General features: G+C 49.0%; 58 protein-coding genes and 1 tRNA gene (2 of these 59 only partly in view). 36 read left to right on the top strand and 23 right to left on the bottom strand.

Translation table 11 applies throughout. The features are described from left to right. From ACPXSQ_RS10410 to ACPXSQ_RS10370, 9 genes are all read left to right on the top strand, one after another. A protein-coding gene (locus ACPXSQ_RS10410; RefSeq protein ID WP_426143620.1) for a hypothetical protein crosses the window boundary here: on the top strand, positions 1-216 show its 3' end. Its footprint begins 348 nt before the window's first position; only the last 216 of its 564 coding nucleotides appear in the window; its start codon lies beyond the left edge, outside the window; it ends in the stop codon at positions 214-216. 270 nt (positions 217-486) lie between these two features. Then, complete coding sequence (locus tag ACPXSQ_RS10405) at positions 487-699, top strand: helix-turn-helix transcriptional regulator (protein WP_127833770.1); 213 nt, start codon at positions 487-489, stop codon at positions 697-699. A gap of 40 nt (positions 700-739) precedes the next feature. Further along, a complete protein-coding gene (locus tag ACPXSQ_RS10400) occupies positions 740-1,363 on the top strand; it encodes a hypothetical protein (RefSeq protein ID WP_426143617.1) in 624 nt (207 codons plus the stop codon). Between the two features lie 315 nt (positions 1,364-1,678). Further along, positions 1,679-2,899 carry a tyrosine-type recombinase/integrase gene (locus tag ACPXSQ_RS10395; RefSeq protein WP_426143615.1) on the top strand — a complete coding sequence of 407 codons (1,221 nt, stop codon included), beginning with the start codon at positions 1,679-1,681 and terminating at the stop codon, positions 2,897-2,899. Then, the gene (locus ACPXSQ_RS10390) at positions 2,886-4,196 is read left to right on the top strand and encodes a tyrosine-type recombinase/integrase (protein WP_426143613.1); all 1,311 of its coding nucleotides are present in this window, start codon (positions 2,886-2,888) and stop codon (positions 4,194-4,196) included. The genes ACPXSQ_RS10395 and ACPXSQ_RS10390 overlap by 14 nt, the downstream gene beginning before the upstream one ends. Next, positions 4,196-5,827, top strand: coding sequence for a DNA-binding protein (locus ACPXSQ_RS10385; RefSeq protein WP_426143611.1), 1,632 nt, complete (start codon positions 4,196-4,198; stop codon positions 5,825-5,827). Before ACPXSQ_RS10390 ends, ACPXSQ_RS10385 begins: the two co-directional genes overlap by 1 nt. After that, a complete protein-coding gene (locus ACPXSQ_RS10380) occupies positions 5,828-6,253 on the top strand; it encodes a hypothetical protein (protein WP_426143609.1) in 426 nt (141 codons plus the stop codon). 73 nt (positions 6,254-6,326) lie between these two features. After that, positions 6,327-6,734, top strand: coding sequence for a hypothetical protein (locus tag ACPXSQ_RS10375; protein ID WP_028725047.1), 408 nt, complete (start codon positions 6,327-6,329; stop codon positions 6,732-6,734). A 154-nt stretch (positions 6,735-6,888) separates the two neighbouring features. After that, complete coding sequence (locus ACPXSQ_RS10370; RefSeq protein ID WP_426143607.1) at positions 6,889-7,212, top strand: hypothetical protein; 324 nt, start codon at positions 6,889-6,891, stop codon at positions 7,210-7,212. Here ACPXSQ_RS10370 and ACPXSQ_RS10365 read toward each other — a convergent pair. From ACPXSQ_RS10365 to ACPXSQ_RS10330, 8 genes are all read right to left on the bottom strand, one after another. Further along, on the bottom strand, positions 7,209-8,027 hold the full coding sequence (locus ACPXSQ_RS10365; RefSeq protein ID WP_426143605.1) for a DUF4225 domain-containing protein: 819 nt from the start codon (positions 8,025-8,027) through the stop codon (positions 7,209-7,211). The two genes, ACPXSQ_RS10370 and ACPXSQ_RS10365, sit on opposite strands and share 4 nt — an antisense overlap. Before the next feature lie 68 nt (positions 8,028-8,095). After that, positions 8,096-8,722, bottom strand: a complete 627-nt coding sequence (locus tag ACPXSQ_RS10360; RefSeq protein WP_275267294.1) for a hypothetical protein — start codon at positions 8,720-8,722, stop codon at positions 8,096-8,098. Positions 8,723-8,783: 61 nt separating this feature from the next. Next, positions 8,784-9,965, bottom strand: a complete 1,182-nt coding sequence (locus ACPXSQ_RS10355) for a DUF4236 domain-containing protein (protein ID WP_426143603.1) — start codon at positions 9,963-9,965, stop codon at positions 8,784-8,786. A 165-nt stretch (positions 9,966-10,130) separates the two neighbouring features. Continuing rightward, positions 10,131-10,778, bottom strand: a complete 648-nt coding sequence (locus ACPXSQ_RS10350; RefSeq protein WP_058707759.1) for an EcsC family protein — start codon at positions 10,776-10,778, stop codon at positions 10,131-10,133. 136 nt (positions 10,779-10,914) lie between these two features. Then, positions 10,915-11,496, bottom strand: a complete 582-nt coding sequence (locus tag ACPXSQ_RS10345; protein ID WP_426143600.1) for a DUF4755 domain-containing protein — start codon at positions 11,494-11,496, stop codon at positions 10,915-10,917. Positions 11,497-11,792: 296 nt separating this feature from the next. Next, on the bottom strand, positions 11,793-12,893 hold the full coding sequence (locus ACPXSQ_RS10340) for a relaxase/mobilization nuclease domain-containing protein (protein WP_426143598.1): 1,101 nt from the start codon (positions 12,891-12,893) through the stop codon (positions 11,793-11,795). A 9-nt stretch (positions 12,894-12,902) separates the two neighbouring features. Beyond that, positions 12,903-13,295 (bottom strand): hypothetical protein, encoded by a 393-nt coding sequence (locus ACPXSQ_RS10335; RefSeq protein ID WP_426143596.1) that lies wholly within the window; start codon positions 13,293-13,295, stop codon positions 12,903-12,905. A gap of 428 nt (positions 13,296-13,723) precedes the next feature. Continuing rightward, positions 13,724-14,530 (bottom strand): hypothetical protein, encoded by an 807-nt coding sequence (locus ACPXSQ_RS10330; RefSeq protein ID WP_426143594.1) that lies wholly within the window; start codon positions 14,528-14,530, stop codon positions 13,724-13,726. Between the two features lie 675 nt (positions 14,531-15,205). Between ACPXSQ_RS10330 and ACPXSQ_RS10325 the strand changes: the two genes are divergently transcribed. From ACPXSQ_RS10325 to ACPXSQ_RS10315, 3 genes are read left to right on the top strand one after another with little or no spacing between them, the layout of a single operon-like run. Beyond that, positions 15,206-16,006 (top strand): sce7726 family protein, encoded by an 801-nt coding sequence (locus ACPXSQ_RS10325; protein WP_426143592.1) that lies wholly within the window; start codon positions 15,206-15,208, stop codon positions 16,004-16,006. A 6-nt stretch (positions 16,007-16,012) separates the two neighbouring features. After that, entirely contained in the window at positions 16,013-16,945 is a 933-nt protein-coding gene (locus ACPXSQ_RS10320) for a sce7725 family protein (RefSeq protein ID WP_426143590.1), read from the top strand. A 1-nt stretch (position 16,946) separates the two neighbouring features. Further along, the gene (locus ACPXSQ_RS10315; protein WP_426143588.1) at positions 16,947-17,975 is read left to right on the top strand and encodes an RES domain-containing protein; all 1,029 of its coding nucleotides are present in this window, start codon (positions 16,947-16,949) and stop codon (positions 17,973-17,975) included. Positions 17,976-18,411: 436 nt separating this feature from the next. Here ACPXSQ_RS10315 and ACPXSQ_RS10310 read toward each other — a convergent pair whose 3' ends face one another. The 5 genes from ACPXSQ_RS10310 to ACPXSQ_RS10290 form a co-directional block, all read right to left on the bottom strand. Further along, entirely contained in the window at positions 18,412-18,864 is a 453-nt protein-coding gene (locus tag ACPXSQ_RS10310; protein WP_426143586.1) for a DUF943 family protein, read from the bottom strand. Further along, positions 18,857-19,660, bottom strand: coding sequence for a DUF3289 family protein (locus ACPXSQ_RS10305; protein ID WP_426143584.1), 804 nt, complete (start codon positions 19,658-19,660; stop codon positions 18,857-18,859). The genes ACPXSQ_RS10310 and ACPXSQ_RS10305 overlap by 8 nt, the downstream gene beginning before the upstream one ends. A gap of 260 nt (positions 19,661-19,920) precedes the next feature. Continuing rightward, on the bottom strand, positions 19,921-21,171 hold the full coding sequence (locus tag ACPXSQ_RS10300) for a tyrosine-type recombinase/integrase (protein ID WP_116197302.1): 1,251 nt from the start codon (positions 21,169-21,171) through the stop codon (positions 19,921-19,923). 179 nt (positions 21,172-21,350) lie between these two features. Next, positions 21,351-21,425, bottom strand: a tRNA-Arg gene (locus tag ACPXSQ_RS10295). Positions 21,426-21,498: 73 nt separating this feature from the next. Further along, positions 21,499-22,431: a formate/nitrite transporter family protein gene (locus tag ACPXSQ_RS10290; RefSeq protein ID WP_042676772.1), complete on the bottom strand. Its 933-nt coding sequence runs from the start codon at positions 22,429-22,431 to the stop codon at positions 21,499-21,501. A 243-nt stretch (positions 22,432-22,674) separates the two neighbouring features. Here ACPXSQ_RS10290 and ccmA point away from each other — a divergent pair, with 243 nt between their 5' ends. From ccmA to mlaA, 10 genes are all read left to right on the top strand, one after another. After that, complete coding sequence (ccmA, locus tag ACPXSQ_RS10285; RefSeq protein ID WP_042676774.1) at positions 22,675-23,292, top strand: cytochrome c biogenesis heme-transporting ATPase CcmA; 618 nt, start codon at positions 22,675-22,677, stop codon at positions 23,290-23,292. Further along, positions 23,292-23,951 carry a heme exporter protein CcmB gene (gene ccmB, locus ACPXSQ_RS10280; RefSeq protein ID WP_014594214.1) on the top strand — a complete coding sequence of 220 codons (660 nt, stop codon included), beginning with the start codon at positions 23,292-23,294 and terminating at the stop codon, positions 23,949-23,951. The genes ccmA and ccmB overlap by 1 nt, the downstream gene beginning before the upstream one ends. A gap of 54 nt (positions 23,952-24,005) precedes the next feature. Beyond that, positions 24,006-24,746, top strand: coding sequence for a heme ABC transporter permease (locus ACPXSQ_RS10275; RefSeq protein WP_014594213.1), 741 nt, complete (start codon positions 24,006-24,008; stop codon positions 24,744-24,746). Next, positions 24,743-24,976, top strand: a complete 234-nt coding sequence (ccmD, locus tag ACPXSQ_RS10270) for a heme exporter protein CcmD (RefSeq protein ID WP_013026580.1) — start codon at positions 24,743-24,745, stop codon at positions 24,974-24,976. Before ACPXSQ_RS10275 ends, ccmD begins: the two co-directional genes overlap by 4 nt. Then, entirely contained in the window at positions 24,973-25,458 is a 486-nt protein-coding gene (gene ccmE, locus ACPXSQ_RS10265; protein WP_014594211.1) for a cytochrome c maturation protein CcmE, read from the top strand. Before ccmD ends, ccmE begins: the two co-directional genes overlap by 4 nt. Next, on the top strand, positions 25,455-27,413 hold the full coding sequence (locus tag ACPXSQ_RS10260; protein WP_426143580.1) for a heme lyase CcmF/NrfE family subunit: 1,959 nt from the start codon (positions 25,455-25,457) through the stop codon (positions 27,411-27,413). The genes ccmE and ACPXSQ_RS10260 overlap by 4 nt, the downstream gene beginning before the upstream one ends. Then, positions 27,410-27,964 carry a DsbE family thiol:disulfide interchange protein gene (locus tag ACPXSQ_RS10255; RefSeq protein ID WP_426143579.1) on the top strand — a complete coding sequence of 185 codons (555 nt, stop codon included), beginning with the start codon at positions 27,410-27,412 and terminating at the stop codon, positions 27,962-27,964. Before ACPXSQ_RS10260 ends, ACPXSQ_RS10255 begins: the two co-directional genes overlap by 4 nt. Further along, on the top strand, positions 27,961-28,416 hold the full coding sequence (locus tag ACPXSQ_RS10250; RefSeq protein WP_028715423.1) for a cytochrome c-type biogenesis protein: 456 nt from the start codon (positions 27,961-27,963) through the stop codon (positions 28,414-28,416). The genes ACPXSQ_RS10255 and ACPXSQ_RS10250 overlap by 4 nt, the downstream gene beginning before the upstream one ends. Continuing rightward, entirely contained in the window at positions 28,416-29,627 is a 1,212-nt protein-coding gene (ccmI, locus tag ACPXSQ_RS10245; protein ID WP_426143577.1) for a c-type cytochrome biogenesis protein CcmI, read from the top strand. The genes ACPXSQ_RS10250 and ccmI overlap by 1 nt, the downstream gene beginning before the upstream one ends. A gap of 131 nt (positions 29,628-29,758) precedes the next feature. After that, on the top strand, positions 29,759-30,523 hold the full coding sequence (gene mlaA / locus ACPXSQ_RS10240; RefSeq protein WP_014605347.1) for a phospholipid-binding lipoprotein MlaA: 765 nt from the start codon (positions 29,759-29,761) through the stop codon (positions 30,521-30,523). Between the two features lie 166 nt (positions 30,524-30,689). Here the strand turns inward: mlaA and fadL are convergent, their stop codons facing one another. Then, the gene (gene fadL, locus ACPXSQ_RS10235; RefSeq protein ID WP_014594206.1) at positions 30,690-31,967 is read right to left on the bottom strand and encodes a long-chain fatty acid transporter FadL; all 1,278 of its coding nucleotides are present in this window, start codon (positions 31,965-31,967) and stop codon (positions 30,690-30,692) included. Between the two features lie 358 nt (positions 31,968-32,325). On the opposite strand from fadL, the gene ACPXSQ_RS10230 reads away from it, so the two are divergent. The 4 genes from ACPXSQ_RS10230 to sixA all read left to right on the top strand — a co-directional run bounded on the left by ACPXSQ_RS10230 (position 32,326) and on the right by sixA (position 36,899). After that, positions 32,326-32,622, top strand: coding sequence for a YfcZ/YiiS family protein (locus ACPXSQ_RS10230; RefSeq protein ID WP_014594205.1), 297 nt, complete (start codon positions 32,326-32,328; stop codon positions 32,620-32,622). A gap of 162 nt (positions 32,623-32,784) precedes the next feature. After that, positions 32,785-34,095 carry an acetyl-CoA C-acyltransferase FadI gene (gene fadI / locus ACPXSQ_RS10225; RefSeq protein ID WP_014594204.1) on the top strand — a complete coding sequence of 437 codons (1,311 nt, stop codon included), beginning with the start codon at positions 32,785-32,787 and terminating at the stop codon, positions 34,093-34,095. Continuing rightward, complete coding sequence (fadJ, locus tag ACPXSQ_RS10220; RefSeq protein WP_426143574.1) at positions 34,095-36,215, top strand: fatty acid oxidation complex subunit alpha FadJ; 2,121 nt, start codon at positions 34,095-34,097, stop codon at positions 36,213-36,215. The genes fadI and fadJ overlap by 1 nt, the downstream gene beginning before the upstream one ends. A 201-nt stretch (positions 36,216-36,416) precedes the next feature. Further along, entirely contained in the window at positions 36,417-36,899 is a 483-nt protein-coding gene (gene sixA / locus ACPXSQ_RS10215; RefSeq protein WP_013026570.1) for a phosphohistidine phosphatase SixA, read from the top strand. Between the two features lie 77 nt (positions 36,900-36,976). Here sixA and ACPXSQ_RS10210 read toward each other — a convergent pair whose 3' ends face one another. Both ACPXSQ_RS10210 and smrB read right to left on the bottom strand, forming a co-directional pair. After that, a complete protein-coding gene (locus ACPXSQ_RS10210) occupies positions 36,977-38,797 on the bottom strand; it encodes a methyl-accepting chemotaxis protein (RefSeq protein ID WP_210523757.1) in 1,821 nt (606 codons plus the stop codon). Positions 38,798-39,071: 274 nt separating this feature from the next. Next, the gene (gene smrB / locus ACPXSQ_RS10205) at positions 39,072-39,620 is read right to left on the bottom strand and encodes an endonuclease SmrB (RefSeq protein WP_013026568.1); all 549 of its coding nucleotides are present in this window, start codon (positions 39,618-39,620) and stop codon (positions 39,072-39,074) included. Between the two features lie 160 nt (positions 39,621-39,780). Between smrB and prmB the strand changes: the two genes are divergently transcribed. From prmB to ACPXSQ_RS10175, 6 genes are read left to right on the top strand one after another with little or no spacing between them, the layout of a single operon-like run. Beyond that, positions 39,781-40,713: a 50S ribosomal protein L3 N(5)-glutamine methyltransferase gene (prmB, locus tag ACPXSQ_RS10200; protein ID WP_014605352.1), complete on the top strand. Its 933-nt coding sequence runs from the start codon at positions 39,781-39,783 to the stop codon at positions 40,711-40,713. A 46-nt stretch (positions 40,714-40,759) separates the two neighbouring features. Then, a complete protein-coding gene (gene aroC / locus ACPXSQ_RS10195; RefSeq protein WP_014605353.1) occupies positions 40,760-41,845 on the top strand; it encodes a chorismate synthase in 1,086 nt (361 codons plus the stop codon). 4 nt (positions 41,846-41,849) lie between these two features. Next, entirely contained in the window at positions 41,850-42,668 is an 819-nt protein-coding gene (gene mepA, locus ACPXSQ_RS10190; RefSeq protein WP_022623444.1) for a penicillin-insensitive murein endopeptidase, read from the top strand. Positions 42,669-42,676: 8 nt separating this feature from the next. After that, complete coding sequence (locus ACPXSQ_RS10185; protein WP_014594199.1) at positions 42,677-43,480, top strand: sulfite exporter TauE/SafE family protein; 804 nt, start codon at positions 42,677-42,679, stop codon at positions 43,478-43,480. A gap of 20 nt (positions 43,481-43,500) precedes the next feature. Further along, on the top strand, positions 43,501-44,046 hold the full coding sequence (locus tag ACPXSQ_RS10180) for an elongation factor P hydroxylase (protein WP_019106020.1): 546 nt from the start codon (positions 43,501-43,503) through the stop codon (positions 44,044-44,046). Positions 44,047-44,080: 34 nt separating this feature from the next. Beyond that, the gene (locus ACPXSQ_RS10175; RefSeq protein WP_013026562.1) at positions 44,081-44,362 is read left to right on the top strand and encodes a YfcL family protein; all 282 of its coding nucleotides are present in this window, start codon (positions 44,081-44,083) and stop codon (positions 44,360-44,362) included. Between the two features lie 27 nt (positions 44,363-44,389). Here ACPXSQ_RS10175 and mnmC read toward each other — a convergent pair whose 3' ends face one another. Next, positions 44,390-46,402: a bifunctional tRNA (5-methylaminomethyl-2-thiouridine)(34)-methyltransferase MnmD/FAD-dependent 5-carboxymethylaminomethyl-2-thiouridine(34) oxidoreductase MnmC gene (gene mnmC / locus ACPXSQ_RS10170; RefSeq protein ID WP_019106019.1), complete on the bottom strand. Its 2,013-nt coding sequence runs from the start codon at positions 46,400-46,402 to the stop codon at positions 44,390-44,392. Positions 46,403-46,554: 152 nt separating this feature from the next. Between mnmC and fabB the strand changes: the two genes are divergently transcribed. Next, entirely contained in the window at positions 46,555-47,775 is a 1,221-nt protein-coding gene (gene fabB / locus ACPXSQ_RS10165) for a beta-ketoacyl-ACP synthase I (RefSeq protein WP_013026560.1), read from the top strand. 92 nt (positions 47,776-47,867) lie between these two features. Here fabB and ACPXSQ_RS10160 read toward each other — a convergent pair whose 3' ends face one another. Continuing rightward, on the bottom strand, positions 47,868-49,307 hold the full coding sequence (locus tag ACPXSQ_RS10160; RefSeq protein WP_426143568.1) for a PLP-dependent aminotransferase family protein: 1,440 nt from the start codon (positions 49,305-49,307) through the stop codon (positions 47,868-47,870). Positions 49,308-49,395: 88 nt separating this feature from the next. Here ACPXSQ_RS10160 and ACPXSQ_RS10155 point away from each other — a divergent pair, with 88 nt between their 5' ends. Next, positions 49,396-49,839, top strand: coding sequence for a rhodanese-like domain-containing protein (locus ACPXSQ_RS10155; protein ID WP_426143566.1), 444 nt, complete (start codon positions 49,396-49,398; stop codon positions 49,837-49,839). A 1-nt stretch (position 49,840) separates the two neighbouring features. Here ACPXSQ_RS10155 and flk read toward each other — a convergent pair whose 3' ends face one another. The 4 genes from flk to ACPXSQ_RS10135 form a co-directional block, all read right to left on the bottom strand. Continuing rightward, positions 49,841-50,881: a flagella biosynthesis regulator Flk gene (gene flk, locus ACPXSQ_RS10150; protein ID WP_019106017.1), complete on the bottom strand. Its 1,041-nt coding sequence runs from the start codon at positions 50,879-50,881 to the stop codon at positions 49,841-49,843. Between the two features lie 114 nt (positions 50,882-50,995). Further along, positions 50,996-52,498: a tripartite tricarboxylate transporter permease gene (locus ACPXSQ_RS10145; RefSeq protein WP_426143801.1), complete on the bottom strand. Its 1,503-nt coding sequence runs from the start codon at positions 52,496-52,498 to the stop codon at positions 50,996-50,998. An 11-nt stretch (positions 52,499-52,509) separates the two neighbouring features. Continuing rightward, entirely contained in the window at positions 52,510-52,941 is a 432-nt protein-coding gene (locus tag ACPXSQ_RS10140) for a tripartite tricarboxylate transporter TctB family protein (protein ID WP_013026555.1), read from the bottom strand. A gap of 12 nt (positions 52,942-52,953) precedes the next feature. Then, complete coding sequence (locus ACPXSQ_RS10135) at positions 52,954-53,934, bottom strand: Bug family tripartite tricarboxylate transporter substrate binding protein (RefSeq protein ID WP_080709586.1); 981 nt, start codon at positions 53,932-53,934, stop codon at positions 52,954-52,956. A gap of 119 nt (positions 53,935-54,053) precedes the next feature. On the opposite strand from ACPXSQ_RS10135, the gene tctD reads away from it, so the two are divergent. After that, positions 54,054-54,725, top strand: coding sequence for a transcriptional regulator TctD (gene tctD / locus ACPXSQ_RS10130; RefSeq protein WP_282472900.1), 672 nt, complete (start codon positions 54,054-54,056; stop codon positions 54,723-54,725). Continuing rightward, positions 54,716-56,104 carry a sensor histidine kinase gene (locus tag ACPXSQ_RS10125; protein WP_426143563.1) on the top strand — a complete coding sequence of 463 codons (1,389 nt, stop codon included), beginning with the start codon at positions 54,716-54,718 and terminating at the stop codon, positions 56,102-56,104. Before tctD ends, ACPXSQ_RS10125 begins: the two co-directional genes overlap by 10 nt. Here ACPXSQ_RS10125 and ACPXSQ_RS10120 read toward each other — a convergent pair. Continuing rightward, positions 56,085-56,232, bottom strand: the final stretch of a protein-coding gene (locus ACPXSQ_RS10120) for a DMT family transporter (RefSeq protein ID WP_014594190.1). Its footprint extends 752 nt past the window's final position; the window shows 148 of its 900 coding nt (coding positions 753-900); its start codon lies off the right edge, out of view; its stop codon occupies positions 56,085-56,087. The two genes, ACPXSQ_RS10125 and ACPXSQ_RS10120, sit on opposite strands and share 20 nt — an antisense overlap.

Genomic DNA, 56,232 nt, shown 5'->3' with positions numbered 1-56,232 from the left:
GCTGAACTCCTTAATTTCTTTAAAATTGAGAGAACCCCCGGTGGAAGTTTCAGTTATGGTGGAATAAATGCTTGCCACTATGACCTAATTTATTTGTCAAAACTTGGGCGTGAATTATTGTCAGGTGACGAAGAATTCAAAGAAGATTATATAATAAATACAAAAAGACTAATTAGCGAGTTGGCTAAACTACCACAATCATCTCTCATACCTTAACTACCAAAATTTTATTCTTACTATTCGATTTACATAAATAAGTTCGAATCATAAGGATTTGGACTTATTTATTGGGTTTTTATTAGCTATATAATCATTATTGAAAAGTGTGTGAGTTTCTAATAAGTCAAGAGGAGAAACAAAAAAATTATTTACCTCCATAATTATCTATAGCAAGCTTCAAATAGAAAAAAATTTTGAATACATCCCTTCAAAGCCTGTTCCCGTCTACTTAGTATCAACTCATCGACCAGACGAGGAGATACAACCATGAACACATCTACTACACAAACCACACGACTCATCCGCTTACCTGAAGTGCTACATAAAACAGGTTACAAGAAAGCATGGATTTACCGATTGATCTCTGAAAATAGATTTCCTAAACCTATCAAATTAGGTTCGAGAGCTGTGGCCTTTATTGAGGCGGAGATCGATCAGTGGGTTTCTGACACCATCAACAATTCTAGAAAAGCAGGATAGTAAGTATCCAGAACAACAACAACGACAAAGCGAGGATAATGTGGAAATAAAAGAATTCCTTAGTATTGGGAACTTTTCAAAGCTTGTGAATCAAGAAACCTTTGATAAAAATTTCAATGCTGAAGCTATTAGATTATTACCTATGAATACATTAAGTAAGAAATCTGTGGCCTGTTTAAGCTATTACCTCGAAGATAGCGAATACAATCCATTTCAGTTTTTACCTGAGTTAGATGAAGAGAGCCGAAACTATATCTATGAAACCATACTGTCAGTGGTCAAATGTAATGAGCTACTCAGAGGGTTATCAAAGAAAATCACACAGAATGAAATTAATATCGCTGTAAAAAAGACTGAAAAGGGCGAAGACTATGTGTTGCTATGTGGCTTAAGTATTAAAAGAAGTATGCTCAACCATTATGTGGACACAATGCCGGATCTTCTGCCAGATGAAGATTCATTTATGACAGATGATATTGAACTTCTTAAGCTAAGCACTGAAGATATAACAAGAATTTTGCTGTGTGACATGTTGGAAAGAGAAGCATTGATAATTCATATGGGAGATGAACTCCGTAGTAAAGCTAAAAATATTCAAGAGGAATACTGGAACGAAGTAGAAAGTATTTACAATGGACGAACAACAATACAAATTACTATTTAAAATATCATCATTTTAAAAATGTAAAGTTTTAAGATTAAAAAATAGTTAAATTTAACGGAATACTTTACAAATTATTTTTTGGTGCCGCTGTATTACTTATGCAATAAGGCTTTATTAGTTTTTCTTCTTGAATCGGGTATGACTACTTCTAACTAGCCGTACTGGTTTCTTTCACGTGAAAGAAATTTTTTTAAGTATCTAAATGAATTATAAATAAATCTAAAAACAACAAAATAAAATTGCAAAGTTTAAATTGGTAAAATAATGATAAGCCGTAGTGATTACTAAATGTAAAGTTTTCGGAGGGTTATTATAATGTCATTTAAAATAAAAAAATTTGTCATGAGCAATGGAGAGCGAGGTTGCTTGATTCTCAACAAAGAAACACTGCTGCCAGTTTACTATCAGAACCTTTATCTCACAACTAATGTCAGGAACAGAAGTGCGACTGCATCTACGATGGAGATAGTCGCAACGAATCTACTTATCCTTAGCAATTTTATGGAAAGTAGGAAAATCAACATCATTGATAGGATTGAAACCAAGCGGTTCCTAAGTGTAGCCGAAGTCGATGACCTGATACGGTATGCAAAGCAAAGATTCGATCAACAAAAAATTACGAATGTAAGATTACTAAAAGGAAAGCAGATTGCTACAAGAACTTTTAGTTACAGGATACACGTTTTTTCAAGCTATCTAAATTGGTTGTGCGGATTGATCCATTCTATGAAGAGAATCCATGCCAGATATGAAGTCGAAAGTTTTATTGAAAGCATAAAGGCGCACTTCCCGCGAAATCGCTCACTCAGCATCAATGACAGAACTGACAAATCGATAAGTGAAGAACAAATAAAAACTCTGTTTAAGCTGTTGGAAGTCGGAGGGAGTCAAAATCCCTTTCAGAAGGAGGTTCAAGTGAGGAATAGGCTCATTTTTACCTTGCTACTGAATTGTGGGTTGAGAGCAGGTGAATTACTAAATCTTAAAGTAAATGATCTAAATCTTAGAAATAACACACTAAGTATCTTCAGAAGACATGACTGTATTGAAGACCGGAGACTGAATCAGCCATTAGTTAAAACTGGTGAAAGGGTAATCCCATTATCAGACGAGTTAGTAATGGAGATATTCGATTACATACATACTTGTAGAAGTGAAATTACGAAAAAGAAAAAACATGACTTCTTATTTGTAACTCACAGCGCAGGTAAAACGGTAGGAGAACCACTATCAGTTTCAGCATATGAGAAAATAATTTCAACCATTAAAAAAGCAAACCCGGAATTAAAGAATTTATCGGGGCATAGATTGAGGCATTCATGGAACTATTTCTATTCGAATGAAATTGATGGTTCAAATTTGGAAATCAGTCGAAAATCAGGATTGAGATGCTATCTCATGGGGTGGTCAAAAGATTCTAAAATGTCTGAAAACTATAATTTTAAACATTTATCAGAAAAAGAAAAGGAAGTTATTGGAAGAGTTTATGAATCTTTGAAAAAGATAACTGAGGGTCAATATAATGGAAACATGTAACCTAAGAAAAGAGAATCTGGTTTTTGCAAAGATGCAGGAGTATAGCTTCATTCTTTCTGATATTAAATGGCAATTAGATAAAGAGACTTGTATTTTCCCATATAAGATTGCCGACAAAATGCCAAAGTCAATGCGTATTGGTTACCTTACTACCTTGGCTTACTTTTCGGCTGAATACAGTGCAGGTTACACAAAAAACATAAACCAGATTTTTAGTCAATGGTTAGGGATGATAGACCTTAAGACGATAGATGCAAATGCGGTTTATCAATTTAATGTTAATTTAGGCCCTGAGAAAAACTACAAACTAAACTCTATAAAGAAGTTTCTAACGAAGTGGAAAAAGCTCGGTTATGTAGGAGTTGAAACCTCAGCTTTAACAATGCTGGAAAAAATAAAAGTTAAAACTAATTTGACAGGAGAAGCCGTCAAACGAAGAGACCCAAATACTGGACCGCTAACTGGAGAAGAGCTGGAAGTCGTTCTTAAGAGTATCAGCAATTTGTTAAAAGAAGATAAAATTCCCATGTATCTTTATTGCTATGTCATTCTTTTAGCAACAACGGGAAGGAGGCCTTTACAGTTAACTTCTTTAAAAGCGAAAGATCTCATCAGAACGGGAGAAGGTTGGTTTCTAAACATACCGAAAGTAAAACAAAGGAAGGACTTTAGAAGTGAGTTTAGCTTGGTAAGTATCGATGACTGCCTTTATGAAAAACTAACAACCTTGGTTGATGTGAATCAAAAACATATCGAAGATAGTATTAATCAGGGCATTGGTTATATAAGAAATGAATTACCTATATTCATGGACTCCAAAAAATCCATATCAATTCAGTCTGGTCAAAGTTTGGACACCATTATGGCAACTGATTTTTTACATATGAAGAATTCATTTATCTCTAAAGAATTAGATAAAATTACCACTAAATTTAATATCCAGTCATCAAGAACCCATAATCCTATAAGGCTGAATGCCAGACGATTCAGGTATACCCTTGGTTCTCGTTTAGCAAAGGAAGGAGCCTCAGTTGAAGTGATCGCTAAAGCATTAGACCATAAATCTATTAAATCATCAGGGATATACGTAAAAAATAGCCCAGATAATGTTCACTATATTGATATGAAACTTCATTCATTTTTTGAACCTCTATCGAAGATATTTCAGGGTGTCGATAGCATACAGAACAAGAAGCTCTTTACAGAATATGTTTTAAATTCTTTTGGATTCACTGATTGTAAACACGAACACATAGAGTGTTTTACCTGCAAAAACTTTAGAGCCTGGAGTTCTTAATGACCAATGTGATTTTATTCGAGCCAATCAATGCTAACAACCCAAATTTAAATGTTGAGAATTTTATTAAATTTTGCAAGGGTAATGTTTTCAACTCTAACTTAGCCAGTTCATGGGAAAGCAATATATGGAAGGGATGTTACAGATTCAATAAATTTGATATCAACAATAATCGAAATAGCAAAGATAGATTAGATGATGGTTTTATTGATTTTGCTAAGGCTTATATGTTTCATATTCACTCGTTTAACAAGGCAAAGTTAAACCAGAATGCTTTGGCAATGTTGAAGATCGTTGAGTTTATTTTATTGAAATCATACGGTGAAGCTAATGTAGCCAAATGTAATAATAACATTTTTGATGAGTGTGTAAGAGTAGCATCCGCTAAATATACGAAATCAACAGCAGTTGGAATTGGTAAGGAACTTGAAAAACTACGTTTGTTTTTGAGTGAAAACAGAATGACAAGCTCATCATATTTTTTTTGGGTAAATCCGTTAAGGCATAAAATAACTCAAAGTTGGCAAGGTTATGAACCTTCTCTGGAAGGGCACTCAAAATTACCAGATATAAAGTCCGTCATAGCCATTGCGGAGATTTTCTCAAAAGATGAAAGCCAACTGTCTGTGAGGGATATTTTCACAACGTCTGTTCTTGCACTGCTGATGTGTGCACCAGGACGAATCTCGGAAATATTAAGCCTTCCTGCGGATTGTGAGATTACAGAGCATGATGAGAACGGCATTGAACGATATGGTCTAAGGTTTTTTTCAGCGAAGGGGTATGCTGGAGACATCAAATGGATTCCTTCAGTAATGGTCCCTGTAGCTAAAAAGGCCATAGCCCGGTTGAGAAAGTTGTCCACCCATCCAAGGTTTGTTGCAAAAACGATGGAAGGGAAGGTTCCTGAGTCATACAGATATGGACTCTTTAGTAAAAAACCTCAAAATTTTCCCTGGTATGATGAAGAGAAGAAAATCAAATATTCAAATGCTTTGTGTCTGTTATTTGAGGGACAATTATGTAAGAAAACGAGCAATCATTTGGCACCTTTGTTCAGACCCACTGCTCAGTTTTTTAGATCGGATATTGATGCCTTTGCAAGTATCAAAGGCACTACAAACTTGTTTAAAAGACACGGTTATATTAACGAAGATGGTAGCCCGTATTCGCTTAGGACCCATCAATTAAGACATTTGCTCAATACGTTTTCTCAAATCAATGGCATGGACGAGTTTAGCATCGCCAGATGGTCTGGAAGGAAGTTGGTCTCACAAAATGTTTCCTACGATCACCGATCACACTTACAAATGATAAAACTCATGAAAGATAAAACTTCAATGGGGGCCGGTAACAGTCACAGGAAAAAAGAAATAGCTGTTATGGACATAACTGGTTTCGATTTATTGAATGATGGAGCTGTGCTTGTCACTAAGCATGGCTACTGTAAGCACTCATATGTTTTTGAGCCTTGTAGTTATTATCCCTTACAAGACTCTGGAACGGATGATGGCCAACTAATGATGATACATACTAAAATTCTTGAAAAAACCAATTATGATAAAAATGATGGGAATGTTAATGCTGATAAATGGTATAAATTTCAAACTAAAATAATAAAAGGAGAGTAAATGGCTAAACATATTACTGGTTATGATGAAAAATTGATAATGAAAGTTATTAATACCTGGAATGACGAAGAGAAGCTGACCTGGGAGGCTTTATGCGACGAGTTGATAAAGGTCATTGGGAAAAGACCTTCAAGGCAATCTTTGAGTAGTCATGTTAAAATTGCGCATTGTTTTAATTCAAAAAAGATGCTTCTCAAGGCTGGTGTAAGAGAAACATGTTTTGTTAGACCTGCTAATTTAAAAATTGCTTGTCAGAGAATAAAAAGACTCGAAACTGAAAACGAAGCTTTAATAGCATTGAATAACAAATATTTAGAGCAGTTTAAGATATGGCTGTATAACTCTCATTTAAATCAAATAACAGTCGATGAGCTTAATCGTCCTTTACCTAAAAAAGATATTCAAATAGAAATTGATAGGTTTTAACTATTGACATGATTGAATATTATGATATTTCTTTAAATGTCAGGATGACATTCACAACAGCAAGGATGCTACTATGAATAAATTAAACAGATATTTGCCAGATCAGAAGTTTTTGATACTCCTTAATCGCTTCATTCTTAGATACGATGAATCAGACTGCAATAAAGAAAAAATCGTAAAAGATGCCTACCTGTTCTGTGTTGGATACTTTTTGAAGTATCAGCAGGACTATCAGAATCCATATCTGAAGGGACCAAGCAACATAATTGCAGTTTTGAGTTCTGCTTTACTCAGTCCAAACTTCTATACAATACCTTCAACTGTCAGCCTTGAACGAGTGCTGTATTTCTACAAGTTTATCATCGAATATATTATCTGGAATGAGTATGAAGTAGAAAGAATATTTGCTACTCAAAAACAGAGCTTTACGCCTTCACCAGAGCTTAAATCAGATGGTTTCAAAATGAAGAAAAGGGTTTAGGATATACTTTTTATTCAGTATGGCGATACAATAACTATGCCATATGATTTTTACACTTTACTCAGGGCGAGTGTTCTGCAAATGGATCATATGGCATCTCTGCTTTAATGTATGGTATATTTTCTTTTATCTTATGGCTTTTCAGGATGATGAAATGAACGATTTTGAGCAAAAGCTCCTTCAGAATGGATTTTCGGCGAAGGATATCCGCAAGCTTAATGAAATTCTTACCCGAGATGAGAACAAATCAGATACACTCCAGTCTCTCATTCAGGAGCTGAGCAAGCGCTTTTGGGCTGGTATAATTTCAATGCTCATTATTTTATCAGTTTTCATTTATGGTATAGCGAAAGGGCATAAAGAAAGCCTGATTTCTTATGCAATCATCCTTATCATCGGTGCCATAATCGTTTACTTTGTCATACCAATGAATCTGGCCTGGAAAGCACACAGGTTTGCAAGTAATAGCAAAAGTTAGTTTCCATTTTGGTTCTGATTCATCTGATAGAGGTTTACACCTATAGCGCTACCTTTCCAGACTGCTGTTGCACCTTTTAAAGCCAAGTCTTGTTTGCTCATAATCTGCACCTGGCGATAGTAATCAGTAGGGAGATACTTGAATATTCTCCAGGCCTCGGGTTTCAAAGTCAGTTTGAAAATTCCGTAGTAAGATGTAGTGAGATCAACTACTTGGTAAGCAAGCAGACCCAGGCGTTTATCAAATCCAAAAAATTCAGCTACATCCTGATAAGCTTCAATCACCGGATTGGAAGGATTCGAAACTCCTCTTAACTTGTCTATGCTTTCCGCCATCGAACCTGCACCATTAGCAATCAATGCAGAACCAGCAATAACACCGATAACATTTCCACTGAACAGTGATCCAGCAAACAAGCCTACCCCAGCCACCAACTGAACAGTCCCAAGAACAACTCCGATGCCGTCGATGACATAGCCAATGATCTTTTCATGGTCATGGTAAAACTTCACAGAAGACGAAACTACGGCTTCTCCTGTTCTGAGCATCCTGTCCTGAATCTTTAGGTTTTGGGCTTCTTGCTTAAGATTTTGGATACACTCCTGACACTTATCATCCGAGGTAGAATTGCGGATTGTCTGGATCTGCAAGCGGGTGAACTCCCTTATTTCATCCTGGAACCTTACACGGACGAGCGCATCCTTGAGATGGAACTGTGAGAGGGATGTGGCAGCATTGACTAAGTGATTAGCCTCAAGACTTGCCATGCTTAGAAAGTAGTTTGATTGTCTGTTCCTGTCCCAGTAGTTGTCCATGATTAAAAGCCCTTATTAAAAAATCAATAATAATAGAAGGATTCTTTGAAAATCAATAATCTTCTTAATTATGATTTACCATAGGTATTTGCTTTGATGACAAAATAAACAGGTTTATAATACCAACCACGAAGAAACCAATGACCTCTACCGGGTTTTCTTTTAAGTTTCTCCATAACATCGATTGCATCTTCCCAAGTAATAGGGTGGCTATCCTTCTTAATGGTATTGCAAATATCCTCTTGCTCTATTATTTTAATTGGCTGCGTACAATAAATTGAATGTTCTCCCTCATTCTCTTCCGTCAAAAATAAAACTTCTTGATTAACTGATTCATTTTTAGGGATGTTAATCCAAATTTTTTTTGAGTCACTGAGTTCATATATGTTTTTAGCAAGTGGGAAACCGCAAAAAACAGTTATGGGCATATTTTTAGCAGCAGCGTTAAATTCAAATATATAGTTATTTATCTTCCCTTGAAGTATGTAGTTTTTCTTTGTGTCTACTTTGGGTCTACGTGAAAAGAAGGCAACTAAGTATACATTTTCATTGCCATGCAAATGTTTTGAAGTTAAATTACCCTCTCTTGTCTTCCAGTATTGGATTGGTGCATTTTCACCCAAGCTTTTAATTAGCTTTGAAAATTCTGGAACTAAAGAATATTCGACTGTTTTTTCAGAACAAAAACTTATCATATTTGATTTCTCTCAAGTTTTTTGATTAGGAAATATTAAAATAATTATTGGATAAATATGGCTAGGTGAGTGAGTTTTGATAGTTTTTAAAAAACTCAACAAAATTTTTAGCTGCGTGAGTGTTAGATACCATATATTCTTCTGTTACACCACTTTGAGACCAGAATGTAAGATTTCCATAAATACAAATCGGAATTTGATAATTGTCTTTAAATCTACGATCAGGAGAGCCATTCTTGTTCGTCTTAGCCCAAGTATAGCCAGCTATTTCTGTGTCCTTAGGAACATCTTCTTCCTCATGAAATCCATGAGCCTCACAACTGATGTCTAACTCTCTTATATCTACTAAAGCAAATGCCCCATCTACACGAGGGATCACAGCAACACCTGGATAGAGCAAAATATCGTCACCATTGATATTTTCAAAGCGCATAGCCTTTCCTGCGAACTGAATAAGCTCAGTAGAGCTGTAACCGAAACTTACGGGATGACGATTTACAGCTCTCGTTGCGAGAGTTCTTTCCGCGAACTGATCAGTAGACTTATCGGCGGTTATATCCCATTTTTTTATACTGGACTTTAAAGCGTCAAATGCACGAACCATTGCTGCATATGCTCGCTGTGAAGCATCACTGCTTTCGAAGTTTATAGCGATTTTGGTGTTTTCTTCCCACAATTTTAAACGAGATATTTCGGCCTGCGTTTGAGGTAACTTTATCTCAAGTTCAGCAATGCTTTTCTTATAAAACCATCGGAAAAAGCTTGATTTCCGACGTGTTAATTCTTCTTTTTGCATTGATTCTTCTGTAAGAGCTTCTTTCAAATCAGACTTTACTTCCTCTCTTTGCTCTCGTGCTTTAGCAATTAAATCTCTCAAAGGTAAAAGTGAGGTACTTGTTAAAACTTCAACTGATGCACTTGATATCTCATTCATACCGCATTGAGGCATATATATTTTTGCATTGGAAGGAATGTTGTCATCAAATGATTGCGGTATATCGAATAAATGCTTTTGGGATGCAATATCTGGCTCTTCAATGATTGAAGGTTTGGTTTCATAGGGTATAGTCGATGTAGAATATGATAAACCCGAACCAGGCAACCCAAATGTTGCTTTTACCCCTCTTTGTCCGAAATTAACCGTTGCTCCAGGCACTCCTATACTTGCGCTAATACCACTTTTGGAAATGTTAAGACGGACTCCAGGAAAGAGGGTAAATGTTTTTCTGAAGCGGAGAGACATAAATAATTCCTTGTGATAGTGAGTTAAGGAGTGATAATTGCTAACCCCTTAACTCATTAATATTTTAGTGCCAAGTTTGAAAATATATTAAAATCGCTCGCAAAATTCTATATTTAATGCTAAAAACTTTTCAGTATTAGTTTCTTTTAATAAGAATTCTTATTATCAATTCGACTGTAATGCGCTATTTTCAATGAAGGTTTTACGAGCAACATTTCCAACGATATTGGTTGAAACACCATCGAAAGTGCCCCCTATGATCCCGCCTACAATAGGTATCATCTTGCCTAAATTTATAGCTCCTTTTTCACCAAACTTCGTCAGCAGTCTAAAACCGACCTGCTTATTGATGGCAAAAATGGTTTCTTTTGAAATACTTTTGATCAACTGAGTGGACATTTTGGAACCAATGATGATACCCGTGCTTTTGAGTATATCTTTTGCGGCATTCCCAGCAAGGCAGCTATAGACAATGGTTTTTACGCGATCATCTTTCACATCATATCCGCCCATGAGAGCGATAGCCGTGATCATGCGGATTTGAACGTAAATGACTGTAGCTATGCTTGCGGGGATTGCTACAGGGAGGGTGATGATTCCCCCAAGGCCGGAGACAAATCCTGTTGTGGCTGATTTAGTATTTTGCCATCGAATGAGGGAGTTTACTTTTTCAACTAAAGTGTCATCACCTTTCAGATAGCTTTCCGCCATTTCATAAGCAGAGTCTGTTCCTGGTATGCTTCCATCCAGAGCCTTATCATAGGCCCAGTTTAGAGCCTGCATGATTTTACCTTCGTTTAACGCTTCAGCCATTCTAAGTCCCTATTGAAATTTTGTGAAAACATAGAACTTATCGGAATGGTTAAGTTTATCTTTACAGTTAAGAAGTAAAAAAAAACCAATCAGCCGATTGGTTTTGTTAAGTTATTGATTAATATAATATTAAAATCTATCTGTTAATTAAGTTGTCAAAGATATGCATCCAGCGCTTAAGTTGCAGTTCCGTATCCCGGATGCCTTCTTGTGAGTTGAAATCACCCTTTTGAGGAAAGAACATTACCCTCCATTCTGGATACTGAACATCGTCCACTGAGATGTAAAAACCTGACTCCCTGAAATCATGAGTGCGGTCGAGTTCTTTGTTGATACCAGCCCGTTCTCTCGTAGTAGACAAATTGTATCGCCACTCTTTGATTGCTGAGAACGGATAAGTTTTTTGTTTGTTCTCTTCCTTGAGATGGATTAGTCCTCTTTTTTCATCGAGCTTCATAGCAGTAGGTCCGAACTCGTGACTCCACATGCCGTCAGACTCTCCGAATACATCTCTGGTGCTGGCATTCCACTTTTTGATGCGGAATTTTTTATAGGCAAACATCAAGAGCATGATGCTTGCGAAAATCCATACGATTGCAAGCTGGACCAACCCCTGAATTCCAGAGAAATAGAAAATGACAATCGGAAGTGCAATAGCAATCCACACCCGTTTCATCATAAGGAAGTTGGGCTGTTTTACTTCAGTTGTTGCTGTCATAGGTTCGTCCAAGGTTAGTTTCACTGAATCGAAGGCGCACGTATGCATCAGCTTATTCTGCTGATAAATCAGTGTGCTATGTGTTTCCGTTTGAAGTTACATTACGGCTTGGAAATGGGGTCTAGCAAATCATTTATACCGATCGATCGCTTCTTTTTGATAGTTAATAACTATCATAATATAGATATTGATCAGTATTAACGATCGATCGTTTTTATCTATCAATTTGAAATAGAATGAGAATATTTATAGTATTTGACTTAGTGAGTTGTTTTAACTCACTGAAAACTAGCTCTTTAAGGTCGCTTGAAAGCGTTTTTTATCGCTGAACTTTTAAAATTTACCTCAGAAATCTCTGGGGCTTCAGAGTTGCTGGTTCGTATTACGGCAAAGATGACATTTCTTTTGAGAGGGTTGAGAATCGTTGAGCCAACAGCTTTTAAACTGGCAACAAGCTCCTCAAGGTAAGGTATCCACTGCAACCAGCGAGACCGGATATGTTCTCTGGAATTTGCCGTAAGGGGTATAGTTGTGGGATGAACTTCAATGGGTTCCGAAACGTTTTCATTGTTGGTAATCGATTCAGGAGCAACAGCCTCTATTGGTGGAGTCACGGTGATTCGCTTACTCATGTTTGACCAACTGTATGCCTTACCGAGCTGTGATGCCTTGAATGCGATACCACCGTATTCGAACGAGAAACCATTCATCTTGCCAGTAGATGCGATGTTTGCTGTCGCTGATATGTTTTGCTTTTGTAATTCATATATGAAGTCTTCGATAGTGATGGTAGGGAATAAGGAAAGGATCGCATCTACAGCTTCCTGTATCACTTTTTTAGAAGGTTTCTCTCCGGTCCTGTCCTGCATCATCTTTTCGTTATGTGTGAGCTTCTTTTGCTTCTGAGGCGGTTTAGTAGGAGAGGGGCCTTTCGTTCGAGTGAGTTTGTGGTCTTGCTCAAGATCTTGGATCACACGGGTGCTTATCAGGTTTTCGTTCTTACCCAAGTAAAGTTGGCCATCTACTAAAACGTTTATGCGAGAAGCAATAATATGTATGTGTTGTCCAGCTTCGTCGTCATGGAGGACATAACAACGAAGGTGAGTTTCACAGAAGCCCATTCGCCTCATGTAGTCGTCAGCAATGTTCCTCCATTGCTCTTTAGTAAGTGATTCACCGACTGGGAGACGAAGGGAGTTATGCCAAACGGGTTTCGTAACATCTTCTCTTAGCTTCTGAGTCTTTACGAACTCGGCGGTCAGCTCGTCTACAGTAATGCCTACAAGATTGCCACCAATCACTACTGGTGTAGTCATATGATGAGGAGCAGGGGCAAGCGCATACGAGATGACTCCTCGGAAGTTTTTACCCCTTTTTATTTTATTCATACCCTTCATCTTGGATGATCACTTTTCAAGAGTCAGCAGAGCATCTCTTACATGCAACAGTTTCAATTTTAAAGCGCTTACTTCCTGCGATAGTGGCTGAGCATCTTCGCCTCTGCGAAGCAGGAACGAAGTAAGATCATTCAGTTTCTGTAGGGAACCAGTAAGCTCCTGCCAGGCTTCTTTGTTGATTTCGGGAACAGAAGGGGGAAGTTGCTTGAGAGCTGAGGATCTCAGCCAACAGCTCCTACTTAGCTGTCCTCTGAAATGGTTTACTTTGCTCAGCTCGACTTCGTTTAATCTGACTGTTACTGAGTGTTTGCGAAGACGATTAGGGGGTAATTTTTTAACGGCAGGGTCATTGGTAAATGTAGAAGGGAACTCATCGTCAAAAATAATATTGTTTTCTTTCATATCAACTCCTTTTGATATTATTTCATTAATAGCATATCCATATGCTAACTATAATAAATACCACAAAGATCAATCGCGTCAATGGGTTGGGTTTGGTGTTTTTTTTCTTTGATCTTTCTTTTTCAACCGAAGGGCGGAAAAAGCAAGGCAACTGAGCATCGCTCAGTTAGCCCTTGCTTTTTTTAACCATGCTGTTGACATATCTAAATGGTATGTTAAATAACTTAAAGATTTGAGATTTGGAGTGCCTATGAAAAAAATATTATTGATAACTATTTTTGCTTTAATTATTGCCATTCTTTCAAGAAACTATGAAAGTTATATCGGTTATGTTATATACATAGTGTCTTGTTTCATAGTCTCTGGGATAGTGTTCTTTTTTCCTTATATCTATATTTTGTTAAAATCTAATAAAAAATAACATTACATCAAGCTGAGTATTTATCCTTCATGTCGTGGTATTTGACACAGAGGTTTGCAATCTTTAACGCACACCACTCATGAAAACGGTTTCTTTTCTTTACTATAAAAGTGGATGGCTTTTTCTTAGTGTCGTATTCTATTTTTGACTGAATAGTTTCACTGCAAGCTATACAGAATTTTATGACATAAAAACATATGAAAGCTTCAATCGATAGTATTTTACCAAGAGTAATAATGGTCTCAAATACAAAGCTTTCATTAAAAAAATTTGTTAGGTCTTTATATAAAGTATCTTGATTTAATTTCTCTAAAGGAAGGAATGGAATGATGGTGAGTATTGCAGTTAAAGCACCTGAAGTCAGAACTACTAAATCGGAGAATTTTTTAAGATAGTCTTTCATGTAGCAATAGCACATTCCAAATATCATATAACCATAAATTATTGGCAACAGGAATGCTAAAATCAAGAAGGATAAATTATAAAAATAACCAATGGCAATTAGTGTTGCAATTATTGAGTAAGGTAGGGTCAAATAAAAGAAGATGTTTTTATCAATTTTATCTTTTATAAATGCCCTACGAGAAGAATAAAAAATATCATTTTGAGGGTCATATAAACACTTGTAAACATTGGCTTTTTTTCCTTTAATGGTGAACACTTTGGCTTCTTTTTTTAAGGGCATAACAATTGTTTTATAATCTGCTCCGAAAAAATATTCGTCAATAATATAAATTTCATTTAGAATTACATTTTTTATCTTTTTTGGTTCATTATTAATGGTTAGTTTAATTAACTCATAATCTGATTTCATAAATAATCCTTTATTTCATTTAAATACATACTTAATAAATTCTGTTTTGGTATGAAGAAAGTTAAAACTAAAATATAAATCGAGTCAGGATTTTAGTGAAAAGAATTAAGTTTATGTTGAAAATTTATAACATTTGCTAATGATAATGACATATTAGCATTAGTAACTAAAAACTTACAAATTATTTACAAAATGAAAAGTAAAAAACTAAAGTTACATAAAATATTTCATAAAAATCATATGGTTATTTGGTCGTTACTAATTGGAAGCAGGGAAAAGGAACTTTCGGCACATCATTTATATAACTCTTTGCTAGATTTTTTTGTTAAATGCTAATATATTCAATGTGTTAAAAGAATATTTAAGGATGCATAAGACTGGCTTACTAAGTATTCATTGATTTCGAAAAGGAACATTTGCAAGATTTCTATGCATCGTGATATTGATTTGGTAATCTAATGAAAAGGCCATCTTAGCCATCTTGTTTTAGGCTCATCATTTGCGGTGTAGGGTGTACTAGATGTCTCAATAGTAATAGATTTAGATGCTTAACGATGGATCATGTGATTTGATATGATGAGAAGTAACGAATTGAATTCTTTCCAACTTACTGCTCTGACGAGACTTTTTTCGGCATCAGTTTTCAATGAGATAGCGAAGAAAGGACAGTCTCCTATGTTTGCTCGCTCTCTCAGAGAGACCGAGTTGTTCGACTGTGTAGATATACATGGTATCACTGTCGGGGAAGCATTCAATAAGGCATTCGCAATACTTCGACAAAACGGTTTGAGAAATGAGTATGTTTATCGTTCAGCTCTTACCCACAATTTTTTACTGGGAAAACATTCTTTAAGAACCGCCTGCATGATCAATGAGTTCAGGATTGGTCCATGTAAAGCAGATCTCATTATATTAAATGGGACTGGAACAGTTTATGAAATAAAATCTGAAAGAGACTCATTGGGGCGTTTGCAAAACCAAATAATTAATTATCGCAAAGCGTTTGGGAAAGTCTATGTAATAGCTGGCTCAGATCATATTAATGATGTGCTTAACACAACAGATTCTTCTATAGGTGTATTAAGTTTAACCCGCTGGAATCGGATATCTACCATAAGAGAGGCTGAAGAAGTTTTAGATTTCATATGTCCAATAACAATTTTTGAGTCCCTAAGAATAAACGAAGCAAAGATAATCATTTCCAGTTTAGGTATAGAAATTCCTGAACTGCCTAATACTCAGATGCATGGTTTTTTAAGGGACATTTTTAGTAGTCTACCTCCTTTGTCCGTATATGAGTTAATGCTGAAAACCCTAAAGAAAAGTAGAAGTTTACTCTCGTTAAATGAATTGGTTCTAAATTTACCAAAATCTTTGCAACCAGCAGCTCTTTCTATTCAACTTCGCTTTAAGGATCATGAGCGATTAATCAATACTATGCAAATTCCTCTTGATGAGGCAATTTTATGGGAGTAGTAAACTATGTATTATCCTTATTTTCGTGGGAAGCAATTTGAATTATTAGCTATTAGGGATACGGCTAAAGTAATGGCTAATGCGGGTTTCACTCCTATTATTGAACCTGTAAAAGAGGCACTTAATGGTCTTGAACGAACACTGAAAACAATCCAAGACAACAATGGCAATGCTATTGTCATCATTAACCCTGCATGTGGTGATCATTCTGCTGATGGTCAGAGCATAGCTCAACTATTGAAAAATAATTTTGGTGAATATGATAATATTTCTGTAGGGTTACTACTTGATAAAAGTATGACTATTTCCAAAGTCAACAGTATCCTTAACTCAGGTCTTGTTCATGCAGTAACTTTTATCCACGCTGGTTATGACGAGCCAAGAGACTTATATGAAATTGTAGGTGATGCTTACAAGCATGTATTCATTGCTGATCTTTGTTCAAAATCTTATCTTAGGCATTTTTTGGGATCTGAAAGGATTTTAATTAAAGATGGTTTTGAAAAAAGAAGAAATGCAGACCATCCTGATTCGGAGTTTTTTTCAGAGCTTCATCTGAGTTACAAAGAAGAAGGTATGGATGGTTTTGGGGATTTTTTAATTGTGGGAGATGAATTTACCGAATCTGGGGGACCTGCATATGCAGTTGCTATTCATCTCACATATATCAACACGAAGCGTGATGATGAAATGTATATCTATCATTTTGTTTCTATAACACGTGATACACCTACAGATCCAGCAGGTAAGTTTGCACAATCACTCGATAAATTAATTTACGCATTGGATTCAGGTAAATCAATGTTACTTGAAACATCTGCAATTAAAGAGTTTAGACGATTGCATAATCCCAGCCACTTTCCTGGTTTAGGAACTGTGAAAAAACTCTCTATGATTCACCACATTGAAACCTTAGCCAATTTTATGGATGATTTATAGAATGTCTAAGTATTGCTGTGCAAATTGTTTTGGTGATGATGGGTTAAAAAATAATATAATTCCTTCACTTTCACCGAAAATTGGCAATTGCTCGTATTGTCATTCAGAAAGTATTGAGATTATTGAACCTCAAAATTTATTTGAATATTTTAGCTCGTTGATGAGTATATACGAACAAGATTCAACGGGAAAAAGTATAGTTTTGCACATGAAGGATGATTGGAAGTTATTTTCACATCCAAAATTAGATGAGGCCCATGCTAAAGAATTATTAGGTGATATACTTGATGATGGAAATATAGTACGAAAATCATTTGTTCGTTCAGATAGTTACAAAAGTGAGTCTCTTGCTTTGTGGGATCATCTTTGCAATGAATTAATGTATGAAAATAGATATTTTTTAAATAAATCTCTCGATACAGAAAGGCTTGGTGAATTATTAAAGTTTCTTGCGTTAAAAGATTTTTCACAAGTTTGGTATCGTGCTCGTATTTATACAGATGATTCTATATTTACAGTGAAAGAAATGGGACCTCCTCCCAAGAGATTAGTCAGTAATGGAAGAGCAAATCCTACAGGTATACCTTATTTATATCTTGGTTCTAAACCGGACACGGCCTTGTCTGAGGTTCGTCCCCATACAGGTGATAAAGCTTGTGTAGCGGAATTTACACTGATAGAAAACTTAACATTAATAGACCTTAGAGACCCACGTAAATCTGTTTCACCTTTTTTGTTATCAGATCCTAGTGAAATGGGAAAAATGCTTGCAGACATACCCTTTCTCGAACGACTTGGGGACGAACTTACAAGGCCAGTCTTGCCAAAAAGTGCAGCTCTTGACTATATTCCCAGCCAATATATATGTGAGTTTATAAAAAAGACAGGTTTTCATGGTGTAGTTTATAATAGTTCTGTCAGTGATGGAATCAATCTTGCTCTGTTTGAGCCTTCAAATGCTTTGGGAGGTAAGGTTACTCTTTATAAGATCGATAAAGTAGTCGTTAATGTATCCGAAATTACTGTGTAGACATTTTTTTAATTATCATAAATACCCCATTATTATAAGAAAGAATGTAATGCTTTATTATTCCGAATTCAATACTCTACTATTTTATTAATGTAACAAAACTAATTATCCAAACACGTGCTTTACTTTTTTAATGCAATCAGCAATAACATGCTCCTTTTTAGCACCAAAGCCAATATAGTAATTTATGCAAACAGGATTGAAATAAGAAGAAATAATATTCACTTTCTTACAGATTTTTCAAAGTCCTGAGCCTTGATGAACATATATGTATCAGAAACATCTACATCATTGCTGTAAAATCTCTTTAAAAAAAACTGACAGTATCACTTGTTACATACTTTGAAAGGGCACAGCAATCAGTCAGAGGGAATAAATGTTTTTAATAATAATATCTCCTGGTTTATTTTGAGGGTGAAAACTTGATTCTTCTTTCTTATTTATTTTCAACTTTTACTTTACCATCTGGAGTTACAGTGTATATATGCTTGTCTATATTTATATAGCTTCTACTATTAAGGCTTCCTCTTACAATAATTACAATGCTGTTATAAACACATTTATTATGCTCACCATTAGTATTATCAAAGCAGGTATAGTCATCAATTGAACCATCTCTGGCTCCTTTTGGTAATTTTTCATAACCGCCGAAATCCATGACGATAACTGTGAAGTTATCAGGGGTATTGATAATATGATATTTCTTCTGAAGTAAATCTTTGTTTTTCAACCACCAATTTAGTTTTCCTTCAGCAGTCATCGGTAAGTTTTCTACAAAAACCGCACCATTATCCACTCTGACTATTTTGGCTGGTCTTAAAGCAATCCATATGCAGTATGCTATTATCAAAAAAACTAAAATAGCTCCAATCCTTTTATAATTAAACATTGTTTTCTCCTGTCAATGTTATAGTGGCTTCGAAATTTGTGAAAAATGGCTTTTGAGCAAAGTGCTTAGCCCTCTGTAGAACGAACCATATTCTAAAGAAAGCAATAGAGTTAAATTTAAATTTTAAGATATCTTCTTTATCTAAGCCAAAATGATCTTGTGCTCTGTATTTGATGGTCGCAGTATATTTATTGCCCTGGAAGTTTAGGCTTTCTATAGAGATTTCTGTGCTGTTTATGTCATGGACAGTAATGCCCATTCCATTAACGAAATCTTTCCATCTTGTGTATTTAGGTAAATGACTTTTAGATAATACAGTTGAAAAATGTTCTTTCGTCAATTGGGCCTTGTTGAAATCAAATTGCTCGATAGTGTTTTTAATTATGGATAATGTGCTATCGACAGAGTTGTCACTCAAAATGAGACTTCTGTAGGCATTGTTCATAAAAGGATGTTGAAAATCATTTCCATTACTACGTTGCATGTGATTGAAAAGATTTATGATCAAGCCTTGGTATGGTCCTCGGAAAGAAAAGGCATAGGATTGAGATCGTAACTCATCATATAACATCGCAATGGCTTTTTCTCTGCTAACTGGCTTCATAGAGTTAGTAGCAGGATGCTGATAGGAGGGACCAAAAGTAGTCCAATCGATGAAAGTTGATACTTGCCCGAGATGATAATGCTTTTTCAGTAAATCAACATCCATGTCGCCACTTTGCATGTCATCGGCGTTTCTGTCATTGAATCTTTTTTTTGTGGTGAAAATGGTTAGTTTTTTGTCGATTCCCTTCATTCAGCATCAATCCCTTTCAGTCAAATGACTAAGTATTATACATTTTCAGTTTATTAGGTTGGTTAAGAATTTTCTTAACATTTTCTATGCTAAGAGTCATCGTAGCTCATACAAGTACTCATTGATAAACCACAGTCATCGTGGTGAGCACTTTGTTAAGGGGGCATATCTGGGGGCAGGTAACAAATTGAAATGAAAAAATTATATATAGAACAGAAGACTATTCAGAAGGTTCGAATCCTGAAAGTTTAAAAATAATTTCATGAATTTTTATAAAAATTATAGGGCCTCAGCGCTCTTTCTTTACAAGCTTCCAGATAGTCAGCCCACCATTGCAACATGAGTCTCCGTTCTTCCAAATGCTCCGCTTTATGTATGTAAGCAGCCCGGACACTGTTCCGTTCCTGGTGGCTCATTTGTCTTTCCACAGCATCTCTCGACCATAATCCCGATTCGATTAAGGCACTACATGCCATAGTCCTGAAACCATGCCCGCAGACTTCTACTTTCGTATCGTAGCCCATTGTCCTCAGCGCTTTGTTGACAGTGTTTTCACTAATAGGTTTGTCGTCCCCAGTAAAACTGATAAACATTAGTTCGTTGTCACCACTGATCGAGTGAAGCTCTTCCAAGAGTGCTTTAGCTTGTGTGCTTAGTGGAACCAGATGTGGGGTTTTCATCTTTGCCCCTCTTGCAGAATATTTTACCCCGTTCATAGGTTTTCGCTTTCCGGGGATAGTCCACAATGAGTTCTTGAGATCAACTTCTGACCAGCGGGCAAATCGTAATTCACTCGAACGGACAAAGGTTAGGAGTGTCAACTGCACTGCAATTTGAGTAATACCTTTTCCTTTATATGCTTCCAGTCTATTCATCAGTTCTGGCAAACGCTCCAAAGAAAGGGCAGGGCGATGAACACTTTTAGTGGAAACAACAGCACCAGCGAGGTCATTTGCAGGATTCTGTTCAATCAACGCATTGTGGACGGCATACCTCATTACCGCCGTAATGCGCTGTTGTAAGCGGGAAGCCAGCTCATTGTGTCCTAAAGCTTCTGCTTTTTTCAAAGGAATCAATAAATCACGAGTTTTTAGCTCGCTGATATTATGTTTGCCGATGACAGGGAACACATGGGAAACAAGGCTGTTCAAAACAGTTGTTCTATGACTGTCTGACCAGGTTCTGTTACTGGTATGCCATTGTCGTGCAACTTGCTCAAATGTTAGCAAGCCCTTGCTCTCAATCTTTTGCGCTTTTCGCTTCTCACTTGGGTCTACATGGTTTGCGACAAGCTGACGAGCTTCGTCTCTTCGTCGTCTGGCTTCAGACAATGAAACCTCAGGATAGACACCCAGTGCGAGAATTTTCTGTTTGCCAGCGAAGCGATACTGGAAACGCCAGTATTTGGAACCACTTGTGGTGATCAAAAGATGCATACCATTACCGTCTGTCAATTTGACAGGTTTATCAGAAGGCTTTGTATTTCTTACTGTTAACTCAGTTAGCGCCATACTAAAAACCCTCTTCTGATGGTATCTGCATTATCGAACTTAAAATACCAACATATGTACCAACAAAACAGCGTGGATTTTGAAATATGACGGTGTACGTTAACGGGCTACAAACGGAAGGTAAGTGTTTGAAGTTGAAGAGTTGACTAGACTTTAAAATACTTAGGTGGGCTAACATATGGTGTCCCCTGCAGGAATCGAACCTGCAACTAGCCCTTAGGAGGGGCTCGTTATATCCATTTAACTAAGGAGACGCCAGCGCAGTATACCGCAGTTAGGCGGCAGGATTCACTACACCGCCGCGCGTTTGCTCATTCTGTCAGCAATTTAGCGTTCTTCTTGTTGCTGCTGACGTTTTTTCTCCGCTTTACGTCGTTCCGCTTTCGCCTTTGCCTGGGCAGCTTCGCCCATATCATTGCGAATCTGCGCATGGCTGATCAGGGCGAAAATCAGCGTACCGCCCGTCAGATTACCCAACAGCGTCGGGATAGCAAAGGGCCAGAGAAACTCGGTCCAGGGAATGCTGCCGTTAAATACCAGGTAAAGCACTTCGACGGAACCCACCACGATATGCGCCAGATCGCCCAGCGCGACCAGCCAGGTCATCATCACAATGACAAACAGCTTGGCGGCACCGGCATAGGGGAACATCCAGACCATGGTGGCAATGATCCAACCTGAAATCACCGCATTCGCAAACATCTCGCCCGGCGTATGTTCCATTACCTTCATGCTGATGTCGGTAAAGGCCTGGCGGGTGGCTTCATCAAAAATCGGCATTTCAGTAAACGCCAGGGCCGCGAACGCTGTCCCGACAAGATTACCCAGCAGCACAATGCCCCACAGGCGAAGCAATAAGCCAAGATTGCTCATGGTGGGTTTGTGCATAAAGGGCAGGACGGCGGTCACGGTGTTTTCAGTGAAAAGTTGCTGCCGTGCCATAATCACAATCACAAAGCCAAAGGTGTAGCCAAGATTTTCCAGTAAAAACGCGCCGGGCACGCCATCCAGATGCACCTGAAAAATGCCCTTAGCCATCAGCGAGGCGCCCATCGACAGCCCGGCAGCAATAGCGGACCACAGCAGCGCCATGCCGTCACGTTCCAGCTCTTTTTCCCCGTCCTGACGAATCTCCTCATGGATAGCGGCGGCGCGAGAGGGCAGGGCGTCTTCATCCACTTCAATATCCTCTTTGCCCTGTTCTTTCTCTTCGCTGTCTACGCCGTTAGGTCCCTGACTGGTGCTTGATGAAGGCTTCATGTTTTCTCCTGGTAACAGTGCAAATGCGTTATAAGCGTAGTCGTTTTTTGGCTCGCGAAATTGTTTCTACAACAGCTAACAAAAGTTACAACATTTTGCTGTGGTGCGCTTTTTGTCCGCTTAACGCCGTGAAAAGCACGAATATCCAACCCCAGCAGGAAAGGGGGCCGCGCACGGTCTTCGGCACACTGCAACATTGTGCTATCATTTGCGCCTTATTTGGCTGGCGCGATTTACCCCTCCATGTTGGAAATCATGAATCTGCTTTGTGTGCGTGATGAACGTGCGCTCTTTGAGGCGCTCACGTTTTGCGTGTCGGCAGGTGATATCGTACAAATTGAAGGGCCAAACGGGGCCGGTAAAACGTCGCTGCTACGGATTCTGACCGGGTTGAGCACGCCTGAACACGGCGAGGTGCGTTGGCAGTCGCAGCAAATTCATCAGCAACGCGATGTCTGGCATCAGGCCATGCTTTATCTTGGGCATCTGCCGGGGATCACCTCGGCGTTGTCGGCGCTTGAAAATCTACGCTTTTATCATCCGAACTGCCGCGATGAGCACATTTTTACTGCACTGGCCAGCGTCGGACTGGCGGGCTATGAAGACGTGCCAGCCGCGCAGCTCTCTGCGGGGCAACAGCGGCGAATCGCGCTGGCCCGGCTGTGGCTGACCCAGGCAACCCTGTGGATTCTGGATGAACCCTTAACCGCTCTTGATCCTGTCGGCGTCGACACCTTAATGGGGCGCTTTGCGGAACACGCGCAACAGGGCGGTTCTGTTATTGTGACGAGTCATCAGGCGCTGCCGGGGCTGAACGGCCAGATAAAAACCGTTCGCCTGCATGCCACGGAGTGGCAGTAATGTTGTGTCGTCTTATTCAACGTGAATTACGCATCGCCTGTCGTCGCGGTGCGGAGGTGGTTAATCCACTGTGGTTTTTCCTGATCGTGATTACGCTTTTCCCGTTGGGTATCGGTCCCGATCCTCAGCAACTGGCCCGGATCGCGCCTGGTATTGTCTGGGTTGCTGCGTTGCTCTCCTCGCTGCTGGCGCTGGAAAGGCTGTTTCGCGATGACTTCAATGACGGCACGCTGGAGCAACTTTTATTGTCTCCCACGCCGCTGCCGGTCATGGTGCTGGGCAAAGTGATTGCCCACTGGCTGGTCACCGGCTTGCCGTTAATCCTGCTTTCGCCGTTGGCGGCTCTGTTGCTGTCCCTGGATATCCCGAGCTGGCGAGCGGTGGCACTGACACTGCTGCTGGGAACACCGACGCTGAGTTTTCTTGGCGCAATTGGGGTGGGGCTGACTGTGGGATTACGTCGTGGTGGCGTGCTGCTCAGCCTGTTGGTCCTGCCGTTGGCGATTCCTGTCTTGATTTTTGCCAGTGCGGCCATTGATGCCGCAGGACAGGGCGTCGCCATTGGCGGTTATCTGGCGTTGCTGGGGGCAATGCTCGTCGCGAGTGCAACGCTGGCGCCTTTTGCCACCGCCGCGGCGTTGCGGATTACGTTGCACTAAATCAGCACGCATCAGACGTGTTATTAGTGTTTATTTTAATGTGAGCAATTGAACATGTGGAAAGGATTACATCAGCTGGCTAAGCCCGAACGGCTCTATCAGTTGTGCGGTCGCCTGCTGCCGTGGTTTGCTCTGGCCAGTGCGGCGGTACTGCTGCTGGCCTGGGTATGGGGATTTGGCTATGCACCGGCAGACTACCAGCAGGGTGACAGCTTTCGCATTATGTATATCCACGTTCCGGCGGCCATGTGGTCGATGGGGATATACAGCGCGATGGCCGTTGCGGCGTTCACGGGGCTGGTCTGGCAGATGAAAATGGCCGATTTAGTGTCAGCGGCGATGGCGCCAATCGGTGCCGTGTTTACCTTTATCGCGCTGGTCACCGGTTCTGCCTGGGGCAAGCCGATGTGGGGAACCTGGTGGATATGGGATGCCAGACTGACGTCAGAACTGGTGCTGCTGTTTTTATATCTGGGCGTGATTGCGCTGTATCAGGCCTTCGACGATCGTCGCATGGCCGGGCGGGCCGCAGGCGTGCTCATTTTGGTCGGGGTGATCAATCTGCCCATCATTCATTTCTCTGTGCAGTGGTGGAATACCTTACATCAGGGATCGTCCGGGTTGCTGCAACAGGCGATCGCGCCGCCGATGCGCACGCCGCTGCGCTGGGCCATCCTGGGTGACCTGCTGTTGTTTATCACCTTAACGCTGATGCGCTTACGTAACCTGATTCTGCTTACGGAACGTAAACGTCCCTGGGCAATTGCCCTAGCGAAGACAAGGAGCAAAGTATGACGCCCGCTTTTGCCTCATGGCATGACTTCGTTGCCATGGGCGGCTACGCCTTTTATGTGTGGCTGGCGGTGGCAGGCACGCTGGTGCCGCTTTTCGCCCTGATCTTGCATAGTAGGTGGTCACACCGACGTTTGCTGGCGGACATTCGCCAGCGTGATGCACGGGAGCGCCGCCTGCGAGCGGCCAACGTTCAACGTACCGCCAACCCTACGGCAGGAGAAGAGAAGTGAATACCCGCCGTCGTAATCGCCTGTATGTCGTGGTGGCGATACTTACCGGACTTGGGCTGGCGACCGCACTGGTGATGTATGCGCTGCGGTCCAATATCGATCTGTTTTATACGCCGGGTGAAATCCTGGAGGGAAAAGGCGATGCGCACATCAAGCCTGAGCCCGGACAGCGCCTGCGCGTGGGCGGCGTCGTGATGCCTGGCAGCGTAACGCGGGATCCCCACACGCTGGCGGTTTCCTTCCAGCTTTATGATGGTCGCGGTGTGGTCAACGTGAGCTTTGTCGGCATTTTACCGGATCTGTTCCGCGAAGGTCAGGGCGTTGTCGCGCAGGGCGTACTTGAGCCCGGTAACCTGATCAAAGCCAAAGAGGTGCTGGCAAAACATGATGAAAACTATACGCCTCCCGAAATCAGCACCGCGATGAAACCCGCACCCTCTGCGCAACAGGCCGCGAATAACCCGGCAGGACGTACACCATGATGCCAGAACTGGGCAGTTTCTTACTCTGTCTTGGATTAGCGTTGGCGCTGCTGCTCAGCGTCTATCCGCTGTGGGGCGCCTGGCGCCTGGATGCCCGCCTGATGGGCATGGCGCGTCCGCTTGCCGTTGGCCTGTTTGCCTGCGTCGCGGGGGCTTTTATGCTGCTGGTCTGGGCGTTTATCGTTAACGATTTTACCGTGAGCTATGTCGTCAACAACTCAAACTCACTGCTGCCGGTTTACTACCGCATTGCGGCCACCTGGGGCGCGCATGAAGGATCGTTGCTGCTGTGGGTGCTGCTGCTGAGTGGCTGGACGCTGGCCGTGGCAATTTTCAGCCGCGGTATGCCGCAGGACGCGCTGGCCCGGGTGTTGTCAGTGATGGGGATGATCAATCTGGGCTTTTTGCTGTTTATCATCCTCACCTCTAATCCCTTCAGCCGGACGCTGCCCGATTTTCCCGTAGACGGTCGCGATCTTAATCCAATGTTGCAGGATATCGGCCTGATCTTTCATCCGCCACTGCTGTATATGGGCTATGTCGGCTTCTCCGTGGCCTTTGCTTTTGCCATCGCCTCATTAGTGGCGGGACGGCTGGATACCGCCTGGGCGCGCTGGTCGCGTCCCTGGACTACCGCCGCCTGGTTATTCCTGACCATTGGCATCGTACTCGGTTCCGCCTGGGCGTATTACGAACTGGGCTGGGGCGGCTGGTGGTTCTGGGACCCGGTGGAAAACGCCTCCTTTATGCCGTGGCTGGCGGGCACCGCCTTAATGCACTCGCTGGCGGTTACGGAAAAACGCGGCACCTTCAAGGCCTGGACGGTGCTGCTGGCTATTACCGCGTTCTCCCTGAGCCTGCTCGGCACCTTCCTGGTCCGTTCCGGCGTGCTGGTCTCGGTACATGCTTTCGCCTCCGATCCGGCGCGCGGCATGTTTATTCTCGCATTTTTGGTCATCGTGATTGGCAGCTCGCTGCTGCTGTATGCCATTAAAGGCGGCCAGGTGCGCAGTCGGGTGCAAAATGAGCTCTGGTCGCGAGAATCTTTTCTGCTGGGGAATAACGTCCTGTTAATCGCGGCCATGCTGGTGGTCCTGCTCGGCACGCTGTTACCGCTGGTGCATAAACAGTTAGGGCTGGGCAGCATTTCCGTTGGCGAACCCTTCTTTAATACCATGTTCAGTTGGCTGATGGCTCCGCTGGCGTTAATGCTCGGTATTGGGCCGTTAGTGCGCTGGCGACGCGATGAGCCACAAAAGCTGGTTCGTCGTCTGCTGATAGCGCTGCTCGTGACGCTGCTGGCCTCCGTGCTGCTGCCCTGGTGGTTGCAGGATCGTGTTGAAGCCATGACGGTGGTGGGATTACTGATGGCGGTATGGATCATCCTGTTGACCCTGATGGAGCTGCATGAGCGTGCCACTCATCGTCATCGTTTTTTTACCGGATTACGTCACCTTTCGCGCAGTCACTGGGGCATGGTGCTTGGACATCTCGGCGTGGGCGTCACCGTTATTGGCATTGCGTTCAGTACCCAATACAGCGTTGAGCGCGACGTGCGCATGAAAGCGGGCGACAGCGTCGATATCCATCACTACCATTTTGTTTTTCGTGATGTTCAGGACTTACAAGGCCCTAATTACAGCGGCGGCGTGGCGGTAATTGACGTTTCCCACAAGGGCAAGCCGGAAGCCGTGTTGTATGCGGAAAAACGCTTTTACTCTGCCGCGCGCACCATGATGACAGAGGCGGCGATCGACGGCGGCTTTACCCGTGATCTTTACGCCGCGCTGGGTGAAGAGCTCAGTGACGGTAGCTGGGCGGTGCGTATCTACTACAAACCCTTCGTCCGCTGGATCTGGTTTGGCGGCTTGTTTATGGCCGTCGGAGGGCTGTTATGTTTGCTCGACCCGCGCTATCGCTCGCGCAGGAAAGCCGATCGCGAGGTGCGGACATGAAAAAAATTCTGTTTATTCCGCTGGGATTATTTTTACTGCTGGCTGCCTCGCTGCTGTGGCAGCTGTCACGTAATGCGGAAGGGGACGATCCTTCACGGCTGGAATCGGCCTTAATTGGTAAGCCCTTGCCCGTGTTCAGGCTGGAGGCGCTGGATAAGCCAGGCAAAACCTATGATCAGCAAACGTTGATCACCGGTAAACCACTGTTGCTGAACGTCTGGGCAACCTGGTGTCCGACCTGCCGCGCCGAGCATCGCTATCTTAATGAGCTGGCAGAGCAGGGCGTTCGGGTTGTAGGGTTGAACTACAAAGACGATCGCCAGAAGGCAGTAACCTGGCTGAACACGCTGGGTAATCCTTATGCGCTCAGCCTGTATGACGGTAACGGGATGTTGGGCCTCGATCTCGGCGTTTATGGCGCACCTGAAACCTTTTTGATTGATGGCAAAGGCATTATTCGCTATCGCCATGCTGGCGATCTGAACCCGCGCGTCTGGCAACAGGAAGTCAAACCCTTGTGGGATAAATACACGAAGGAGAGCGGCGCATGAGATCCCTGATGATGATGCTCTGTGGGCTGCTGTTTAGTGCCAGCCTGTGGGCCGCGATTGATACCTATGCGTTTGACTCCGTGGCGCAGGAGGAGCAGTACCGTGAAATCACGGCCTCGCTGCGCTGTCCCAAATGCCAGAACAACAGCATCGCCGACTCTAATGCGATGATTGCGTCAGATATGCGGTTGAAAGTTTATCAACTGATGAAGCAGGGGCAGAGCCGTCAGCAAATCATCGACTATATGGTGGCGCGTTATGGCAATTTCGTCAGTTACCAGCCGCCTGTCACGCCCTCAACCCTGATCCTGTGGGCTGGCCCGGCGCTGTTTGTGATTGTGGGCGGTGCCGTGATCGTGTGGCGTAGTCGTCAGCGTAAAACCCGAAGCGAGCTTGATGACCAGGAACAACAGCGTCTGGCGGCGATTCTGAAGTCGGACAGGAAACGATAATGGCTGTCTTTTTACTCACGATTTTTCTGCTGCTGCTGGCGGCCTGCATACTGTTTTTAGCCGCAGGCTGGCGTCAACGTGAAGCCCACACGGCAGCGCGCGACAACCTTAATACGCATTTTTATCGGCAGCGGCTGGCTGAAATGACCCTGGACGAAGAGCAGGGCGTGATTGCCGATCGCGCCGTGATGGAGCAGGAGTTACAGCAAACCCTGCTTAGCGATATTCCGCCCGCTTCGGATGCCCACTCGCACCGCAGCCGTCGCTGGGTGCTGTTACCCGGCCTGATCGTTTTAGTTATCGTGTCACTGGCAAGCTATCTTAAAACCGGTGGCTTAACGCAGTTAAGTGGCTGGCTCCAGGTGCAGGAAGCGTATCCGGCGCTGCGCGCCCAGCTCATGGATCCCCATGCCCGGCCACTTACCCAAGAGCAGCTCTCTCGCCTGCAGCTCGGTTTGCGCAGCCAGCTGCAAACCGAACCTGATAACCTCAGTGGCTGGGCGATGCTGGGCCGCCTCGGTATGGTACTCAACAATGCCACGGGCGCGCGTCAGGCTTTCGAGCATGCGTTGCAGCTGGCACCGAATAATTTTGCCCTGCAGCAGGATTATGCTGAGGTGCTGACGCGATCGGGCGATCCTCAGGATAACCGCCAGGCCGGGCTGCTGCTCAAGGATCTGCTTAAACAGCATCCGCAGGATATCCGCACCCTAAGCCTGCTGGCCTATAATGCGTTTGAACAACAGCAGTATTCGCAGGCGATAGACAGCTGGCAAACCCTGTTGCAGGTGTTACCGGCCGACGATCCTCGTCGTGAGGGTATTGCGCGCAGCATTGAGCAAGCCAAAACCGATGCAGGGCAGCAAAGCAGTCAACTAACGGTCGAGGTCACGCTTTCTCCCCAGGCAGAAAAAATGTTACCGCCGGGCGGAGTCATGTATATTTCGGTGACTGACGGCGTCTCGCCCGTACCGGTCGCGGTGAAGCGCATATCGCCCGGACATTTTCCCGTGTCGCTGACGCTGGATGACAGTAATGCGATGTTGCAAGAGCGACGTCTTTCAACGCAGAAACAGATTCAGGTTCGCGTCAGGATTGCACGAAATGGCCGCGCAAATCCTGAGCCGGGCGACTGGTTTGGCGTCAGCGCGATAGTCCCCTGGGATGGCCATCAGCACATTGACGTCGCGATTGATAAACAGCAGCCTTAACCGGCTGGCGTCTGGCAATGTCTGAATCTGCCAACCGCACGGGAGATATCAGCTATGCTTGCTGGACTGCGCTGATCTACCCGCTGAAACTCAGCAGGGTATAAATAACTTATATGCACAGGGAGAAAAAAATGGATCACCGCCTGACCAGCCTGGCTTTGACCAGTGTGCTTCTGGTTGGTTGTGCCAGTTCAAAGCCTGCTGACGATGCGCCTGCAGGGCGTAGCGATCCGCTTGAAGGTTTTAACCGCACAATGTTTAACTTCAACTATAACGTGCTGGACCCTTACGTGCTGCGCCCTGTGGCAGTGGCCTGGCGCGACTATGTTCCCGTGCCTGCGCGCGCGGGCCTCAGCAACTTCCTGGGCAACCTCAGCGAACCTGCCAGTATGGTAAATGCGATTCTGGTCGGCGAACCGCGCAATGCAGGTATCCACTTTACACGTTTCTTCCTGAATACGGTGCTGGGGCTGGGCGGTTTCATTGATGTCGCCGGTAAAGCCAATCCGGAACTGGCGCGCCAGGGGCCGCAGCGTTTTGGTACCACGCTCGGTCACTATGGCGTGGGCTATGGCCCTTATGTGCAGTTACCGGCCTATGGCAGCTTCACGATACGCCAGGACGGCGGTGATTACGTCGATACGCTTTATCCTGTGCTTGGCTGGTTGACCTGGCCCATGTCCATCGGTAAATGGACGCTGGAAGGCATCGAATCGCGCGCACAGTTGCTGGACTCGGATGCTATCCTGAAACAGCAACGCGATCCTTACGCCTTTATCCGTAGCGCCTACTTCCAGCGCTACGACTTCCTGGCGCGCGGCGGCAAGCTGAAGCCAGAAGAAAATCCGAATGCGGCGGCGATCCAGGACGATCTGAAAGACATTGATTCGCAGTAAATCATGGCCCGCCAGAAGCCGCCTGTCGCAAGGGCGGCCTGATAAGCGGCCCGGGGTGATGACGTGAAGCTGCTACAGGGTTGTCACCAGGCTGCATGACGTGTGACGTTCCCGTTAGCAATAAAAAAGCGACACTCAGTGTCGCTTTTTTTATGCGTTTCGCGCATCAGAACTTGTAGTTGAAGCTTGCGCCATACAGCCAGGCTTTACCACTAGAGTTAAAGGTATAGGTGCCTTCCTGCACGGTCACTTTCTGACCGTGCATGTAAGACACGCCGACGTCTACCGATGCATCGTCGTTAAACGCATAAGAGGCACCGGCGCTCAGCCACAAACGGTCCTGATCCGGGATAGAGATAGAACGCTTGTCAGCCGGAACCGGGCTGTCATCAAAGGCGATACCGCTGCGGAAGGTCCAGTTTTTGTCGTACTGGTAGGTGGTACCCAGTGCGATGCGGTAGGCATCGTGGAAACCTTCATCTTTATAGAACAGCGTCTGGCCGTTTGAGCCCGTTGCTTTCAGCTCCTGAAACTGACTCCAGCTGGTATAGGCCAGGCTATAGTGGACGGCCCACTGTGGTGCCACTTTATGCCAGCCTGAAACTTCCCACATTTCCGGCAGGTTTAAGGTTAACGCGCCGGGAACTGTAGAGCCGTTTGTACCTGTCGGGAGATTAGTAACTTCTGGGTTATTACGAGGATTGAATGGCAGGCTACTTTTATAGTCTCCATCAAAGTCAATTTTCACTTCGGAGCGGTAGGTAAAACCAAAACGGTTATTGTCATCGACTTCGTAGAGTACGCCAGCGTTCCAGCCGTAGCCCCATTTGTCCCCCTTAAGATAGGCAACTTGCGTATCTGCGGGTATACCGAGCCGTGCGCCCGCTTCACCAGCATAGCGCTCAATTTTAGCTTTGGCATATACAGCATCAAAACCTACCCCGAAGCTGAAATGCTCATTCAAACGATAAGTCGTGCTGAGGTTCAGGTTACCCGTCATCAGGTCAGTTTTGCCGCCCAGCCCGCCCGCGGTATAACCGTTGTTAAACTCTGTCGCCAGGCCGTAGTTAGACGTCGCTGACGCGCCTACCCACCACTTGTCATTGATCGGCTGGACGTAATGCAGGTTAGGGATCCATTGGTTCGGTGCGATGTTTTTCGCGTCCAGGCTGCGGCCCGTCGGGCTTTGGCCACTGATATCCACTTCAGGATCGATGTAAACCGCACCGATTGAAAATTCAGGGCGATCCATGAGTGCCATGGTTGCCGGGTTACGACTGGCTGAGGCCGCCGTATCACCCATTGCGCCTTCGCCAGAATAAGCGCGACCTAAACCAATGGAAGAAAATTCATTTAACTGAAATCCGGCTGCATATACGTTAGAGGAAATAAGCGCTACTGCAGCTGCCACGGCTGACTTTGCGAACAGGTTTTTATGGTTCATGACCACAACCTCATGTGAATTATTATTTAACGTTGTGACGTCGCGTAACAAGGAACGGCGGATTGTATGGACTGATGTCAAATGCACATATCAGACCAGTGCGGAGAGTATAGGTCCGACCTGTACACATGTTGCAATATTGTTTTTAAAATATTTCCAATTTGATAGGTGAAAATTCGATCTGCTTAACACTTCTCGGGAATAAATGGGCAGAGCGGCAGGAGCAAAACTGATCCACATCAAATTTTATTGTGATATTCGTCACTTAGCGCGGTGTGTGTAGCGGGTTGATAAGCCAGAGCGTAAAATTTTCAGCAGAAAACTCACCCACCTTATGATGTGATGTCAGGAGAAAATCATGACAAATGCTTTAAAAAAATGTAGCGCGACGGAAACGGCTGCCTGCTGTTGCGTTGATGTTGGTACGGTGATGGATAATTCAGACTGTACGGCCAGCTGGTCAGCATGGTGTAAAGATCGCGCCGATGCCGAAACGAAACTGGCGCAGCTGACGGAAAGGGCGCGCCAGGTCGAGTCAGAACCCTGCGTTATCGATTCCAGCATGGTGGAAGAGGCCGGTGGCGTGCAGCTTAATATCGACTTTACCTTTAGCTGTCAGGCCGAAACTCTGATTTTCCAACTGGGTCTACGTTAAACATTTCGGCGCCGCTGCTCCGCGGCGTTTTTCATTTTCGTGTTTCTTATCTCACTTTTCTCCTCCTGATGTTGGCGGCGCACCCGCTTGTGGTTAACACTGTGGATCAGGTCAGACCTCTTTCGGCAATGATGCCTCGGTCACGATGTACAGGTGGATACAATGAGCAAAGCGCAGTCACTGCTGACGCGTAATGGCGAGCGCATCGCCATCACCCACGGATTACGTACGCCTTTTCTTCGCCAGGCCACGGGTTTTCACGGCATCCCTGCGGTTGAACTGGGTCGCATGGTGATCAGCGAAATCATGGCCCGAAGTGAACTCCCGGTTGAGGTGATTGAGCAACTGGTCTTCGGTCAGGTGGTGCAAATGCCGGAAGCGCCAAACATCGCACGTGAGATCGTCTTAAGCAGTGGCCTGAGCGTCAATACCGATGCTTATAGCGTCAGCCGCGCCTGCGCCACCAGCTTTCAGGCGGTGGCAAACGTCACCGAAAGCTTACTGGCAGGTACGATTTCTGCCGGCATCGCAGGTGGGGCGGACTCCTCCTCTGTGCTGCCCATTGGAGTCAGTAAAACGCTGGCGCGCGCGCTGGTGGATATGAATAAAGCGCGTGGCTTTTCACAGAAGCTGCACATTCTCCGGCGGCTGCGCCCTAAAGATCTGTTACCGGTTCCGCCTGCCGTTGCGGAGTACTCCACGGGGTTACGTATGGGGGATACCGCAGAGCAGATGGCCAAAACGCATGGCATCAGCCGGGAAGAGCAGGATGCGCTGGCCCTGCGCTCGCATCAGCGCGCGGCCCAGGCCTGGCAGTCAGGCGTACTGAGTCAGGAGGTGATGGCCGCCTTTGTGCCGCCGTGGAAAGCGCCCATCGAGCAAGATAATAATGTGCGTATGGATGCAAAAGCCGCCGACTATGCCCGGCTGCGTCCGGCATTCGACCGTCAGCACGGTACCGTTACTGCGGCAAACAGTACGCCGCTTACCGATGGGGCTGCGGCGGTCATTTTAATGCGTGAAGGCCGGGCAAAAGAGCTTGGAATACAGCCGCTGGGCTATTTACGCAGCTATGCGTTTACCGCTATCGACGTCTGGCAGGACATGCTGTTAGGGCCGGCCTACGCCTCGCCGCTGGCGCTGGATCGTGCCGGGATAACCCTAAAGGATTTGACCCTGATTGATATGCACGAAGCCTTTGCCGCTCAGACATTAAGCAACCTGAAAATGTTTCGTGATGAACGTTTTGCCCGGGACGTGTTAAACCGCGCCCATGCGCTGGGCGAAGTTGACGAGGCACGTTTTAATGTCTCGGGCGGATCGATCGCCTTTGGGCATCCGTTTGCCGCAACCGGCGCACGCATGATTACCCAGACGTTAAATGAATTACGCCGCCGGGGCGGCGGGCTGGGTTTAGTCACAGCCTGCGCCGCCGGGGGTTTAGGGGCAGCAATGGTTCTGGAGGCCGAATAATGGAACAGAGCGCGTTCACATTACAGATGCGGGACGATCATGTAGGCGTGATCACCATTGATGTACCCAATGAAAAGATGAATACGCTTAAAGCGGCATTCGCGGCACAGATTGCGGTAATTATTGCGGAAGCACGCAAGCATCCGCAACTGCTGGGGCTGGTGCTGATTTCAGGCAAACCTGACAACTTTATTGCAGGGGCTGATATCAGCATGATCGATCGCTGCCAGAGCGCCCACGAGGCAGAAGCGCTGGCCAGACAAGGGCAGGACGTGATGGCGGCGATTGCGGCATTGCCATTTCCTGTGGTGGCGGCAATCCATGGTGCTTGTCTGGGCGGCGGGCTTGAGCTGGCGCTGGCCTGCAACGCGCGCATCTGTTCGCTGGACGATAAAACCCGTATTGGCCTGCCTGAAGTGCAGTTGGGGCTGCTGCCGGGGTCGGGCGGCACGCAGCGCCTGCCTCGCTTAATCGGCGTACAGAAAGCCTTACCGCTTATCCTTACCGGTAAGAACCTGCGGGCCAGGCAGGCGAAAAAGCTGGGCATTGTTGATGATGCCGTGCCGCAGGCCATCCTGCTTGACGCCGCCGTTGGACTGGTGAAGAAAGGGAAATACCGCAGAGCGCCGCTGCCCCTGCGCGATCGTCTGCTGCAGGGCCCGATGGCTCGTCAGGCGCTGTTCGCACTGGCCAGACGCGAAACAGATCGTAAAACCCAGGGTAACTACCCAGCGGCACGACGCATTATCGAGGTGGTTCGCATCGGCCTGGAGCAGAGCAGCCAGGCCGGTTACGCCGCGGAAGCGCGGGCGTTTGGCGAACTGGCGATGACGCCAGAGTCGGCCGCGCTGCGCAGCCTGTTTTTTGCTTCCACCGCCATCAAGAAAGAGAACGGCACCCAGGCTGAACCACGACCACTCCAACGGGTCGGTGTGCTGGGCGGCGGGCTGATGGGCGGCGGGATCGCCAGCGTCAGCGCCGTTAATGCGGGGCTACCGGTGCGCATCAAGGATATCAGTCTTAAAGGCATCAACCATGCCCTGCAAACCAGTTGGGATCTGCTGAGTAAAAAAGTGAAACGCCGGCAAATCAGTCCGGCACAGCGTCAGCAGCAGATGGCGCGCATCAGCGGCAGTACCGACTATCAGGGATTCACCCAGCGCGATATCGTGATTGAGGCGGTCTTTGAGGACCTGGATCTGAAAAGACAGATGGTGGCGGACGTCGAGGCGAACTGTCAGCCTCAGACGATCTTTGCTTCCAATACCTCATCGATTCCCATTGCCGAGATTGCGGCGACGGCACGGCGCCCGGAGAACATCATCGGCCTGCACTATTTTAGCCCGGTGGAAAAAATGCCGCTGGTCGAGGTGATCCCGCATGCCACGACATCGCCTGAAACGCTTGCCAGTACGGTAATGCTGGCACGGAAACAGGGTAAAACGCCGATAGTGGTGGCCGATAAACCTGGTTTTTACGTCAACCGTATCCTCACACCTTACATCAACGAGGCCATGCGCTGCGTGGTGGAGGGGGAACCGATCGATCACATTGATCGGGCGCTGGTGAAGGCGGGATTCCCGGTGGGGCCGGTTCAGCTACTGGATGAAGTTGGCATTGATGTCGGCAGTAAGATTTCACCGGGCCTGCAGCAGGCTTATGGCGAGCGGTTTGCCGCGCCTTCCGCGCTGGATGCCGTGATTAAAGACGGTCGCAAAGGACGCAAAAACGGTAGGGGATTCTACCTGTACGGATCGTCGCGTCTGTCGCGTAAGAAGGTCGATCCGGCGGTGTACGGCTTAGTGAAGACCCGGCCGGTGGCAAAGCAAAGCGGCGCCCAGATTGCCGAACGGTGCATGATGATGATGTTAAACGAAGCGGTGCGTTGCCTGGATGAGCAGGTTATCCGCTCGCCGCGGGACGGCGATATCGGTGCGGTGTTTGGCATTGGTTTTCCCCCCTTTTTGGGCGGGCCGTTCCATTACATCGACAGGCTGGGCGCGGCAGAAATCGTCAACAGATTAACGCGGCTTCAGCAACAGTACGGAGACCGTTTTGCGCCCTGTGACGCGTTGCTGCGCGCAGCGGAGCAGCAGACAAAGTTTTACACTTCTTCATAAATTCGAATACCCACTCCGATTCAGGGGGTTAGAAACGCGCCGCACAAGCGTGAGGCGCTGCACGAATCTGACAGGTGCTTATTTAATAAACAACCGGTTGACTATACTGAAGTCATTAGGGTACAACACGACGTTCATTCGCAGAATGAAGCGCCTGATGCGGATGCATCAGGCGATGTCGACAAACAACAGCGGTGCTTTATGCAAGTTTTTATCATGCGTCACGGCGATGCGGCTCTTGAGGCTGCCAGTGATTCAGTCAGGCCTTTAACGCTTTGTGGATGTGACGAATCACGTCAAATGGCGAACTGGTTAAAAGGTCAGTCTGTTGACATTGAACGTGTACTGGTCAGCCCCTATCTCCGTGCGCAGCAGACGCTTGCCACATTTCGTGAGGCGTTCCCTTTGCCAGAAGGGGAGGATATTTTGCCGGAACTGACCCCCGGCGGCGATCCCGGTCTGGTCGGATGCTATTTGCAGGCACTGGCGAATGAAGGGGTTAAATCGGCGCTGGTTATCTCCCACTTGCCACTGGTGGGCTATCTGGTGTCGGAGCTTTGCCCCCAGGAAACCCCACCGATGTTTGCCACCTCGGCCATTGCCTGCATTGACTTCGATCCGGCTGAAAGTCAGGGCAAACTGTTATGGCAGGTCAGCCCCAAAAAACTCGCGAAAGCGATGTAATAATGTCGGGCCATTTACTGGCCCGAACATGAAAACGACCCCCGAACGTCATTCCCGTCTGCTTCTTTCCCTGCAGGTCAGGCAATCACAAAACGTGATACTGAGCCCGCCAGCGTTTGCGCCTGGTCATGGAGCGCGCTTGCCGCCGCAGACGACTGTTCCACCAGGGCCGCGTTTTGCTGCGTCACGTTATCCATTTCAACGATAGCCACGCCGACCTGCGCAATGCCGCGGTTCTGCTCTTCAGACGCGTGAGAGATCTCGTTCAGTATCTCTGTCACATTGCTGACCGAGGTGACGATTTCTCCCATAGTGTTACCTGTCTGACTGACCAGCTGTGAACCGGCGCGGATGCGGGCAACCGAGTCCTGAATAAGCGCTTCGATTTCTTTTGCCGCCAGCGCGCTGCGCTGCGCCAGATTTCTCACTTCACTGGCGACGACGGCAAAACCACGGCCCTGTTCGCCAGCCCTTGCCGCTTCTACCGCGGCGTTCAGTGCCAGAATGTTGGTCTGAAACGCAATACTGTTAATGACGGAGGTGATCTCGGAGATTTTCCCCGAGCTGGCAGAAATTTCATCCATGGTGCTGACGACATTGGTCACCAGCTCTCCGCCACGGCTCGCCGTGTCAAAGGTTTGCTGCGCCAGCCTGCTGGAATGATGAATATTATCGGCGTTCTGTTTTACTGTCGCAGTCAACTGCTCCATGCTGGCTGCCGTTTGCGCAAGGGCCGCTGCCTGGCTTTCTGTCCGTGCCGATAAATCATTATTCCCGGAGGCGATTTCTGCGGAAGCCTGGCTGACGCTGGTGACGCCGCTGCGAATCCCGCTGATAATCCGTCGCAGTTCATCGCTCATCTCGCCTACCGCGCGCATGAGCTCGCCCAGCTCATCCCGACGGGTCGAGTTGAGCATGATGCTGAGGTTGCCACGCGCCATCTGGTTCGCCACGTTTAGCAGTTCAGAAAGTGGACGCGTCAGCTGTCGGGTAATGAACAGGGCGATAACAATACCTGCCACGATGGCAGCGATAACAATGGCAGCCATTAACCACACGGCCTGTCCGGCATCGTGATTGGTGGCATCCAGCTGTTGCGTAAACAAGTTATTGCTCATGTCCGTCAGGGTCTTACCCGCAACCGCCAGCTCGGCCGTGGCCTCTTCGCCTGCTTTCACGGAGGCCATCAGCGCATTAATGTCAGCTTGTTTCCCGTTAAGCTGTTCGCTGATTTTTGCGAGCGTTGCACTGTCTGACGGGTTAAGGCGAGGCGCAACCTGTGCGATAAGCCCGACGGTTTCAGTGAGGAAGTTGCTGAGTGCGCTGCGATCGGCATCTTTGTGCTCAAGGCCAAAGAGTTTCACCCGCACCGCGACGCCAGCCAGATGCTTATTGATTTCCTGTAAGGCTGCGGCAACCTGCGCGTCATTGCTGCTGCTCGTGGCAAGCTGGCTGATCCCCCGCATTTCTTCTTCGACAGACAGGCTTTGTAAAGCCTGAGCCCCATTACGGACGGCCTGCACGGTTTCGGCCCGTTTCTGCCGGTAAGTGGCAATGGCGGACGGCATCGCCGTAATCATGGCCTGCTGACTGGCATCCCAGCGGAAAGCGCCCAGGTTTTTCAGATTCTGATCCACCTCTTTCAGCATGGTTTCGTTTATGTCGATGAATTTCTCATCATGCGTTTTAACGAACTGCAGTCGGGCATCTTTGGCCTGTGAAAACCGATCGTTGACACTTTTCAGCTCCCTGAGCTTTTCGGCCCGGACGCTAATATCGTTGAGGTTTTTAATACCGCATATCGCCACGGCCAGACTCAAAAGCAAAATCAGTCCAAAACCGAGCATTAACTTTTTACCTACGTTTAAATTCTCAAAAAAATGACTTAATGCGCTCATTCAAAATGTTCCCTTGGTCAATACGCCAAAATGTTGAAGCCTAATGTGCCTAAATGCCTAGACGTTATCGGCAAGGGAAAACTTGTATTGAATATAAATAGTTTCTTAAGCAAATAGTCTGCGTCAGCCTGAACAGAAAGCAGCAGAACGCCTGGCCAAACAGGGGCGGGATCGGGCGTTTAAGGGGAGCGACGTGTGAGTCCGTTTAACGGGCTCACACGTCAAAGGGGGAGGCAGCGGGGCAAGGTGCTTAAGCCGTTTTGCTGCCTGAATGTCAGGGCAGCTCTGGCGGTTGCCACTCTTCTACTTCAATCAGCACCAGCAAGGCAGCGTCGCCACCAAACATTTTAGGTGCCTGGTGAAAGGCCATTACCCAGGGATGTTGAGCCAGCCAAAGCGGCGTTTGCTGCTTTAGAATATGTTTACCATGTCCGGTCATCACGCTGGCGCAAAAAAGGTGTTCGCGACGACAGGCGGCAATTAGCGCGCCTAACTCCTGCTTGGCCTGCATCTGTGTTAACCCATGCAGATCGAGAAAAATCTCTGGCGTGTAATCGCCCCGACGCAGCTTTTTCAGCTCAAAATGGCTCACGTCCGCGCGCACATAGCGCGTCGCCCCTTCAGTGGAAAGCAGCGGCTGGAACTCATCGGAAAAGTAGTGGCTGTTATCCGCCTGTTCAGACAGCAGCCTTTTTATCGGCACTTCCCGGGTTTTAACCGCCGGTTTGTGTACGATAGTGTCTTGTTTTAACTGACGCGTTCCTGTCATCAACTGGCGAAACAGCGCTTGATCATCCTGGCTCAGGGGGTTTTTTTTACTCATGGGTGGTGAATCATGTCTGAGGTGGCTGATTAACAGCAGAAGCCGATACCTTACCGTTAACCGTCATTAATTGTCAGCTTTTTCACCTTGCTGCGCTGAATTCTCCTCGGCTTCGTGGCAAACTATCGGCCGAATTAGTAAAAGGCCTGCGGAGGGCTACGTGGACAAAATTTTCGTCGATGAGGCAGTGAACGAACTGCACACCATTCAGGATATGCTGCGCTGGTCAGTGAGCCGCTTTACGGCTGCCGGAATCTGGTACGGACACGGCACAGATAACCCCTGGGACGAAGCTGTCCAGCTGGTCCTGCCCACGCTGTGGTTGCCCCTGGATATCCCTGAAGACATGCGCAACGCGCGCCTTACGGCCAGCGAACGCCATCGTATTGTTGAGCGCGTCATTCGCCGCGTGAACGAGCGCATTCCGGTCGCCTATCTCACGAATAAAGCCTGGTTCTGCGGCCATGAGTTTTACGTTGATGAACGGGTTCTGGTTCCCCGTTCGCCCATTGGGGAACTGATTGAAAACCGCTTTGCTGGTCTGATCACGGACAAACCGCGACATATTCTGGACATGTGCACCGGCAGCGGCTGTATTGCGATTGCCTGCGCCTATGCCTTTCCGGACGCAGAAGTGGATGCAGTGGATATTTCCCACGATGCGCTGGCGGTCGCCGAGCAAAATATTGAAGAGCACGGCCTGATTCATCACGTCACGCCGATCCGCGCCGATCTGTTCCGCGAACTCCCGCCGGTGCAGTACGACCTGATCGTGACGAATCCGCCCTATGTCGATGCGGAAGATATGGACGATCTGCCGAGCGAGTATCAGCATGAACCCGAACTGGGGCTGGCGGCGGGTAGCGATGGCCTTAAACTGGTGCGCCGCATTCTTGCCTGCGCGCCGGGCTACCTGAGCGAGCAGGGCGTGCTGATTTGCGAAGTGGGCAACAGCATGGTGCACATGATGGAACAGTATCCCGATGTGCCCTTTACCTGGCTGGAGTTCGACAATGGCGGCGACGGCGTCTTTATGCTCACCCGCCAGCAGATCGTGGATGCACAGCACCATTTCTCATTTTATAAAGACTAAAAGGATGGGCGAACTTTCGCCCGTCAAACCGTAACAAGGAATCTCAATGGCCGGAAACAGCATCGGACAGTTCTTTCGCGTCACCACCTTTGGTGAATCTCACGGTATTGCCCTGGGCTGTATTGTTGATGGCGTGCCGCCGGGCATCCCGTTAACCGAAGCCGATATCCAGCACGATCTCGACCGTCGTCGTCCAGGCACGTCGCGCTATACCACCCAGCGCCGTGAGCCGGATCAGGTGAAAATTTTGTCTGGCGTGTTTGAAGGTGTGACCACCGGTACCTCGATCGGCCTGCTGATTGAGAACACCGATCAGCGCTCGCAGGATTATGGTGCCATTAAAGATCTGTTCCGTCCTGGCCATGCGGATTACACCTATGAGCAGAAGTACGGTACGCGTGACTACCGTGGTGGCGGCCGTTCATCAGCACGCGAAACCGCGATGCGCGTGGCTGCTGGGGCGATTGCCAAAAAATATCTGCAGATGAAGCACGATATTGTGGTTCGCGGCTATCTGGCGCAGATCGGCGACGTGGCCTGTGAACTGAAAGACTGGAGCATTGTGGAAGATAATCCTTTCTTTTGCCCGGATGCGGACAAGCTGGACGCGCTGGACGAGCTGATGCGCGGCCTGAAGAAGGAAGGCGATTCGATTGGGGCCAAGGTCACGGTCATGGCGGAAAACGTACCACCAGGCCTGGGCGAGCCGGTTTTTGATCGCCTGGATGCCGACCTGGCGCATGCGCTCATGAGCATTAATGCGGTGAAAGGGGTAGAAATCGGCGACGGTTTTGCCGTGGTTAATCAGCGTGGCAGTCAGCATCGCGATGAAATTCGCGCCAGTGGTTTCCAGAGCAACCATGCGGGCGGTATTCTGGGCGGCATCAGCAGCGGTCAGACAATCAGCGCCAATCTGGCCATGAAGCCCACCTCCAGTATTACCGTGCCGGGGAAAACCATCACCCGCGACGGCGAGGAAGTGGAGATGATCACGAAAGGTCGCCACGATCCCTGCGTGGGCATCCGTGCCGTGCCGATTGCCGAAGCCATGATGGCCATCGTGCTGATGGATCATCTGCTGCGCCAGCGCGCGCAGTGTGGCGATGTGCACTCCACCGTGCCACGTTGGTAAGCCAATGAAAATTTTGCTGATGGTGAGCGCGCTGTTGTTGAGCGCGGCCAGCCTGGCGGCGACGCCGTGGCAGCGCATCCAGCACCCGATTGCGGGTCAACCGACGGCTATTGGTGGCTTTGCCAATGGCTGTATTGTGGGTGCGCAGGCTTTACCGCTTAATTCGCCTGATTATCAGGTGATGCGTCAGGATCAGCGCCGCTATTTCGGGCATCCCGATCTGATCCTGTTTATCCAGCGCCTGGCCACCCAGGCCCATAGCCTCCAGCTAGGAAACGTGTTGATTGGCGATATGGGCATGGCGGCGGGCGGGCGCTTCAGCAGTGGACATGCCAGCCATCAAACCGGGCTGGACGTGGACATCTGGCTGCAACTGCCTAAAACCCGCTGGAGCGCGCAGCAGCTGCTTAAGCCCCAGCCGCTGGACCTCGTCACCGCCGACGACAAGAACGTGGTGGCGCGCCACTGGCAGCCTGAGATTGACAGCCTGATTAAGCTGGCGGCGAAAGATGAAGATGTCACGCGTATTTTCGTCAATCCGGCGATTAAAAAGCAGCTGTGTGCCGATGCAGGCACAGACCGGGCCTGGCTGCGTAAGGTGCGTCCTTGGTTTGCGCATCGCGCCCACATGCACGTCCGTTTACGCTGTCCGCAGGGCAGCCCCGACTGTGAAGAGCAGGCACCGCCGCCTGCCGGTGACGGCTGCGGCGCAGAACTGCAAAGCTGGTTTTTGCCCAGGCAGCCTGGCTCTGCACCGGTGAAACGTGAACCGCCGCCGCTGCCTGCGGCCTGTCAGGCACTGCTGGATAAACATCTACTGTAAGGGTTCCCATGGAATGGTTCGTTGTCAGCCCGTTGTTGGTCGCGCTGCTGTTTTTCATTGCGCTGCTGGCAGGTTTTATTGACTCCATTGCGGGCGGCGGCGGACTGTTAACCGTTCCCGCGTTGCTGGCGGCCGGGCTGTCACCGGCTCAGGCGCTGGCAACCAACAAGCTGCAGTCGGTCGGCGGATCGTTCTCGGCCAGCCTCTATTTTGTCCGGCGCGGGGCGATTAAGCTGAGCGAGCAGCGGCTGAATATCGCCATGACCTTTTTGGGGGCGGTTGGCGGTGCCATTCTGATCCAGCACCTTCAGGCTGATTTTTTGCGTCAGGTGCTGCCGCTGTTGTTGATTGCTATTGGCATGTGGTTTCTGCTGATGCCGCGCATCGGTGAAGACGATCGCGTTCACCGCCTGCAGGGGCTGCCTTTTGCCCTGGTCGGCGGTGGCTGTATCGGCTTTTATGATGGCTTCTTTGGACCCGGTGCGGGCTCTTTCTACGCGCTGGGCTTCGTGACGCTATGCGGCTACAACCTGGCGAAAGCCACCGCCCACGCCAAACTGCTCAATTTCACCTCAAACTTGGGCAGCCTGCTGTTTTTTATGTTTGGTGGCAAAGTGGTCTGGGGCACGGGACTTATCATGATGCTGGGGGCTTTTTGCGGGGCTCGTTTGGGCGCCAGGCTGGTGCTGGCACGCGGACAAAGGCTGATTCGCCCGATGGTGGTCATCGTTTCGGCGGTGATGAGCATCAAGCTGCTCTGGGACAGCCACGGCAGCGAATTGATGGCCTGGCTGAGCACGCTGAATCTGTAATACTTTTACGTGATGACTTAATGACAACAACACATAATTACGCGCAGCTTATTACGCTGTTTGATGACTGCTTTAGCCACGATTTTCAGACCCGTCTAATTAAAGGCGATGACGAACCGATCTATCTTCCAGCGGATGATGAATCACCATGGAACCGGGTGGTTTTTGCTCATGGGTTTTATGCCAGCGCGCTGCATGAAATTTCACACTGGTGCATTGCTGGCGAAGCCCGGCGTAAGTTAGTGGATTTTGGCTACTGGTATTGTCCGGACGGACGCGACGCGCAAACGCAGAGCCAGTTTGAAGCGGTTGAGGTGAAGCCGCAGGCGCTGGAGTGGATGTTTTGTGTAGCCGCAGGCTTTCCCTTCAACGTCAGTTGTGACAATCTCGAAGGCGATTGTGAGCCAGATCGCATTGGCTTTCAGCGTAAAGTTCATGCCCAGGTCATGAGCTATCTGGCGTCGGGTATTCCTGAGCGCCCCGCACGCTTTATTTCAGCCCTGGCTGACTATTATGGCAGGCCTTCTCTGACCGCATCGCAGTTTCCCTGGCCGGACGATCTGTGATGCATAAGGGACTTAATAACAGAGGAATGATGAGATGATCGCAGAATTTGAGGCACGTATTCTGGCCCTGATTGACGATATGGTTGAGCACGCCAGTGACGATGAGCTATTTGCCAGCGGTTATCTGCGCGGCCACCTCACTCTGGCAGTCGCTGAAGTGGAACTGCTGGACGACCACACGCCGCAGGCGCTACAGATTCAGGTGACACGTAGCCTGCAAAATGCCATTGCTGCCGGGGAGTTATCGCCACGGGACCAGGCGCTGGTGATTGGCATGTGGGATAACCTGTTTTTACAGGCCCGTCAGACGGCTTGAGTAGTCAGGGCGGCAGACCGCCCTGTGCTATTTCCCCGCTTTTTTACCCTTCAGTAGTTTTCTTACCCAGTAACGATTGGGATGAAGCGCCGCGAGCGTGTTGAGGTCCAGCGGCTGGGGTTCACCGCTAAGCTGAGCCGCCAGCACTTCCGCCGCCAGGGGGGCGCTGCACAGCCCGCGTGAGCCAAGCGCACCAAACAGATAAAGGCCAGGGAAACAGGGTGCCATTTCGCTCTCGGCCTCGCGGGCGCGCTGCTGAGCAAGATCGGCATAAACGTCAAGCGTTGCCACGTAATCCGGCACGCTGCCGACCATGGGCAAATGATCGCGTGTGGCGCAGCGCACGCCATTGCGCGCCTCGCCCTCACTGACGTCCACGTCATTCACCCAGTCGCTGTGTGGCAGGCAGTGCTGCAGACGGCTGCGGTTTTGCTGCTGATCGTCTTCGCGATAGGCGGTAGAGGTGTCGCCACGATGATAGCTGGCCCCGATACAGTGCGTACCAAACTGCGGGCTGGCTGGCGTGAGGTAGCCGTCATAGCAAAGTACCGTTTTCAGTGCCGACAGGGCCGGTGAAGCCGGGATATGGCTGACCTGACCGGCGACCGGGTAAACCGGCAGGGCATCGGTCTGAGGCAGATCGGTCATGGCATGACCATTAGCCAGCACCACAGCCTGATGCTGGGTTGCGGGCTTTTCGTCAAAGGTTAACTGCCAGCCTTGCTGAACCTGCGTCAGTGCGGTGACGCGGTGCAGCCAGTGAATGCGTAATCCACGCTGCTCGCAGTGGGACAGCAGGGCTGTGGTTAATTCGGCCGGGGCCAGCCAGCCGCCCAGTGGATAAAATATACCTCCGCAATCCAGCGCCACATTTGCCAACGCGGCTGCCTCGTCCTGGTTGACGCCAAAGGCGACCTCAGCCGGTAGGGCCATATCCAGCATCTGCGCAATCTTACTGGCACTTTTCTCGTCCCAGCCCAACTGCAATACGCCGCTCCAGTCATGTTCATAAGGCAGATCGAGTTGATCATACAGGCGACGGGCAAAACTGAATGCGGCAGGAAAGAAAGCCGCCAGGGCAGGATCGTGCTGGTTAAGGAGCGGATAGAGCGCGCCCTGACGATTACTGGACGCCCCCAGCGCGGGTGCCTCGTCAGCGCAGTAGAGCGTCACGCGAAAGCCCCGGCGAAGTAAGGCAAGGGCCAGCGTCGCGCTGGCAACGCCGCCGCCGACCAGGGCGATCTCCTTACCGGACAGGGCAGGGCGCGCATACCAGGGCTGGCGATGAGTCAGCGCAGGCGCGGCCTCAAGCGAACCGCACAGCATTTCCCGTTTCGGCCCAAAGCCTTTACGCCGGGTCACCGCAAAGCCCGCCTGTTGCAACCCGCGCCGCACAAAACCCGCTGCCGTAAAGGTTGCAAATGTGCCCCCTGGCCGGGCCAGTTTCGCCATCGACGCAAACAGTTCCGGCGTCCACATATCGGGATTTTTCGACGGCGCAAAGCCATCCAGAAACCAGGCATCCACCTGGCGATGCAGACTGTCATCAAAATTATCAATTAGCGCATTAATATCGCCTAACCACAGGTCCAGTGTGACGCGGCCCGAATCAAATAACACCCGCTGGCAGCCTGGCAGTGCCAGCGGCCACTGGTGCTGGAGCTGTTCAGCCCAGGGGGCCAGTTCGGGCCAGTGCTGGTGGGCCGCCGTTAAATCGGCCTGCGTCAGGGGGAATTTTTCAAAACTGATGAAGTGCAGACGTTTTAGGGGCGCGTCAGGATAATGTTGCTGGAAGGAATCAAAGGCCTGCCAGAGCGTGAGAAAGTTCAGGCCTGTGCCAAACCCGCTTTCGGCAACAATGAGCAGATCGCGCGGGTGCTGATGAAAGCGTTGTGGGAAATCATTGCCACCCAGAAAGACATAACGTGTCTCTTCCAGACCGTTGTCATTGGAAAAATAGACGTCGTCAAACGCTCGGGAAACAGGTGTACCCTGTTCGTTCCAGCTCAGTCTGGCGTGTTCAACCTGGGGTGTTTTCACAGTAAAGGCTCATTTTTCAGGGAGTGTCAGGATCTTATCGGTCGGCGTGACATGACGCAAATTTACAAAAGGAAATGGCTGATCGGACTTGTTCGGCGTACAAGTGTAAGCTAGAGTGCTCGTCAAATAACAGAAGTGGTGAGGAAGATTGAATGAAACGTGCTGTGATTACTGGCTTAGGGATCGTTTCCAGTATTGGTAATAACCAGCAAGAGGTGCTGGCATCTCTGCGTGAGGGCCGCTCAGGCATCACTTTTTCCCAGGAGATGAAAGATTCCGGCATGCGTAGTCACGTCTGGGGTAACGTTAAACTCGATACTACCGGCCTCATCGATCGCAAAGTTGTGCGTTTTATGAGTGATGCGTCCATCTATGCTTACCTGTCTATGGAAGAAGCCATCAAAGATTCTGGCCTGAGCAACGAAGCTTACCAGAATAACCCTCGCGTAGGTCTGATTGCAGGATCTGGCGGTGGTTCCCCACGTTTTCAGGTTTTTGGTGCGGATGCCATGCGCAGCCCACGCGGTCTGAAAGCCGTAGGGCCTTATGTGGTGACTAAGGCAATGGCGTCAGGCGTTTCAGCCTGTCTGGCTACGCCGTTTAAAATCCACGGCGTGAACTATTCAATCAGCTCTGCCTGTGCGACCTCCGCGCACTGTATCGGTAACGCGGTTGAACAGATTCAACTGGGCAAACAGGATATCGTTTTTGCGGGCGGCGGCGAAGAGCTGTGCTGGGAAATGGCCTGTGAGTTTGATGCAATGGGCGCACTTTCTACGCGTTATAACGACACGCCAGAAAAAGCCTCACGGACCTATGACAACGAACGTGATGGCTTCGTCATTGCGGGCGGCGGCGGTATGGTCGTGGTTGAAGAACTGGAACATGCGCTGGCGCGTGGCGCGCACATCTACGCTGAAATCGTGGGCTATGGCGCAACGTCGGACGGAGCAGACATGGTTGCGCCATCCGGTGAAGGCGCAGTGCGCTGCATGAAGATGGCGATGCACGGTGTGGATACGCCAATCGACTACCTGAACAGCCACGGAACCTCTACGCCAGTCGGTGATGTGAAAGAGCTGGGTGCCATTCGCGAAGTGTTCGGCGACAACACGCCGTATATTTCTGCAACCAAAGCGATGACCGGCCACTCCTTAGGGGCGGCGGGCGTGCAGGAAGCTATCTACTCGCTGCTGATGCTGGAGCACGGTTTTATTGCCCCAAGCATCAATATCAGCTCGCTGGACGCGGCGGCAGAAGGGATGAATATTGTGACTCAGCCAACTGAAAAAGCGCTGACCACGGTAATGTCAAACAGCTTTGGCTTTGGTGGCACCAACGCCACGCTGACAATGCGTAAATACCAGGCTTAATGCCCGGTTAAAAACGTGGCGTCGCGCTGCCCGGCACGACGTGAACCCTGCGAAAAGGTCGGCTTGCCGGCCTTTTTTGTTTTGGTTATCCCTCAGCGACGGTTGGGTGATGAGCCCGATGAAAGCAGCCTCACCAGCTTATCGCACCCGGCCACTATCTCATCTGGCGTCAGCGCCGCAAAACCCAGAATCCAGCCTTGCTGACGCGCGCCATCGCCGTAGAGCGGACTCAGGCGAGGCAGCAATAACCCCATCTTCTCGGCCTGTAAGCTCAGCCTCGCTTCGTCGCCCTGCCGCAGAGCAACGGTTGTCTGCAGTCCACCCGGGCAGGGAAAGGGCCTGAGCCAGGGCGTCAGGCGTTGCGCTATCTGCTCGAGTAAGCGATCGCGGCGGCTATGGTAAAGCTGGCGCATCAAACGCAGGTGGCTGGCAAAATGCCCCTGCTGCATAAATTCCGCCGTTACCGCCTGGGGCAGCAGGGCGCTGTGCCCGTCAAGCAGGCTGCGCGCGCGACCTAAGGGCGCGACCAGCGGGCCGGGCACCACCATCCATGCCAGACGTAGCGACGGAAACAGCGATTTTGAAAATGTGCCGAGGGTAATGACCCGGTTATCGTTGTCGAGTCCGTGCAGCGCAGACGCAGGGCGATCGTCATAGTGAAACTCGCTGTCGTAATCGTCTTCAATCAGCCAACTGCCGTTGCGCCGTGCCCAGTCCAGCCAGGCCAGACGGCGCGGCAGGCTTAATGACACGCCGGTGGGATACTGATGCGAAGGCGTCAGATACATCAGCTTTGCTGTTCCGGCTTGAGGAATCGCCCCCTCGGCATCCACCTGAATGCCGCGCACCCGTGCGCCTGCAGCAAGAAAGGCATTGCGCGCCCCCGCATAGCCCGGCTCTTCCATCCAGGTCTCATCACCGGGATCAATCAGCATTAACGACAGCAGCTGCAGCGCCTGCTGTGAACTGGTCAAAATAATCACCTGCTCAGCCTCACAGTGAACCCCACGAGACAGGGCAAGGTAGTCTGCAAGCGCGTGGCGAAGTGGCAGGTACCCCAACGGATCGCCATAGCCCATGACGCCAGGGCCTGCGGTGCGCTGCACGCGGGCGGTTAAGCGCCGCCAGAGGGGATGAGGAAAGGCGCGCAAATCTGGCGAACCTGCCGAAAAGGCATACGGAAAGGGCGCATCCTGACAACCGCCTGTCGCCAGTATCTGATGGCCGCGCTGCGAGAAATGCGCCATGCGGTCAGCGCGGGGGCGCGGCGCGCTGACCGGCAGCGTGATGGCAACGAAGCTACCGCGACCGGACTCCCGCCGCAGGTAGCCTTCACTTTCAAGCTGAGCGTAAGCCGCTTCAACCGTAACGCGTGACAGATTCAAATCGGCAGCCAGCTGACGGCTGGAGGGCAGTTTCTGACCCGCCTGAAGGTGCGCGGTCTCTATCCACTGGCGAAGCGTGGCGCACAGGCGGTCGCGCAGACCGCCGGTTGCCTGATGATGAAACAGTTGCAGCAGCGGGGAAGTCATCGTGGTCTTATGGGCTCATTGAAAGCGGTATTATCCAGCAGTCCACTTTGCCGTAAACTGCCTGTCTGCCACAACAGGAGAAAAAACGATGTCATCTGTTTTAGGTTTTCCCCCCGCGTCACCGCAGCAGAGCCTTGCATATCTGCAGGCCAAACTGGCTTATTACACCGATGCCTGGGATCTGGCTGACGATCTGGCCCATCAGCGACCGGGCGTTGTCGTCATTGATGCCCGTCAGATCGAGGCTTACCGCGCCGGTCATCTCTGCGGAGCAATAAATTTTCCGCATCGGGAAATGAATGAAGCCAGCACAGCCGGACTGGATCGCAACCTGCTGTATGTGACGTACTGTGATGGCATTGGCTGCAATGGTTCGACCAAAGCGGCTTATCAGATGGCGTTGCTGGGATTTAAGGTCAAGGAACTGATTGGCGGGCTGGATTTCTGGAAGCGCGATGGCCATCCCATGGCATGGGGCGACGAGCCGGGAGAATGGCCGCAGACGGCTTCTGCGGCATCCTGTGGGTGTTAACTTACAGCACCAGCCAGAGTAAAAAGGCCAGAACGATTAACCCGACGATCGCGCTCAGCACCGGGCGCGCTGCCAGCGGCTGCAGCACAGGCGGCAGCGAGCCGGAGATGGGCGCCCAGATGGGATGCGGATTCAGTTCGTTATCGGCCAGGGCTTGCTCGTGTGCTCTTTCTGCGCGACGTGCAAACAGGAAGTTAAGCAGATCCTGGGTTTGCGTCGGGGTCAGCACCATCTGAGGCGTGGCCTGAAAGCGTTGCAGGCTGTAGTCTTCCAGCATCTGCTGTTCACGCTGATCCAGAGGGTGTTTCAGCGAGGTTTCAATCAGCTGCAACGTCGGCGCACTGTGCTGGCTTAACGTCTGACGGACCTGTAAATACTGAGTGAGCAGCGGATAGTGGCGTGACGGGATCGGATCGCCACTGGTCAGGTTTACCAGCTTTAGTGCGGCGGTCCATATTTTGCCACTGGATTCGCCCGTCGCGGCAGCCAGGCGCACAATTTGCTGATTCAGCGCCTGATGCTCGGCAGGCAGCAGCGTGCGATCGCTGCTGCGGCTCTGCTGAGGTTGCGGAATGGCCATCTGACCATTTTGCAGCATGGTCAGCACCTGACGAAGCTGATCCTGGGTTAATGCGCTCAGCACCGTCTGACCAAACTGCTGGCGGATAAAATCACTTACCGCCTGGCGGTTATTGCCTTTGGGCAACAGGTCGGTGAGTTGCGTCATTAACTGACGCGTACCGTGACCGGTCTGCACCTGCGCCAGGCGGTTGTTAAGAAACTGCTCCGCAGCCGGAAAATGGCGTGACTGGAGTTCTGCTTCGCTTTTAACACCGACTTCATGACGCAGGCCGGCCCAGAGCTCAGGCGCTTTAAGCGTGCTGAGCGACATGATGCGCACAATCAGGCGCTCAAGCGTCGTGCGCTGGGCAGGAGAAAGGGGTTGTTCACCGGCAACACTTCCCGTACGCGGGGCGTCAGTTTGCGGATTAACAGATGAACGATCGCCGACCGGCACACCGGGGCCGCTGACAGGTTGCATGGCGGATTCCTTGGGAAACAGAACAGCGTGGGGTGCGCCGGAAACAGAATACACTATGATAACAAAAGCCCCTGGGAAATCCACGGGGCTTGTGTGTTTCGAACAAAGATTTACTTACTGATGCGCGTGAGCGGGCTTACGGCGCAGCCGTTTCCATAGCAGCGGCACGATTAATACGGCAACGGCGAGGATCAACAGGACTTTCGCAATCGGACTTTCCCACAGAATGCCCATCTCACCGTTGCTGATCGACAAGGCACGCCGCAGGTTTTGCTCCAGCATTTCACCCAGCACGAAACCTAAAATCAGCGGGGACATGGGGAAATCCATTTTCCGCAGGATATAGCCGAAAATCCCCAGTCCGACCATCAGCAGCAGGTCAAAGGTGGTGCTGTGCACCGCATAAACGCCCACGGCCGAGATGGCGGCGATAGCCGGAACTAAAAACCACAGCGGAATCGTCAGCATCCGCGCAAACACGTTGATCATCGGGATGTTCATGATCAGCAGCATCAGGTTACCAATCAGCAGCGCGGCAATCAGTCCCCAGACGATATCCGGCTGTTCGGTAAACATCGCAGGTCCAGGCGTGATGTTGTACAGCGTCAGCGCACCGACCATGACCGCGGTGGTGCCGGAACCGGGAATGCCCAGGGTCAGCATCGGAATAAACGAGCCGCAGGCGGAGGCGTTGTTCGCCGCTTCCGGCGCAGCCACACCGCGAATATCGCCCTTACCAAACTGATCGCTGCCAGTGATTTTTTTCTCGGCCATGTAGGCGATAGCACTGGCGATAGTAGCGCCCGCGCCGGGCAGCACGCCCACAAAGAAGCCGATAAATGAGGCACGCAGTGTGGCACCCGTAGACATAGCGGCCTCTTTCATATTGAACATCATGCGGCCACTGGCACGCACCACCTTTTGCCCGCTATGGGTGGATTCCAGCATCAACAAAATTTCGCTCACTGAGAACAGGCCAATGACGACCACGACAAACTGGATGCCGTCAGAAAGGTGAACGCTGTCAAAGGTGAAGCGATAGACTCCGGTATTCGCGTCCACGCCCACGGTCGCCATGCTCAGCCCGATCAACGCCGACAGAAATGATTTAAGCGGGTTCTGACTCATCATGCTGCCCAGACAGGCAATGGCGAAGACCATAAGCGCAAAATATTCGGCTGGGCCAAACGCCAGCGACCAGCGGGCCAGCAGCGGTGCGAATAAGATGATGCCGATGATAGCGATGGTGGAACCGACAAAGGAGCTGACGGCAGAAATTGACAGCGCCACGCCCGCTTTACCTTGCTGCGCCATCGGATAGCCATCCAGTGCGGTCATAATGGCGCCGGCATCGCCCGGAACGTTGAGCAGTATCGACGAAATACGTCCGCCGTATTCACAGCCCAGATAAACGGTGGCCAGGAGAATCAACGCGGATTCTGCAGGCAGGTGCAGGGCGAACGCCAGCGGCATCAAAATCGCTACGCCGTTGATCGGCCCGAGTCCCGGCAGTAAGCCTACGATGGTGCCGATAAAGCAGCCGATAAGGGCAATCAGCAGATTTTCCGGCGTCATGGCAACGGCAAAGCCGTGCATCAGGAAAGACCAGGTTTCCATCATTTCTCTCCTTAATTAAACAGGCTGCCAGCAGGCAAGGTAACGTCCAGTAGATGGTCGAAGGCGTAAAACAGTGACCATCCCATTACACCGCCGGACAGCACAGCGGCCCACCAGCGCGCGCCAAACAGCAGGCCGATACCAAACGTCAGCAGCGAGGTCGCTAACGGGAAGCCCAGGGTTTCAAACATCCCGCCGTACACCAGCATCATCGCCGCCAGCGCCACCAGGCGTTTCAGTGTGGCGGGCGTGGGCCACTGGATGGCATCCGGTTTTCTCAGCAGCAGCATCACGGCACAGAAAGCCATCAGGCTGAGAAGCACCAGCGGAAAAGGACGTGGGCCGACAGGCTCATAGCTGTATTCACTCTGAATCTGCCAGGCGATAACCAGTCCCGCCAGGCACAGCACTAGCCACAAGGTGGCAAAAATACGATCGCTCATGATCTCTCCCGCTTACTTAGCCAGACCAAAGGATTTCGCCTGCTCGCGATAGGCGGCAACCTGGTCTTTCACGTATTTATCCAGTTCAGCACCAAACATATTGAATTCGAACAGGCCTCGCAGTTCGCGCTGCTTCTTGAATTCCGGGGTTTGCACCATTTTCTCAAAGGCGCTCTGCCACCACTGATAATCGGCATCGCTGACTTTAGGGCCAAGATAGAAGCCGCGAATAATCGGCCATTCCACGTTAAAGCCCTGCTCTTTGGCGGTAGGAATCGAGGCCAGCTGATCGGGCAGGCGTTTGTCTGCCATTACCGCCAGCACGCGCAGTTTGCCCCCTTGTAAATGCGGCACCATCTCGCTGAGATCGCCAGACATCACCTGAATATGATTACCCAGCAGGGCGGTGACGACTTCACCACCGCCTTCAAACGCGACATAGCGCATTTTGCGCGGATCAATACCGGCTTCTTTTGCGACCAGCGCCGTTTTCATCCAGTCCTGGCTGCCGATAGAGGCACCCGCACCCACCACCACTTTGGTGGGATCTTTTTTCATATCCGCCATGAGTTCGCCCAGGTTTTTCCACGGCGCGTCTTCACGCACGGCAATCATGCCGTAATCGGTACCGATCGCCGCCAGCCACTTCACGTCATCAACCGAGTAGCGACCAAATTTTCCCTGCGACAGGTTCAGCAGCGATCCCCCCGAAAAGGCCACGACCGTACCGGCTTCGGCAGGACGCTGCGCAACGATCGCGTTATAGGCCACCGCGCCTACGCCACCTGGCATGTAGGTAATGCGCATCGGCTTCTCGATCTGCTTCGTTTCCATCAGCGAAACCTGAATCAGCTTACAGGTCAGGTCGAAACCGCCGCCGGGTTTAGCCGGTGCGATGCATTCTGTTCTGTCGGGTGCAGCAGCATAACCTGATGAGGAGAACATAAGAGCCAGTAGGGCAGAGGCGAGGGCGGTGTGGATTATTTTTTTCATCGTGCGCTCCATCTTTGTTTCAGAGTGTGATTACTACCGACTATTCGGTGTTATTGAATTGTTAAAACAGCAACCTTTCATTTACCTTTCATTCATGAGGTTTAGTGAAAGGATGTGATATGCGTCTCTTACTGGTGGAAGACACGGCCGAGCTGGCGCGATGGTTACAGAAGGCGTTAACACAAAAAGGCTTTGCTGTGGACTGGGTGGCGGACGGCCTGGCGGCCGATCACAGCCTGCAAAGCGAAGACTATGCGCTGGTCGTGCTGGATGTCTCTCTGCCGCGCCTGGACGGCATTGAAGTATTAACCCGGCTGCGCCGCCGGGGACAAACTGTGCCGGTACTGATGCTGACCGCGCGCACTACGCTGGATGACCGCGTGCGCGGTCTGAACACGGGGGCGGATGACTATCTGACCAAACCCTTTGAACTGGATGAGTTGGACGCGCGCCTGCGAGCGTTAATGCGGCGTTCGCAGGGGCAATCGCCACAAAACAAAACGCTGGGCCAGTTGGTACTGAACGGCGAGGGTTACTTTTTGCTGGCCGAAAAACCGCTGGCACTGACGCCGCGAGAATCCAGCGTGCTGACCACGCTGATGCAGCGTCAGGGTCGCCCGGTCTCGCGGCAACATTTGTATGAACAAACCTTTACGCTGGCGGATGAAGCCAGCCCGGAAAGTATTGAACTCTATGTGCATCGGGTGCGCAAAAAACTGGCCGGAAGTGATGTCGGTATTGTGACGCTACGCGGTCTGGGTTACAGCCTGGAAACCCTGGCATGCGATTAATCACCTCGCTACGGGGAGAGCTGCTCGCCTGGCTGGGACTGCCATTGCTCATGCTGTGGATTCTGTCAGTTTATACGCATTACCAGAGCGGCCTGGCGGCGGCGAATCAGGCCTACGATCGTTCGCTGCTGGCCTCTGCGCGCACCGTTGCCGAGCGGCTGGTGGTCCGTCATCAGCATCTGGAGGTCGATGTGCCCTGGGTCGTGCTCGACAGCTTTGAGCGCAATATGAACGATCGCCTGTTTTACCAAGTGATTTCGCCCCAGGGCAAAACGCTGTCGGGTTATGACGGGCTGCCGCCGATTCCGGCCACCAGCGAGATGTCTGAAGCCTATCCTGCGTTAGTCCATTTTTATGACGGGTTTTACCAGAAACAGCGCATTCGGGTCGCGGCCTTATGGCAGCCGGTCAGCGAGGCGGGCGTGGAAGGTATGGCGCTGGTGCTGGTGGCGGAAACTATCCATTCCCGTGAGGCGTTTGCCCAGGGGCTGATGCGGACAGCCTTACTTAGCCAGAGCGCGCTGGTGCTCATCGCCTTGTTGCTGGCGAGCATGATGCTGCGCCGGGTATTACGGCCTTTACGTCGGCTGTCAAAGATTGTCCTGCGCCGCGACGGTGCTGAACTGACCCCGCTGCCTTCGCTGCCCTGGTCGGAACTTCAGCCGCTCATTGTGGCCTTTAACCGCTATCTGGAACGGCTGAGAAAATTGCTGGCACGGCAGGATCGGTTCAGCGCCGATGCCGCGCATCAGCTGCGCACACCGCTCACCATTCTGAAAACGCAGATTAGCACGGCGCTGGATAGCGATCGGCCCGAACAGTGGCGGGAAAGTCTACAGAGCATGCACTACACGCTGGATGACACCATTCTGCTCACCGACCGTTTGTTACAACTGGCGCGCATCAAAGCCCGCCACGGGGAAGATAAACCCATGACGAGAGTGGATTTGGCGGCAGTGGTGCGTGAAGCGTGCCTGAGTCGTTATGCAGCGGCGCGCGCGAAACAGATTGACCTGGGTTACGAAGGGGATGAGCACTGTGAGGTGAAAGGCGATGCGCTATTGCTGGGCGAGCTGTGCGCCAACCTGCTGGATAACGCGATTAAGTACACGCCAGCGCAGGGCATCATTACGGCCCGCGTAGAGAACGGCAGGCTGCAAATTGAAGACTCAGGACCGGGGATTAGCCGGGAAGAGCAACAAAAAGCACTGCGGCCTTTTATCCGGCTGGATAATGCCGCGATGCAGGCCGGAGCGGGCATTGGGCTGGCGCTGGTGCAGGATATTTGTGCCTGGCACGGGGCGGCCGTCACGCTGGAGAGCAGTCCGTTACTGGGCGGACTGCGTGTTTCCGTCAATTTTAGCGCGGATCGGCCTTGATCGATTTGCGCGCGCTAAGCGGCCTGCGCAGCCGCTGTGCCAGCAAAACGCCCGTCAGCGTCAGACCGCCGCCGATCCAGTGATAGCTGTGCAGATGCTCATGCAGAAACAGCACCGCAATCAGGGCG

Source organism: Pantoea sp. EEL5, from assembly GCF_049892805.1.
In the GTDB taxonomy this organism is placed as follows: Bacteria; Pseudomonadota; Gammaproteobacteria; order Enterobacterales; family Enterobacteriaceae; genus Pantoea; species Pantoea ananatis.
The sequence above is the reverse complement of the archived record's forward strand: the minus strand, read 5'-3'. Positions and strand labels throughout refer to the sequence as shown.

Coding starts and splice junctions, on each gene's coding strand:
- ACPXSQ_RS10260 (WP_426143580.1), top strand. CDS start 25,455: ATGATGCCAGAACTGGGCAGTTTCTTACTCTGTCTTGGATTAGCGTTG.
- ACPXSQ_RS10310 (WP_426143586.1), bottom strand. CDS start 18,864: ATGTTTAATTATAAAAGGATTGGAGCTATTTTAGTTTTTTTGATAATA.
- ACPXSQ_RS10335 (WP_426143596.1), bottom strand. CDS start 13,295: ATGAAAGAAAACAATATTATTTTTGACGATGAGTTCCCTTCTACATTT.
- ACPXSQ_RS10325 (WP_426143592.1), top strand. CDS start 15,206: ATGTTTGCTCGCTCTCTCAGAGAGACCGAGTTGTTCGACTGTGTAGAT.
- ACPXSQ_RS10155 (WP_426143566.1), top strand. CDS start 49,396: ATGTCATCTGTTTTAGGTTTTCCCCCCGCGTCACCGCAGCAGAGCCTT.
- ccmA (WP_042676774.1), top strand. CDS start 22,675: ATGTTGGAAATCATGAATCTGCTTTGTGTGCGTGATGAACGTGCGCTC.
- ACPXSQ_RS10290 (WP_042676772.1), bottom strand. CDS start 22,431: ATGAAGCCTTCATCAAGCACCAGTCAGGGACCTAACGGCGTAGACAGC.
- sixA (WP_013026570.1), top strand. CDS start 36,417: ATGCAAGTTTTTATCATGCGTCACGGCGATGCGGCTCTTGAGGCTGCC.
- ACPXSQ_RS10350 (WP_058707759.1), bottom strand. CDS start 10,778: ATGGCTGAAGCGTTAAACGAAGGTAAAATCATGCAGGCTCTAAACTGG.
- ACPXSQ_RS10405 (WP_127833770.1), top strand. CDS start 487: ATGAACACATCTACTACACAAACCACACGACTCATCCGCTTACCTGAA.
- ACPXSQ_RS10135 (WP_080709586.1), bottom strand. CDS start 53,934: ATGAAAAAAATAATCCACACCGCCCTCGCCTCTGCCCTACTGGCTCTT.
- ACPXSQ_RS10185 (WP_014594199.1), top strand. CDS start 42,677: ATGGAATGGTTCGTTGTCAGCCCGTTGTTGGTCGCGCTGCTGTTTTTC.
- fadL (WP_014594206.1), bottom strand. CDS start 31,967: ATGAACCATAAAAACCTGTTCGCAAAGTCAGCCGTGGCAGCTGCAGTA.
- smrB (WP_013026568.1), bottom strand. CDS start 39,620: ATGAGTAAAAAAAACCCCCTGAGCCAGGATGATCAAGCGCTGTTTCGC.
- ACPXSQ_RS10180 (WP_019106020.1), top strand. CDS start 43,501: ATGACAACAACACATAATTACGCGCAGCTTATTACGCTGTTTGATGAC.
- aroC (WP_014605353.1), top strand. CDS start 40,760: ATGGCCGGAAACAGCATCGGACAGTTCTTTCGCGTCACCACCTTTGGT.
- ACPXSQ_RS10330 (WP_426143594.1), bottom strand. CDS start 14,530: ATGAAATCAGATTATGAGTTAATTAAACTAACCATTAATAATGAACCA.
- ACPXSQ_RS10175 (WP_013026562.1), top strand. CDS start 44,081: ATGATCGCAGAATTTGAGGCACGTATTCTGGCCCTGATTGACGATATG.
- ACPXSQ_RS10125 (WP_426143563.1), top strand. CDS start 54,716: ATGCGATTAATCACCTCGCTACGGGGAGAGCTGCTCGCCTGGCTGGGA.
- ACPXSQ_RS10300 (WP_116197302.1), bottom strand. CDS start 21,171: ATGGCGCTAACTGAGTTAACAGTAAGAAATACAAAGCCTTCTGATAAA.
- ACPXSQ_RS10385 (WP_426143611.1), top strand. CDS start 4,196: ATGACCAATGTGATTTTATTCGAGCCAATCAATGCTAACAACCCAAAT.
- fabB (WP_013026560.1), top strand. CDS start 46,555: ATGAAACGTGCTGTGATTACTGGCTTAGGGATCGTTTCCAGTATTGGT.
- mepA (WP_022623444.1), top strand. CDS start 41,850: ATGAAAATTTTGCTGATGGTGAGCGCGCTGTTGTTGAGCGCGGCCAGC.
- fadJ (WP_426143574.1), top strand. CDS start 34,095: ATGGAACAGAGCGCGTTCACATTACAGATGCGGGACGATCATGTAGGC.
- ACPXSQ_RS10255 (WP_426143579.1), top strand. CDS start 27,410: ATGAAAAAAATTCTGTTTATTCCGCTGGGATTATTTTTACTGCTGGCT.
- ACPXSQ_RS10320 (WP_426143590.1), top strand. CDS start 16,013: ATGTATTATCCTTATTTTCGTGGGAAGCAATTTGAATTATTAGCTATT.
- ACPXSQ_RS10230 (WP_014594205.1), top strand. CDS start 32,326: ATGACAAATGCTTTAAAAAAATGTAGCGCGACGGAAACGGCTGCCTGC.
- ACPXSQ_RS10315 (WP_426143588.1), top strand. CDS start 16,947: ATGTCTAAGTATTGCTGTGCAAATTGTTTTGGTGATGATGGGTTAAAA.
- ccmD (WP_013026580.1), top strand. CDS start 24,743: ATGACGCCCGCTTTTGCCTCATGGCATGACTTCGTTGCCATGGGCGGC.
- ACPXSQ_RS10375 (WP_028725047.1), top strand. CDS start 6,327: ATGAATAAATTAAACAGATATTTGCCAGATCAGAAGTTTTTGATACTC.
- ACPXSQ_RS10345 (WP_426143600.1), bottom strand. CDS start 11,496: ATGACAGCAACAACTGAAGTAAAACAGCCCAACTTCCTTATGATGAAA.
- tctD (WP_282472900.1), top strand. CDS start 54,054: ATGCGTCTCTTACTGGTGGAAGACACGGCCGAGCTGGCGCGATGGTTA.
- ccmB (WP_014594214.1), top strand. CDS start 23,292: ATGTTGTGTCGTCTTATTCAACGTGAATTACGCATCGCCTGTCGTCGC.
- ACPXSQ_RS10355 (WP_426143603.1), bottom strand. CDS start 9,965: ATGTCTCTCCGCTTCAGAAAAACATTTACCCTCTTTCCTGGAGTCCGT.
- ACPXSQ_RS10305 (WP_426143584.1), bottom strand. CDS start 19,660: ATGAAGGGAATCGACAAAAAACTAACCATTTTCACCACAAAAAAAAGA.
- ACPXSQ_RS10360 (WP_275267294.1), bottom strand. CDS start 8,722: ATGATAAGTTTTTGTTCTGAAAAAACAGTCGAATATTCTTTAGTTCCA.
- ccmI (WP_426143577.1), top strand. CDS start 28,416: ATGGCTGTCTTTTTACTCACGATTTTTCTGCTGCTGCTGGCGGCCTGC.
- ACPXSQ_RS10160 (WP_426143568.1), bottom strand. CDS start 49,307: ATGACTTCCCCGCTGCTGCAACTGTTTCATCATCAGGCAACCGGCGGT.
- ACPXSQ_RS10390 (WP_426143613.1), top strand. CDS start 2,886: ATGGAAACATGTAACCTAAGAAAAGAGAATCTGGTTTTTGCAAAGATG.
- ACPXSQ_RS10210 (WP_210523757.1), bottom strand. CDS start 38,797: ATGAGCGCATTAAGTCATTTTTTTGAGAATTTAAACGTAGGTAAAAAG.
- ACPXSQ_RS10250 (WP_028715423.1), top strand. CDS start 27,961: ATGAGATCCCTGATGATGATGCTCTGTGGGCTGCTGTTTAGTGCCAGC.
- fadI (WP_014594204.1), top strand. CDS start 32,785: ATGAGCAAAGCGCAGTCACTGCTGACGCGTAATGGCGAGCGCATCGCC.
- ACPXSQ_RS10140 (WP_013026555.1), bottom strand. CDS start 52,941: ATGAGCGATCGTATTTTTGCCACCTTGTGGCTAGTGCTGTGCCTGGCG.
- ACPXSQ_RS10365 (WP_426143605.1), bottom strand. CDS start 8,027: ATGGACAACTACTGGGACAGGAACAGACAATCAAACTACTTTCTAAGC.
- ACPXSQ_RS10380 (WP_426143609.1), top strand. CDS start 5,828: ATGGCTAAACATATTACTGGTTATGATGAAAAATTGATAATGAAAGTT.
- ACPXSQ_RS10275 (WP_014594213.1), top strand. CDS start 24,006: ATGTGGAAAGGATTACATCAGCTGGCTAAGCCCGAACGGCTCTATCAG.
- ACPXSQ_RS10370 (WP_426143607.1), top strand. CDS start 6,889: ATGAACGATTTTGAGCAAAAGCTCCTTCAGAATGGATTTTCGGCGAAG.
- ACPXSQ_RS10395 (WP_426143615.1), top strand. CDS start 1,679: ATGTCATTTAAAATAAAAAAATTTGTCATGAGCAATGGAGAGCGAGGT.
- ACPXSQ_RS10340 (WP_426143598.1), bottom strand. CDS start 12,893: ATGAAGGGTATGAATAAAATAAAAAGGGGTAAAAACTTCCGAGGAGTC.
- ACPXSQ_RS10145 (WP_426143801.1), bottom strand. CDS start 52,498: ATGGAAACCTGGTCTTTCCTGATGCACGGCTTTGCCGTTGCCATGACG.
- mlaA (WP_014605347.1), top strand. CDS start 29,759: ATGGATCACCGCCTGACCAGCCTGGCTTTGACCAGTGTGCTTCTGGTT.
- flk (WP_019106017.1), bottom strand. CDS start 50,881: ATGCAACCTGTCAGCGGCCCCGGTGTGCCGGTCGGCGATCGTTCATCT.